At 74.8% G+C, this 56,461-nt stretch carries 51 protein-coding genes and 1 riboswitch; of the genes, 30 read left to right on the forward strand and 21 right to left on the reverse strand.

All coding sequences use genetic code 11. From position 1 onward, the window contains the following. Positions 1-272: 272 nt before the first annotated feature. On the forward strand, positions 273-857 hold the full coding sequence (locus OO57_RS17580) for a TetR/AcrR family transcriptional regulator (protein WP_033253456.1): 585 nt from the start codon (positions 273-275) through the stop codon (positions 855-857). Further along, positions 854-1,375 carry a hypothetical protein gene (locus tag OO57_RS17585; protein WP_033253457.1) on the forward strand — a complete coding sequence of 174 codons (522 nt, stop codon included), beginning with the start codon at positions 854-856 and terminating at the stop codon, positions 1,373-1,375. Before OO57_RS17580 ends, OO57_RS17585 begins: the two co-directional genes overlap by 4 nt. 19 nt (positions 1,376-1,394) lie before the next feature. Here the strand turns inward: OO57_RS17585 and OO57_RS17590 are convergent, their stop codons facing one another. Then, complete coding sequence (locus tag OO57_RS17590; RefSeq protein ID WP_033253458.1) at positions 1,395-1,862, reverse strand: Lrp/AsnC family transcriptional regulator; 468 nt, start codon at positions 1,860-1,862, stop codon at positions 1,395-1,397. Positions 1,863-2,009: 147 nt separating this feature from the next. On the opposite strand from OO57_RS17590, the gene pdhA reads away from it, so the two are divergent. The 4 genes from pdhA (at position 2,010) to OO57_RS17610 (ending at position 7,279) form a co-directional block, all read left to right on the forward strand. Next, the gene (pdhA, locus tag OO57_RS17595) at positions 2,010-3,158 is read left to right on the forward strand and encodes a pyruvate dehydrogenase (acetyl-transferring) E1 component subunit alpha (RefSeq protein WP_033253459.1); all 1,149 of its coding nucleotides are present in this window, start codon (positions 2,010-2,012) and stop codon (positions 3,156-3,158) included. Next, entirely contained in the window at positions 3,155-4,177 is a 1,023-nt protein-coding gene (locus OO57_RS17600) for an alpha-ketoacid dehydrogenase subunit beta (RefSeq protein ID WP_051777849.1), read from the forward strand. The genes pdhA and OO57_RS17600 overlap by 4 nt, the downstream gene beginning before the upstream one ends. A 5-nt stretch (positions 4,178-4,182) precedes the next feature. Continuing rightward, entirely contained in the window at positions 4,183-5,484 is a 1,302-nt protein-coding gene (locus OO57_RS17605) for a dihydrolipoamide acetyltransferase family protein (RefSeq protein ID WP_033253492.1), read from the forward strand. A 181-nt stretch (positions 5,485-5,665) separates the two neighbouring features. Beyond that, positions 5,666-7,279 (forward strand): globin domain-containing protein, encoded by a 1,614-nt coding sequence (locus OO57_RS17610; RefSeq protein WP_158715151.1) that lies wholly within the window; start codon positions 5,666-5,668, stop codon positions 7,277-7,279. Between the two features lie 29 nt (positions 7,280-7,308). Here OO57_RS17610 and OO57_RS17615 read toward each other — a convergent pair whose 3' ends face one another. Beyond that, on the reverse strand, positions 7,309-7,836 hold the full coding sequence (locus tag OO57_RS17615) for an NUDIX domain-containing protein (protein ID WP_033253460.1): 528 nt from the start codon (positions 7,834-7,836) through the stop codon (positions 7,309-7,311). A gap of 336 nt (positions 7,837-8,172) precedes the next feature. On the opposite strand from OO57_RS17615, the gene OO57_RS17620 reads away from it, so the two are divergent. Then, complete coding sequence (locus OO57_RS17620) at positions 8,173-9,012, forward strand: IclR family transcriptional regulator (protein ID WP_234337381.1); 840 nt, start codon at positions 8,173-8,175, stop codon at positions 9,010-9,012. Between the two features lie 347 nt (positions 9,013-9,359). Next, positions 9,360-9,788, forward strand: a complete 429-nt coding sequence (locus OO57_RS17625) for an SsgA family sporulation/cell division regulator (RefSeq protein WP_033253495.1) — start codon at positions 9,360-9,362, stop codon at positions 9,786-9,788. A gap of 115 nt (positions 9,789-9,903) precedes the next feature. Here the strand turns inward: OO57_RS17625 and OO57_RS17630 are convergent, their stop codons facing one another. Continuing rightward, positions 9,904-10,284 (reverse strand): phage holin family protein, encoded by a 381-nt coding sequence (locus OO57_RS17630; protein WP_033253461.1) that lies wholly within the window; start codon positions 10,282-10,284, stop codon positions 9,904-9,906. Between the two features lie 96 nt (positions 10,285-10,380). On the opposite strand from OO57_RS17630, the gene OO57_RS17635 reads away from it, so the two are divergent. The 3 genes from OO57_RS17635 to OO57_RS17645 all read left to right on the forward strand — a co-directional run bounded on the left by OO57_RS17635 (position 10,381) and on the right by OO57_RS17645 (position 11,759). Continuing rightward, positions 10,381-10,698 carry a cupin domain-containing protein gene (locus OO57_RS17635; protein ID WP_033253462.1) on the forward strand — a complete coding sequence of 106 codons (318 nt, stop codon included), beginning with the start codon at positions 10,381-10,383 and terminating at the stop codon, positions 10,696-10,698. Positions 10,699-10,735: 37 nt separating this feature from the next. Continuing rightward, positions 10,736-11,392, forward strand: a complete 657-nt coding sequence (gene tenA, locus OO57_RS17640) for a thiaminase II (RefSeq protein ID WP_033253463.1) — start codon at positions 10,736-10,738, stop codon at positions 11,390-11,392. Between the two features lie 166 nt (positions 11,393-11,558). Then, entirely contained in the window at positions 11,559-11,759 is a 201-nt protein-coding gene (locus OO57_RS17645) for a hypothetical protein (protein WP_033253464.1), read from the forward strand. Here OO57_RS17645 and OO57_RS17650 read toward each other — a convergent pair. The 7 genes from OO57_RS17650 to OO57_RS17680 all read right to left on the reverse strand — a co-directional run bounded on the left by OO57_RS17650 (position 11,756) and on the right by OO57_RS17680 (position 19,259). Continuing rightward, positions 11,756-12,655 carry an NAD-dependent epimerase/dehydratase family protein gene (locus OO57_RS17650; RefSeq protein WP_033253465.1) on the reverse strand — a complete coding sequence of 300 codons (900 nt, stop codon included), beginning with the start codon at positions 12,653-12,655 and terminating at the stop codon, positions 11,756-11,758. The genes OO57_RS17645 and OO57_RS17650 overlap by 4 nt on opposite strands. Continuing rightward, positions 12,646-13,740, reverse strand: a complete 1,095-nt coding sequence (locus tag OO57_RS17655; protein ID WP_051777851.1) for a hypothetical protein — start codon at positions 13,738-13,740, stop codon at positions 12,646-12,648. Before OO57_RS17655 ends, OO57_RS17650 begins: the two co-directional genes overlap by 10 nt. A gap of 64 nt (positions 13,741-13,804) precedes the next feature. Beyond that, a complete protein-coding gene (locus OO57_RS17660; protein WP_033253466.1) occupies positions 13,805-15,280 on the reverse strand; it encodes an AMP-binding protein in 1,476 nt (491 codons plus the stop codon). A gap of 176 nt (positions 15,281-15,456) precedes the next feature. Further along, positions 15,457-16,212 carry a glycosyltransferase family A protein gene (locus tag OO57_RS17665; protein WP_234337382.1) on the reverse strand — a complete coding sequence of 252 codons (756 nt, stop codon included), beginning with the start codon at positions 16,210-16,212 and terminating at the stop codon, positions 15,457-15,459. Continuing rightward, the gene (locus OO57_RS46815) at positions 16,209-17,216 is read right to left on the reverse strand and encodes a 3-oxoacyl-ACP synthase III family protein (protein ID WP_033253467.1); all 1,008 of its coding nucleotides are present in this window, start codon (positions 17,214-17,216) and stop codon (positions 16,209-16,211) included. Before OO57_RS46815 ends, OO57_RS17665 begins: the two co-directional genes overlap by 4 nt. A gap of 158 nt (positions 17,217-17,374) precedes the next feature. Continuing rightward, positions 17,375-18,871, reverse strand: coding sequence for an SPFH domain-containing protein (locus OO57_RS17675; protein WP_033253468.1), 1,497 nt, complete (start codon positions 18,869-18,871; stop codon positions 17,375-17,377). A 187-nt stretch (positions 18,872-19,058) separates the two neighbouring features. Further along, complete coding sequence (locus OO57_RS17680; RefSeq protein ID WP_033253469.1) at positions 19,059-19,259, reverse strand: hypothetical protein; 201 nt, start codon at positions 19,257-19,259, stop codon at positions 19,059-19,061. 112 nt (positions 19,260-19,371) lie between these two features. Beyond that, a riboswitch (TPP riboswitch) is annotated at positions 19,372-19,505 on the forward strand. On the opposite strand from OO57_RS17680, the gene thiC reads away from it, so the two are divergent. The 3 genes from thiC (at position 19,501) to OO57_RS17695 (ending at position 23,828) form a co-directional block, all read left to right on the forward strand. After that, positions 19,501-21,321, forward strand: coding sequence for a phosphomethylpyrimidine synthase ThiC (gene thiC, locus OO57_RS17685; protein WP_033253470.1), 1,821 nt, complete (start codon positions 19,501-19,503; stop codon positions 21,319-21,321). (Overlaps the previous riboswitch by 5 nt.) A 132-nt stretch (positions 21,322-21,453) precedes the next feature. Then, on the forward strand, positions 21,454-21,948 hold the full coding sequence (locus OO57_RS17690) for a hypothetical protein (protein ID WP_033253471.1): 495 nt from the start codon (positions 21,454-21,456) through the stop codon (positions 21,946-21,948). 314 nt (positions 21,949-22,262) lie between these two features. After that, the gene (locus tag OO57_RS17695; RefSeq protein WP_033253472.1) at positions 22,263-23,828 is read left to right on the forward strand and encodes a glycosyltransferase family 39 protein; all 1,566 of its coding nucleotides are present in this window, start codon (positions 22,263-22,265) and stop codon (positions 23,826-23,828) included. A gap of 255 nt (positions 23,829-24,083) precedes the next feature. On the opposite strand, the gene OO57_RS17700 is transcribed toward OO57_RS17695, so the two are convergent. From OO57_RS17700 to OO57_RS17715, 4 genes are all read right to left on the reverse strand, one after another. Next, entirely contained in the window at positions 24,084-25,019 is a 936-nt protein-coding gene (locus OO57_RS17700; RefSeq protein ID WP_033253473.1) for a SecDF P1 head subdomain-containing protein, read from the reverse strand. A 109-nt stretch (positions 25,020-25,128) separates the two neighbouring features. Beyond that, positions 25,129-26,454, reverse strand: coding sequence for a glycosyltransferase 87 family protein (locus OO57_RS46820; RefSeq protein WP_158715152.1), 1,326 nt, complete (start codon positions 26,452-26,454; stop codon positions 25,129-25,131). A gap of 126 nt (positions 26,455-26,580) precedes the next feature. Continuing rightward, the gene (locus OO57_RS17710) at positions 26,581-26,781 is read right to left on the reverse strand and encodes a hypothetical protein (protein WP_033253474.1); all 201 of its coding nucleotides are present in this window, start codon (positions 26,779-26,781) and stop codon (positions 26,581-26,583) included. Further along, a complete protein-coding gene (locus tag OO57_RS17715) occupies positions 26,778-27,302 on the reverse strand; it encodes a carboxymuconolactone decarboxylase family protein (RefSeq protein ID WP_033253475.1) in 525 nt (174 codons plus the stop codon). Before OO57_RS17715 ends, OO57_RS17710 begins: the two co-directional genes overlap by 4 nt. 97 nt (positions 27,303-27,399) lie before the next feature. Here OO57_RS17715 and OO57_RS17720 point away from each other — a divergent pair, with 97 nt between their 5' ends. Beyond that, on the forward strand, positions 27,400-28,005 hold the full coding sequence (locus OO57_RS17720; RefSeq protein ID WP_051777856.1) for a TetR/AcrR family transcriptional regulator: 606 nt from the start codon (positions 27,400-27,402) through the stop codon (positions 28,003-28,005). 85 nt (positions 28,006-28,090) lie between these two features. Continuing rightward, positions 28,091-29,305, forward strand: a complete 1,215-nt coding sequence (locus tag OO57_RS17725) for a M20 metallopeptidase family protein (protein WP_033253476.1) — start codon at positions 28,091-28,093, stop codon at positions 29,303-29,305. Positions 29,306-29,315: 10 nt separating this feature from the next. On the opposite strand, the gene OO57_RS17730 is transcribed toward OO57_RS17725, so the two are convergent. Continuing rightward, positions 29,316-30,311: an Lrp/AsnC family transcriptional regulator gene (locus OO57_RS17730; RefSeq protein WP_033253477.1), complete on the reverse strand. Its 996-nt coding sequence runs from the start codon at positions 30,309-30,311 to the stop codon at positions 29,316-29,318. 121 nt (positions 30,312-30,432) lie between these two features. On the opposite strand from OO57_RS17730, the gene OO57_RS17735 reads away from it, so the two are divergent. Continuing rightward, positions 30,433-31,974 (forward strand): MFS transporter, encoded by a 1,542-nt coding sequence (locus OO57_RS17735; protein ID WP_051777858.1) that lies wholly within the window; start codon positions 30,433-30,435, stop codon positions 31,972-31,974. Here the strand turns inward: OO57_RS17735 and OO57_RS17740 are convergent. From OO57_RS17740 to OO57_RS17750, 3 genes are all read right to left on the reverse strand, one after another. Further along, on the reverse strand, positions 31,869-32,735 hold the full coding sequence (locus OO57_RS17740; protein WP_051777859.1) for a hypothetical protein: 867 nt from the start codon (positions 32,733-32,735) through the stop codon (positions 31,869-31,871). The two genes, OO57_RS17735 and OO57_RS17740, sit on opposite strands and share 106 nt — an antisense overlap. Before the next feature lie 164 nt (positions 32,736-32,899). After that, positions 32,900-34,057 (reverse strand): metallophosphoesterase, encoded by a 1,158-nt coding sequence (locus OO57_RS17745; protein ID WP_081973758.1) that lies wholly within the window; start codon positions 34,055-34,057, stop codon positions 32,900-32,902. Positions 34,058-34,221: 164 nt separating this feature from the next. Next, the gene (locus tag OO57_RS17750) at positions 34,222-35,379 is read right to left on the reverse strand and encodes a LacI family DNA-binding transcriptional regulator (protein WP_033253478.1); all 1,158 of its coding nucleotides are present in this window, start codon (positions 35,377-35,379) and stop codon (positions 34,222-34,224) included. A gap of 287 nt (positions 35,380-35,666) precedes the next feature. Between OO57_RS17750 and hisC the strand changes: the two genes are divergently transcribed. The 13 genes from hisC to OO57_RS17815 all read left to right on the forward strand — a co-directional run bounded on the left by hisC (position 35,667) and on the right by OO57_RS17815 (position 53,923). Next, positions 35,667-36,743, forward strand: a complete 1,077-nt coding sequence (gene hisC, locus OO57_RS17755; protein ID WP_033253479.1) for a histidinol-phosphate transaminase — start codon at positions 35,667-35,669, stop codon at positions 36,741-36,743. 97 nt (positions 36,744-36,840) lie between these two features. Beyond that, positions 36,841-38,136 carry a TrpB-like pyridoxal phosphate-dependent enzyme gene (locus tag OO57_RS17760; RefSeq protein ID WP_033253480.1) on the forward strand — a complete coding sequence of 432 codons (1,296 nt, stop codon included), beginning with the start codon at positions 36,841-36,843 and terminating at the stop codon, positions 38,134-38,136. A gap of 224 nt (positions 38,137-38,360) precedes the next feature. Continuing rightward, a complete protein-coding gene (locus OO57_RS17765) occupies positions 38,361-39,725 on the forward strand; it encodes an efflux RND transporter periplasmic adaptor subunit (RefSeq protein ID WP_051777862.1) in 1,365 nt (454 codons plus the stop codon). Then, positions 39,725-40,504 carry an ABC transporter ATP-binding protein gene (locus tag OO57_RS17770; RefSeq protein WP_033253481.1) on the forward strand — a complete coding sequence of 260 codons (780 nt, stop codon included), beginning with the start codon at positions 39,725-39,727 and terminating at the stop codon, positions 40,502-40,504. Before OO57_RS17765 ends, OO57_RS17770 begins: the two co-directional genes overlap by 1 nt. Next, a complete protein-coding gene (locus OO57_RS17775) occupies positions 40,501-41,703 on the forward strand; it encodes an ABC transporter permease (RefSeq protein WP_106974020.1) in 1,203 nt (400 codons plus the stop codon). The genes OO57_RS17770 and OO57_RS17775 overlap by 4 nt, the downstream gene beginning before the upstream one ends. A 12-nt stretch (positions 41,704-41,715) precedes the next feature. Next, positions 41,716-42,327, forward strand: coding sequence for a hypothetical protein (locus OO57_RS17780; protein WP_051777864.1), 612 nt, complete (start codon positions 41,716-41,718; stop codon positions 42,325-42,327). 148 nt (positions 42,328-42,475) lie between these two features. Next, positions 42,476-43,237, forward strand: a complete 762-nt coding sequence (locus OO57_RS17785) for a response regulator transcription factor (RefSeq protein ID WP_234337383.1) — start codon at positions 42,476-42,478, stop codon at positions 43,235-43,237. Position 43,238: 1 nt separating this feature from the next. Beyond that, on the forward strand, positions 43,239-44,702 hold the full coding sequence (locus tag OO57_RS17790; RefSeq protein ID WP_033253483.1) for a sensor histidine kinase: 1,464 nt from the start codon (positions 43,239-43,241) through the stop codon (positions 44,700-44,702). A 268-nt stretch (positions 44,703-44,970) separates the two neighbouring features. Continuing rightward, positions 44,971-46,512 (forward strand): cytochrome ubiquinol oxidase subunit I, encoded by a 1,542-nt coding sequence (locus OO57_RS17795; RefSeq protein WP_033253484.1) that lies wholly within the window; start codon positions 44,971-44,973, stop codon positions 46,510-46,512. 11 nt (positions 46,513-46,523) lie between these two features. Beyond that, complete coding sequence (cydB, locus tag OO57_RS17800; protein WP_033253485.1) at positions 46,524-47,531, forward strand: cytochrome d ubiquinol oxidase subunit II; 1,008 nt, start codon at positions 46,524-46,526, stop codon at positions 47,529-47,531. Positions 47,532-47,565: 34 nt separating this feature from the next. Then, on the forward strand, positions 47,566-51,027 hold the full coding sequence (cydD, locus tag OO57_RS17805; protein ID WP_033253506.1) for a thiol reductant ABC exporter subunit CydD: 3,462 nt from the start codon (positions 47,566-47,568) through the stop codon (positions 51,025-51,027). A gap of 64 nt (positions 51,028-51,091) precedes the next feature. After that, complete coding sequence (locus OO57_RS17810; RefSeq protein ID WP_234337384.1) at positions 51,092-52,906, forward strand: GAF domain-containing sensor histidine kinase; 1,815 nt, start codon at positions 51,092-51,094, stop codon at positions 52,904-52,906. Between the two features lie 96 nt (positions 52,907-53,002). Next, positions 53,003-53,923: a DUF72 domain-containing protein gene (locus OO57_RS17815; RefSeq protein WP_081973761.1), complete on the forward strand. Its 921-nt coding sequence runs from the start codon at positions 53,003-53,005 to the stop codon at positions 53,921-53,923. Between the two features lie 56 nt (positions 53,924-53,979). Here OO57_RS17815 and OO57_RS17820 read toward each other — a convergent pair whose 3' ends face one another. The 3 genes from OO57_RS17820 to OO57_RS17830 all read right to left on the reverse strand — a co-directional run bounded on the left by OO57_RS17820 (position 53,980) and on the right by OO57_RS17830 (position 56,382). Beyond that, positions 53,980-54,792: an HAD family hydrolase gene (locus OO57_RS17820; RefSeq protein WP_033253486.1), complete on the reverse strand. Its 813-nt coding sequence runs from the start codon at positions 54,790-54,792 to the stop codon at positions 53,980-53,982. A 70-nt stretch (positions 54,793-54,862) separates the two neighbouring features. After that, positions 54,863-55,777: a hypothetical protein gene (locus OO57_RS17825; protein ID WP_033253487.1), complete on the reverse strand. Its 915-nt coding sequence runs from the start codon at positions 55,775-55,777 to the stop codon at positions 54,863-54,865. A gap of 98 nt (positions 55,778-55,875) precedes the next feature. Continuing rightward, positions 55,876-56,382 carry a hypothetical protein gene (locus tag OO57_RS17830; protein ID WP_158715153.1) on the reverse strand — a complete coding sequence of 169 codons (507 nt, stop codon included), beginning with the start codon at positions 56,380-56,382 and terminating at the stop codon, positions 55,876-55,878. Between the last annotated feature and the right edge of the window lie 79 nt (positions 56,383-56,461).

Genomic DNA, 56,461 nt, shown 5'->3' on the forward strand with positions numbered 1-56,461 from the left:
GGCCGGGGGCGTGCAGGCGGTGCGGCGCAGGCCCGGGTGCTTCGTCGCCGAGGACACCGCCCGCCGGAGGCCGGGGGCCGGGGGCCGGGCGGGATGAGCCTGGGCGGTGGGCTGGGGAAGTTGGGGGCGGGCGGGGATGAGTCCGGGCGCGTGCAGGTGGGGTGCGGCGCAGGCCCGGGTGCTTCGTCGTCGAGGACACCGGCCGTCGGGCCGGACCGGGCCGGGGGCCACCCCCCGGGGCGGGGCGGGGGTGGCCCGGGGATACTCGTCGCATGGCCGACCACTCCACGCGCGCCGCCTACACCGTCGACTCGCTGCTCGCCGTCACCGTGCGGGTCTTCAACGAACGCGGGTACGACGGCACCTCGATGGAGGACCTGTCCAGGGCGGCCGGGATCTCCAAGTCCTCGATCTACCACCACGTGCGCGGCAAGGAGGAGCTGCTGCGGCTCGCCGTCGGCCGGGCGCTGGACGCGCTGTTCGCGATCCTGGACGAGCCGGCCGCCGTCGCGGGTCGGCCGGTGGACCGGCTGGAGCACGTGGTGCGCCGCACCGCCGAGGTGCTGCTCGCCGAACTGCCGTACGTGACGCTGCTGCTGCGGGTGCGCGGCAACACCGCCACCGAGCTGTGGGCGCTGGAGCGCCGCCGCGACTTCGACCACCGGGTCGCCGAACTCGTCCAGGCCGCCGTCGCCGCCGGTGAGCTGCGCGCCGACGTCGAGCCCCGGCTGGCCACCCGGCTGCTGTTCGGCACCGTCAACTCGCTGGTCGAGTGGTACCGGCCGGGCCAGCGCGGCACCGAGGGCCTGCCGGACGCGGTGGCCCGCTTCGCCTTCGACGGCCTGCGCGCCCGGTGAGCCTGCACCTCCCGGGCGAGCTGGAGGCGCTGCGCGAACTGCTGGACGACTGGACCGCCCACCGGAACTTCGACATGGTGGTGGCGATCGGCGAGGACCGCGGGCTCGACCACGCCCGGTTGTGCTGGGAGGCGCTGGAGCCGCGGGGGCTGGTGAGCACGGTCTGCCGGTGCCGCGGTCGGTCGCACCGCGGCCCGCACGGCGTCCGGCAGATGCAGGACCGGCTCGGGGTGCGCGTCGCGGCGGCGGAGGCGGCGGACTGGATGGCCCTCACGCTCGGGCAGAGCCTGGTGTTCGGTTCGCTCGGTGCCGTCCGGGAGGCCCGGGTGCTGGCCGAACCCCTGGTCGGCCTGCTCGGGCCGGACGCCGACTGGCGGGCCAACGGCTACGCCGCGCACCCCCCGCCGGACGGGCGGAACGCCAGTTGGAGCCCGGTCACCGTCTGGACCTTCGACGCGGCGCTGGTCGGCGTCGGGGACGGCCGCACCGTGGTGGCCGTCGCCACCGGCGAGGACTGAGCCGCCCCGCCGCGGCCCGCTACAGGCCGTCCGCCGGGATCTGGTCGGTCTCCTCGAACACCAGCATGGTGCGGGTGCCCAGCACCTCCGGGATGGACTGGATGCTGCCCAGCACCAGCTCCCGCAGCGCCCGGTTGTCCGCCGTGTGGACCAGCATCAGCACGTCGTAGTCGCCGCCGACCAGCGCGATGTGCGCCACCCCCGGCAGCCGCAGCAACTGCTCGCGCACGGTGCGCCAGGAGTTCTGCACGATCCGCAGGGTGACGTACGCGGACGCGGCCTGCCCGGCCTTCTCGTGGTCGACCCGGGCGGTGAAGCCGCGGATCACCCCGTCCTCCACCATCCTGGAGATCCGGGCGTACGCGTTCGCCCGGGACACGTGCACCCGCTCGGCCACCGAGCGGATCGAGGCGCGACCGTCCTGCCGCAGCAGCCGCAGGATCGACCGGTCGACACGGTCGAGTCTGGACACCTGTTCAGCCGACATGGCCCCCCACCCCTCGCGATTGGACGTGCTGGCCCCAGCAGACCTCCCTTTCGGCCGACTGTCCACCGTCTCGACCGGGATATGGTCAAGATGAACAGACGACCGAACAATCGGTAGGGAGCCCCCACCACCCCGGAGGTGCCCCAGATGACCGTCCTGGACCACAGGAACGACCCGGTAGCGGCCGTGCCCGGCTGGCGGCCCGGCGCCACCGCGCCCCGCACCGACCCCGCCCCGCTGCTGCCCGACCCCGAACCGCACCGCGCGCTGGGCACCGGCGCCGCCGACGCGGCCGACCCCGAGCTGCTGCGCGAGCTCTACCGGCGGCTGGTTGCCGGACGCCGCTACAACCAGCAGGCCACCACCCTCACCAAGCAGGGCCGGCTCGCCGTCTACCCGGCCTCCACCGGCCAGGAGGCCTGCCAGGTCGCCGCCGCGCTCGCGCTGCGCCCCCAGGACTGGCTGTTCCCCTCCTACCGGGACACCCTCGCCGTGGTCGCCCGCGGCGTCGACCCGCTGCAGGCGCTCACCCTGCTGCGCGGCGACGCCCACACCGGCTACGACCCGCGCGCCACCCGCACCGCCCCGCTGTGCACCCCGCTGGCCACCCAGGTCCCGCACGCCGTCGGCCTGGCGCACGCCGCCCGGCTGGCCGGGGACGACACCGTCGCGCTCGCCCTGCTCGGCGACGGCGGCACCAGCGAGGGCGACTTCCACGAGGGCCTGAACTTCGCGGCCGTGCTGCACGCCCCCGTGGTGTTCCTGGTGCAGAACAACGGCTACGCGATCTCCGTCCCGCTGACCCGGCAGTCCGCCGCGCCGACCCTCGCCCACAAGGCCGTCGGCTACGGCATGCCCGGCCGGCTGGTCGACGGCAACGACGCGCTCGCCGTGCACCAGGTGCTCACCGAGGCCGTCGAGCGGGCACGCACCGGCGGCGGCCCCACCCTGGTCGAGGCGCTCACCTACCGGATCGAGGCGCACACCAACGCCGACGACGCCACCCGCTACCGGCAGGCCGAGGAGGTCGACGCCTGGCGGGCGCACGACCCCGTCCGGCTGCTGGAGGACGCGCTGCGCGGCCGCGGCCTGCTCGACGAGCAGCTGGTCGCCGACGCCGCCGACCAGGCCGAGCAGCTGGCCGCCCGGATGCGCGCCGAGTTCCACACCGACCCCGAACTCGACCCGATGTCGCTGTTCGCGCACGTCTACGCCGAACCCACCCAGCAGCTGCGCGAGCAGGCCGGGCAGCTGGCCGCCGAACTCGCCGCGGAGGCCGAGGTGCACGGCCGATGAGCACCGCCGTCCGCGACCAGTCCGGCCGCGAGCAGTCGGGCCCGCGCACCGGCACCATGGCGCAGGCCCTGAACCTCGCGCTGCGCGACGCCATGCGCGCCGACAAGACCGTCCACGTCCTCGGCGAGGACGTCGGCGCGCTCGGCGGCGTCTTCCGGATCACCGACGGCCTGACCGCCGAGTTCGGCCCCGACCGCTGCCTGGACACCCCGCTCGCCGAGGCCGGCATCCTCGGCACCGCCGTCGGCATGGCCATGTACGGGCTGCGCCCCGTGGTCGAGATGCAGTTCGACGCCTTCGCCTACCCGGCGCTGGAGCAGCTGTTCTCGCACGTCGCCAAGATGCGCAACCGCACCGCCGGGAAGCTCCCGCTGCCGATCACCGTCCGCATCCCGTACGGCGGCGGCATCGGCGGCGTCGAGCACCACAGCGACGCCTCCGAGGCGTACTACGCGCACACCCCCGGCCTGCACGTGGTCACCCCCGCGACCGTCGCCGACGCGTACGGGCTGCTGCGGGAGTCGATCGCCTCCGACGACCCGGTGGTGTTCCTGGAGCCCAAGCGGCTCTACTGGGGCAAGGACGGCTGGGACCCGGCGGCGGGCGTCGAACCGATCGGGAAGGCCGTGCTGCGCCGCCCCGGCAGCTCCGCGGTACTGGTCACCTACGGGCCCTCGCTGCCGGTCTGCCTGGAGGCCGCCGAGGCCGCGAGGGCCGAGGGGTGGGACCTGGCGGTGCTCGACCTGCGCACCCTGGTGCCGTTCGACGAGGCCACCGCCTGCGAGGTGGTCCGCTCGCTCGGCCGGGCCGTGGTGGTGCACGAGTCGGCGGGCTTCGGCGGGGCCGGGGCGGAGATCGCCGCCCGGCTCACCGAGAAGTGCTTCCACCACCTGGCCGCGCCGGTGCTGCGGGTCACCGGCTTCGACGTCCCGTACCCGCCGCCGATGCTGGAGCACCACCACCTGCCCGGGGTGGACCGGATCCTGGACGCCGTGGCCCGGCTCCAGTGGGAGGAGTGATGGCGGTGCCGGTGGTCCGCGAGTTCACGCTGCCCGACCTCGGTGAGGGACTCACCGGGGCGGAGGTGGTGCGCTGGATGGTCGAGGTCGGCGAGGTGATCGCCGTCGACCAGCCGGTGGTGGAGGTGGAGACCGCCAAGGCGGTGGTCGAGGTGCCCTGCCCGTACGGCGGGGTGGTCACCGCCCGGTACGGCGAGGTCGGGCAGGAGGTGCCGGTCGGCGCCGCGCTGGTGACCGTCGCGGTCGCACCCGCGCCGGGCGGCGCGGACGAGCCCGCGGTGGAGCGGCCGCTGGTCGGGTACGGGGTCGCCGAGACCCGGCGGGCCGGGCGGCGGCGGGTCCGACCGGGGGAGGCCGCGGCTCCGGCTCCCGCCGCGGCTGTGGCGGTGGCTCCGGCTCCGGCTCCGGCTCCGGCCGTGGTGGCGGTGATCTCGCCGCTGGTGCGCCGGATCGCCCGCGAGCACGGGCTCGACCTGGCCGCGGTGCCCGGCAGCGGGCCGGACGGGCTGGTCACCCGGCGGGACGTGGAGCGGGCCATCGCGGCGGCTTCCGCGCCCGCTGCGCCCGCACCTGCGCCTGCGTCCGTGCCCGCGTCCGCGGTCGTTCCACGTGGAACCGAGTCGGAGGACGAGCTGGTGCCGCTGCGCGGGCTGCGCCGGGCGGTCGCCGAGAAGCTGACCCGCAGCCACCGGGAGATCCCCGCCGCGACCTGCTGGGTGGACGCCGACGCCACCGCGCTGATGGCGCTGCGCGCCCAGTCCAACCAGGCACCGGGGCCGAAGCTGAGCGTGCTCGCGCTGCTGGCCCGGATCTGCCTGGCCGGGCTGGAGCGCTTCCCCGAGCTGAACGCGAGCGTCGAGGGCGAGGCGGTGCGCCGCCACCGGTCCGTCCACCTCGGCTTCGCCGCGCAGGGCCCGCGCGGGCTGCTGGTCCCGGTGGTCCGGGACGCCGGGCGGCTGGGCACCGAGCGGCTCGCCCAGGAGATGGCCCGGCTGACCGAGGGCGCCCGGGCGGGCACCCTGGCCCCGGCCGAGCTGACCGGCGGGACGTTCACCCTGAACAACTACGGGGTCTTCGGCGTGGACGGCTCGACGCCGATCCTGAACCACCCGGAGGCGGCGATGCTCGGCGTGGGACGGATCGTCCCCAAGCCGTGGGTCCACGAGGGCGAACTGGCGGTCCGCCAGGTCACCCAGCTCTCCTTCACCTTCGACCACCGCGTCTGCGACGGGGGCACGGCGGGCGGCTTCCTGCGGTTCGTCGCGGACTGCGTGGAGCGGCCCGGGATGCTGCTGCGGGCGCTGTAGGGGCGCCCGGGGCCGGTTCGGGGCCGGGCCGGGGCCGGGCCGGGGCCGGTTCGGTGGGTGAGGGTAGCGGGTGGACGGGGCGGGTGTCCGGGGTTCGGGGGATTCTTCGGATGAGCTGTGCGGCCGGTGTCACTGTGCTGGGGCATCAGGACACAGGTCGATCGGAAGCGAAACGATTCCATTGAGCACTCGTCAGCTCGTGCGGGAGAGCAGGCCGTCGAAGGCAGGGGTCGGCCGGGGCACCGCGGTCGGCCCCGGGCTGCCCGGTGCCGAAGCCGCTGCCGCCACCCCGTCCGCCCCGGCCGAGCCGGCGGACGAACCTCCGACCGCCCTGGAGCAGCGGGAGCCGTCCGGCCCGGCGGAGCAGCCCTCCGCCGGGCCGGAGCCGGCCCCGCCGCCGGGGGTGCCGCTGGAGCTCGGGCCGGTGCGGCCGGTGGGGCTGACCCCGGTGCCGGCCGTTCCGGCGAAGCCGACCTGGGCGCCCGCGGTGCCCGCCCCGGTGTCCGTGCCCGCGGTGGCGTTCGAGCCGCTGTTCCGGCAGGCTCCGGCGCTGAACTGGGTGGGCCCGGACGACCGGTGGAGCAGGGCCTGGGGCGTGCAGGCGGCCGTGGAGGCGCCCGCCGCGCTGGAGCCGGTGGGTGCGGGTGCGGGGGCGGCCGCCGAGCCGCCGGGGCCCGAGGACCTGGTGCTGGTGCGGGCCTGCCTGGCCGCGGTCGCGCCGGACGCGGACCGGGCGATGGCGCACTTCCACGCGCTGATGTTCCTGCGGCACCCGGAGCTGCGGGCGATGTTCCCGGCCGCGATGGACGAGCAGCGCACCCGGCTGTTCCAGGCGCTGCGGCTGTGCGCGTCCCGGGCCGGCGACCCGGAGGAACTGCGGGCGTACCTGGGCCCGTTGGGGCGGCGGCACCGCAAGTACGGGGCGCTGACCCGGCACTACGCCTCGGTGGCGGACTGCCTGGTGGCGGCGCTGGCCCGGTACGGCGGCAGCGGCTGGGACGGGCGCACCGAGGAAGCCTGGCGGCGGCTGCTGGCGCTGGTGTCCCGGCTGATGGTGGAGGGCGCGGAGGAGGAGGCCCGTTCGGCCCCGCCGTGGTGGCAGGCAGAGGTGGTGGGGCACCGGCAGGCCACCCGGGACGTCGCGGTGCTGACGCTCCGCCCGGACCAGGCGTACCCGTTCCGGGCCGGGCAGTGGGCGGCGGTGGAGACGCCGTGGTGGCCGCGGGTGTGGCGGCCGTACTCGTTCGGTTCGGCGCCGCGGCCGGACGGGCTGCTGACGCTGCACGTGAAGGCGGTGCAGGCGGGCTGGGTGAGCAACGCGCTGGTGCACCGGGCGCGGCCGGGCGACGTGCTGCGGCTGGGGGCGGCGGAGGGGGCGATGACGGTGGACCACGCGGCCGGGGAGGACCTGCTGTGCGTGGGCGGCGGCACCGGGATCGGGCCGGTCGCGGCGCTGGTCGAGGAGGTCGCGGAGCGGGGCGCGGCCGGGCGCCGGGTGGAGGTGTTCTACGGGGCGCGGCGGGCCGCGGAGCTGTACCGGCTGGAGGAGCTGCGCGAACTGGCGTCCCGGCACTCCTGGTTGACGGTCCGCCCGGTGGTGTCGGAGGCGGCGGGCGCCCCGGCCGGGGCGCTGCTCGGCGACCTGCCGGACGCGGTGGCCCGCTACGCGCCCTGGCACGGCTTCGCGGCGTACCTGAGCGGCCCGGCGGCCATGGTGCGGTCCGGGGCGGCGGTGCTGCGGCGCTGCGGGGTGCCGGAGGGCAGCGTCCGGCACGACCTGGCGGCGCGGGACTGACCGAGGGGGAGGGGCGGGTTGACGGGAGGTCAGCCCAGGTCCGGGGCGAGCAGGGCGCGGACGCCCTCGATGTTGGCGGCGAGGTAGGCGCGGAGGCTGGGAGGGACGACGTTGACCGAGGTGACGCCCTCGCGGGTGAACGGGACGCGGACGATCGCGTACTCGCCGTTCGGCTGCTCCACCTCGGGGCCGTGCCGGCGGGACTCGTCCAGCCCGGCGAGGCGGCAGACGAAGAAGTGCTGCACCTTGACGCCGTGCGGGTGCGCCGGGGTGCCGTCCTCGTGGTGGGAGTGCGCCACGGTGTCGACGAAGGCGGGCACCACGTCGGTGACCTTGCCGCCCAACTCCTCGTCCACCTCCCGGTGCAGGGCGGCGACCACCGTCCGGTCGGTCGGTTCGACGCCGCCGCCGGGGGTGATCCAGTACGGGTGCGGGGAGCCGGGGCGGACCCGGCGGATCAGCACCAGCGAGGCGGGCGCGTGCGGGTCGTCCGGGTCGACCTCCAGCAGGATCGCGCGGGCGGTGCGTTTGACGACGGGACGGACCGGGCCCGACATGGCTGCCACCTCCGGGGCGCGAGCGTTGTGCGGGAGTCTGCCGCGCGGCGGAGGGCGCGAAACTCGCACACGGGGACGAATCGGCGGTACCCGTTGCGCCGTACGGGTGCACCGGCATGCCCGGGGGTGTCGAGCCGTGGTGATGGACACATCCGCTATGGATCTTCGATTTGCCCCGCCCCGCCAGCTGACGCCTAGTAATCTGCTGGCGCATTTCGGGAGTATCCTTCGTATTGAAGGGGAATTGCCCGATGTGTACATCATTGTCATTGCGGGGATGCCCGCCCTGTGCTCAAATGTCCGCCTGCCGGGCGGATTCGGAGCAGCCTCCTCCGAATGCCAGTCGACGCCCGGGGGATGGGGATGAGCATGCACCGGATCGGGAAGCCCGCGGGCCGGGGAACGGCCCCGGCGGCCGACGGCGCCATACGCGCGCCGCGGGCGCCCACCCTGATCACCTCGGTCCAGCGCGCCCTGCGCCTGCTGGAGGCGGTCGGCTCGCACGTCCACGGCGCCACCGCCAAGCAGCTCGCCCGCTCCGCCGGGCTCCCCCTCGGCACCACCTACCACCTGCTGCGCACCCTCACCCACGAGGGCTACCTGCGGCGTGAGGGCGGCCGGTTCTACTACGGCGCCTCGGTCGACGGGATCAGCCGCGCCGACACCCGGCAGTCCGAGCACGTCGACCTGCGCGGCCGGATGGAGGAGCTGCGCGACGAGCTCGGCGCCGCCGTCTACTACGCGGTCTACCAGGAGGGCGAGGTGCGGATGGTCGACGTGGTCTCCGGCCCCGCGCAGCCGCAGGTCGAGGAGTGGGCCGACTTCCGGTCCACCGCGCACGCGCACGCCATCGGGCTCTGCCTGCTCTCCCAGCTCGGCACCGAGGAGCAGCTCGACCACCTCTCCCGCCACCGCCCCGCCGCCCTCACCCCGTCCACCTCGGGGGACGTCCGGGCGGTGCTGCGCCGGCTGGAGCGGGCCCGCCCGACCATGCCGGTGCTGGAGCGCCAGGAGTACGCCCTCGGCACGGTCTGCGCGGCCGTCCCGATCACCGTCGGCTCGGTGGTCGCCACCATGGCCATCTCGCTCCCGCTGGAGCAGGCCGACCGGCTCGGCCCCGCCGCGGCCCGGCTGCGCTCGCTGGTCGGCGCGATGTTCCCGGCGTTCGTCCGGTGAGGGGCCCGGACGGCGAGCGGGCGGGGAGGGGGTCCGGGCGGGAGGGGGTCCGGGCGGGGAGGTGGCGGCGGAGTGCTCCCGTGCGGTGATTCCGTGTCGTGTTCGTTCACCATTTGAAAAAGCGAACCTTGTCGGCATCGCTGGCAAACGTGGACGATGAGGTTCGAACGGGGAATCAGGGGACAAAGGCCCACAGAAGCAGCCACCCGTCCGCAGGTACCCGCACGACCTGACGGGCCAGCCCCACCGGGGTGCCGTTCCAGCACAGCGAACAAGATCGAACCGATATGCCCGCCCACCGCTCGACCCTCGGCGCACCGGGCGGGCAGAACGAGAGGTACTGGCGCATGCACAGCACGGTCCAAGCCCAGACGGCGATGCACCTCGTGGTGTCGAGCGAGCTCTCCTTCCGCATCGCGGTCGACCTGGACTACGACGGTGACGACCCGTTCGCCGTCCGCCTCACCTTCCACCTGCCCGGTGACGAGCCCGTGGCCTGGGTCTTCGCCCGCGAGCTCCTGGTCGACGGGATCAGCCGCCCCACCGGCGAGGGCGACGTGCACATCCACCCCGTCGGCGACGACCTCGCCGAGGTCTGCCTGGTGCTGCGCTCCCCCGAGGGCGACGCCCTGATGCGCGCGGCCGCACCGCCGCTGCTGGCCTTCCTGGCCCGCACCGACCGGCTGGTGCCGATGGGCCAGGAGCTGTCCGGCGGGGAGCTGGACGAGGAGCTCGCCTCGATCCTCTCCACCACCGGGCACGAGAACGCGGGCTGACCCCGGGTGCGTTCCGGGGTCGGCCCGCGTGACCGACCGGCCTTCCGACGGGTGCCGTCCGACGGGTGCCGCCCGGCGGCCGCGCCGTCGGTCGCGCCGTCGGTCGGTCGGCCGGTCAGTCGTCGCCGAAGGCGAGGTTGAGGCCCCAGGACACCAGGCTGATGATCAGCGCGCCGAGCAGCGCCGACCAGAAGCCGTCCACGTGGAAGTCCAGGTCCAGCTTGTCCGCGGCCCAGGAGGTCAGCCACAGCATCAGGGCGTTGATCACGAAGGTGACCAGCCCCAGGGTGAGGATGAACAGCGGTAGCGAGAACAGCTTCACCAGCGGCTTGATCAGGAAGTTGATCACGCCGAAGACCAGGGCGACGCCGACCACGGTGAGCGTCTTGTGCTGCCAGTCGTCGTTGTCCCCCGTGAGCGTGATCCCGGTGACGATCCAGGCGGCGACCCAGATCGCCGCCGCGTTGATGAGCGTTTTGATCACGAAATTCTTCATGCTGCGGATGGTGGCAGGCCCGGACGGGTGCGCGGAAGCTCTCCGGGGCGGTGTTGTTGAATGGGGCCCGACCCGGGAGAGGAGCCGAGGCCCCCGATGAAGCTGTTCCGGCTGGACGAACTCGACGCCGAGCGCGCCGCGGGCGACGGCGCGTACCTGCGCTTCCTGAAGCAGCCGACGATGTCCGCCGGGCTGTACGCGCTCTCCCCCGGCGACACCGACCCGCAGGCCCCGCACGCCCAGGACGAGATCTACCTCGTGGTCAGCGGCCGGGCCGAGCTCACCGTCGGCCGGGAGACCGCCACGGTCGGGCGCGGCAGCGTGGTGTTCGTCCCCGCCGGGACGGAGCACCGCTTCCACCACATCACCGAGGAACTGCGGGTGCTCGTGGTCTTCTCCCCGCCGGAGGACTGACCGTGCCGAGGCCGCACCCGCGCAGGAGGACGAACCCGTGAAGCTCACCGACGAACTGTGGGCGGCCGCCGAGCCGACCTACCGCCGGATCCTCGACCACCCCTTCCTGCTCGGCCTCGCCGACGGCACCCTCCCGCGCGCCGCGTTCCGGCACTTCGTCGTCCAGGACTCCCACTACCTGCGCGACTACGCCCGGGCGCTGGCCGTCTGCGCCGCCAAGGCCCCCGGCGAGGACGAGGTGCTGGCTTTCTGCAACGACGCGGTCGGCGCGATCGCCGCCGAGCAGGAGATGCACGGCGAGTTCACGGCCGCCCTCGGCGGCGCTGCCGACGGCGACGAGGTGGTGCTGCCCACCACCCGCGCCTACACCTCCTACCTGCTGGCCACCGCGTACGGCGGCTCCTTCGCCGAGGCGCTCGGCGCCGTCCTGCCCTGCTACTGGATCTACGCCCGGGTCGGCGAGGAGCTGGCCCGCCGCTCCTCCCCCGAACCGCTCTACGCCAAGTGGATCGCCGCCTACGGGGACGAGGGCTTCCAGAGCGTGGTGCGCCGCGTCCTGGACCTCACCGACCGGATCGGCGAGGAGCTGTCCGCGGCCGAACGGCGGCGCGTGGTCGAGCACTTCACCACCACCTCGCGCTACGAGTGGATGTTCTGGGACGCCGCCTGGCGCGGCGAGACCTGGCCGGTCTGAGGGTTCCCCCGGGGGCGGGGTCAGGGTGCGGATCTCCGGGTTCTCTCCGGGCCGCACCCCCTCGATTTCGGCTCCCGGCCCCGCCTACGATCGAAGTGTCGAGATCGAGGGAGCGGGAACGCAGCCGGAACCACCGGCACCGACCCCGGGAGGAGAAGGTACGGACATGGCCGAGCTCTGGAAGTCGCTGCCCTCGTGGGTGCGCAACATCGTGGTGCCGATCCTGCTGCTGGTGATCGCCTGGAAGGTCCTCTGGACCGTCGTCGGCGTGATCGCGGGCATCGTCGGGTTCGCGATCAACGTGCTGGTGCTGGTCGGCATCGCCGCGGTCGTGGTGATCCTGCTCAAGAAGGCCGCCAAGAACTAGCGACCGCCGCGGGCCAGGCCCGCCAGGTAGTCGTCGAGGTCCCGGCCCGGGGTGAAGCCCCGGGACCGGGACTTCCGCGTGTCCAGCACCACCCGGTGCGCCAACTGGTCCAGCGCGTACGCGGTGAGGTGCGGCCGGCGGCCCACCGCGAGGGCCGCCAGCCGCGGCGGGACGTGCAGCAGCCGGGCCCGCCTCCCGTGCGCGGCGAGGACGGCGCGCAGCGCGGCGTCCCGGGCGTACGGGGCGCGGTCGGCGAGGTTGTACGCCCCCGGCGGCCAGGCGTGCGCCCGCAGGCAGGCCTCGGCGAGGTTCTCCACCGCGGTCAGGCTCAGCTCCACGTCCCCGCCCGGCAGCGGCAGCACCCCGCACCGGACGGCCGCGAGCAGCCGCGGCACCAGGTGCGGGTCCCCCGGTCCGTACACCGCGCGCGGGCGCAGCACCACGGCGCCCGCGGCCAGCGCGAGCGCGTCCGCGCGGGCCTTCGTCCGGCCGTACGCGTTCAGGTGGCCGCCGGTGGTGGGGTGGTCCTCCGTCACCGAGGAGCGGTCCGGGCGCGGGTCGTAGACGCTCGCGCTGCTCACGAACACGAAGGGCCGGTCGGCGGCGGCCGCCAGCAGGCGTTCGGTCGCCACCACGTTCACCAGGTGCTGGGTCCGCTCCGCGGGCGAACCGGGCGGGTGGTCGCCGACGGCGGCGGCGCAGTGCACCACGAGGTCCGCGGCGCGGACCTCCGGCGGGACGGCGGCGGGGACGGCGGCGTCCCAGGGGACGTGCGTGCCGTGGCGGGGCGGGCGGCGGCCGAGCGCGAGGACGCGGTGGCCGCGGGCGGTGGCGAGGGCGGCGAGGTGGGAGCCGCAGAAGCCGGTGGCACCGGTCAGGGCGAGGGTCAGGGGCACGACGGGAGCCTTCCGGCGGGAACGGGGCCCGGGGCCGGTGTGCGCTCCGGCCCCCCGACGAGGATGCAGGTGCGGTAGGAGGGGAGGGCGCTGGCGGCGGCGGGGGCGGTGCGGAGGGCGCGGGGGCGGTGCGGGGCCAGGGTGCCGAGGAGCAGCGCGAGTTGGGCCCGGGCGAGGGCCGCGCCGGGGCAGCTGTGGGGGCCCAGGCCGAAGGGGGCGCGGGTGGCGTGGGGGTGGGTGGGGGCGTCGTGCTGGGACTGGGCGGCGTGGCGGGCGACCAGCAGCAGGCGGTCGCCGCGGCGGACGCGGTGGCTGAGGACGGTCGCGTCGGCGGCCGCGGCGCGCGGGAGGACGGGGGAGGCCGCGGTGCGGCGGAGCAGCTCCGCGGCGAGGGCCGGGGCGTCCTGGCGGGCGCGGTCCCAGAGGCGGTCGCGGGCGCACCAGGCGGCGGCCCGGGGCAGCGCGGCGAGGGTGGTGTTGACCGCGGCGACGGCGAGCATCGCGTCCCGCGGGTCGGGCAGCAGCGCCTGCAGCCGCTCGGCGGCCCGGCGGGCGCGGCGGGCGCTGCCCGGGCGGGGTAGCAGGGCGGGCAGGTGGGCGCGGGCGGTGGCGGCGGCGGCCCGTTCCGCGGCCAGGGCGAGGCGGACGGGGTCGGCGTCGCTGCCGGTGAGCGCCGCGGCGGTCGCGCCGGCCAGTTCGCGGACGGCCGGGACGAGGTCGACGGGCGTGCTGAGGTCGCCCAGGTGCCGGTCGAGGATCCGCTGCCAGAGCGGCCGCAGCGCGGCCGCCCCCGCCGGGCCCAGCAGGTGCGCCACCTCGCGCCGGGCGGCCCGGTGTTCGGCGCCCTGCTGGTCGAAGAGCAGGCTGCCGCCGGTGAGGCGGGCGGCGGTGCCGCCGGTGGTGCGCGCGGCCGTCCGGTCGAGCGGGACGCGGGTGAGGACCTCGCGGTAGGCGTCCGGGTGGTGGACCAGCACGGTGCGGCCGAGCCGGAGCAGCGGCCGTCGCCTGGTCGCGGCGAGCAGGACGAACAGCAGCGGGTGGCTGCGCAGGTAGACGCTGCGGTCGGACCGCCTGGCGCGGGTCAACGGGCCTCCGGGGTACGGGGGTTGGTGGGCGGCGGGGTGTGGTCGGGCTGCTGCCTGCTGCGGGTCAACGGGCTTCCGGGGCGGGGGAGTCGGCGAGCCGGGCGGCGCAGTAGCGGGCGGCGGCCGGGCGGTCGGGTTTGCGGGAGCGGCCGGTCAGCGGGACGGGGCCCAGGAGCAGGGCGTCGGGGCGGGCGGTGCCCATCCGGGCCAGCGGGGCGTGCAGGGCGGTGCGCAGGCGGCGCGGGTCGGCGCCCGGGCGGGGCTGCACCAGGGCGACCAGCCGCTCGTCGCCGTCCGGGGCGGGGACGCCCACCAGGACGGCCAGTTCGACGTCCGGCAGGTGCAGGGAGGGCTCGTACAGGCCCGGGTAGATGTTCTCGGCGCGGCGCAGCACCATGTCCTTGAGGCGCCCGGCCAGCACGATCCGCCCGTCCGGGTCGAGGCGGGCCCGGTCGCCGGTGCGCACCCACCGGTCCGGGGCCTCGCCGAGGTAGCGGTCGCGGGCGGCCGGGGCGGTGAGGAGCAGTTCGCCGTCCGCGCCGAGCCGGGTGCGGACGCCCGGCAGCGGGTGGCCCAGCAGGTCGCCCGGGCCGTCGTGGGCGCTCTTGTCGCGCTCCTCGACGGCCGCGGCCGGGAACAGCTCGGTCAGCGCGTACACCCCCCAGGCCTCGCTCGCGCCCGCCTGCTTCGCCCGGCGCAGCAGCGCGGCGTCGGCGGGTGCGGACCCCGTCCAGACCCGGCCGGTGAGCCTGGTCAGCGGGCGGAGCTGCGGCGGCGTCAGGTAGGTCTCGTCCGGGACGAGCCGGTCGACCTGGCGCTGCAGCACGGCGGGGCGGCGGGCCGGCAGCGCGACGGTCGCCCCCGCGGCCAGCGCCGGGACCAGCACGAACGTCGTCCCGCCCAGCACCGTCCGCCCCGGCCGGGGCCGCACCAGCGCGTCGACCGCCCGCATCCCGGCGGCCAGCGAGGCCCGCGAGTGCACCACCGCGCGCGGCGCGGACGTCGTGCCCGAGGTGAACACCACCACCGCGTCGCCGTCGCCCTCGTACGGGGCCGGGGCGGGCGCGGCGTGCTCGGCCAGCGGGCGGGCGCACCACGGGTGGCGGGGGCCGACGGTGGCCACCGGGCCGAGGGTCCGCAGCGGCGGCAGCTCCAGGTCCGCGCGGCGGGCCAGCGGGCGGGCCCACCCGGCGACGGCCTGCGCGGCGGAGTCGGCCAGGACCAGCGCGGGCGGGGCCAGCGCCAGCCGCGCCCGCAGCACCTCCGGCCCGGCCCCCGGGTCGAGCACGGCGCTGCGCAGGCCCAGCCGGTGCGCCGCCAGCAGCACGGCGAGGGCCCGCGGGCCCGGCCGCACCGCGACCCCCAGGGTGTCGCCCGGGCGCAGGCCGTGCGCGTGGTGCAGTGCGGCGGCGTAGCGCTCGGCGAGGGCGGCGAGGTCGCCGCAGCGGGCGAGGACGCGGGGGACGCCGCGGCGGGTGGTGCCGAGGAGGGCGGGCCGCGAGGCGCCCTCGTGCAGGGTGCGGGCGAGCTGGTCGAGCACGGGGGAGGTCCTTTCGGGCGGGTTCTCGGGGGCCGGGGAACGGCGGGCTCGGGGCTGCTGTTCCTGGCCCGAAGCAGCACGGACCTCCGGTGGGATCCGGCCTTCAGCAGCTCGGACTCGCCGTTCCCCGAGCCCCTGACGGGGCTCGCTGACGGGGCTCTCTGGCGGGGCTCTGGTTACCTGATGTCGACGTCGCGGGTGCCCGGGCCGCGTTCGAGGTACCAGCGGGCGGTGCCGCGCAGGCCGTAGGCGCGGATGCGGCGGGTGGAGTTCTGGACGACCATGTCGGGGCGGTGGACGATGGCGGTGGTGTGGCGGCGGATGCGGTTGATGAAGGTGCGGTCGGTGGGGGAGGGGCGGCGGGGCATGCCCTCGGTGGCGAGGTAGAGGGCGGCGGTGATGGCCATGTTGTTGCCCGCGTGCATGCGGTAGGGGGTGAGATAGCCGTGACGGCGGTGGTGGGCGGGGCGGATGCGGCCGAAGAGGGCGCCGAGGGCGACCAGGGTGCGGAAGACGGTGCGGCCGACGGGGCCGTGCTCGTCGCGGCGGGCGGTGACGCGTCCGCAGACCAGGCCGCCGCAGGCCCGCATGGCGGCGCGGGCGGCGCCGGTCCAGCCGGGTTCGGGGAGGCAGTCGGCGTCGGTGCGGGCGAGCAGGGTCGCGCCGCGGGCGATGGCGTGGCGGAAGCCGGTGTCGACGGCGCAGCCGACGCCCTTCTCGGGCTCGGTGATCAGGTGGACGGGGAAGGGCGCGGTGCGGGCGAAGGCGAGGACCCGGTCGCCGGTGGTGTCGGTGGAGCCGTTGTCGACGACGAGCAGGGTGAAGTCGCGGTCGTGCTGGGCGGCGAGGGCGCGCAGGGTGCCGTCGATGCGGGCGGCTTCCTGGTAGGCGGGCACGACGACCCACAGTTCGGTCGTCCGGGGCGGGGTCACGACTTCTCCCAGACCATCGTGATCAGGCTGACGCCGCCGCCGAGGCCGACCATCAGGACGCGGTCGCCCGCGTCCAACTCGTCCATGACGCAGTCGAGTTGGACGCCGATGGTGGCGGAGGCCAGGTTGCCGAGTTCGGGCACGGTGACGACCAGCTTCTCGGCGGGGACGCCGGTGAGCTCCACGAAGCGCTCCAGGTAGGGCAGGGTGACCTGGTGCACCAGGACGCGGGCGTAGGCGTCCCAGCCGAGACCGGTGCGGGCGGCGACGCGGGTGAGGATGTCGGCGCCGATCCGTTCGAAGACGCCGCGCAACTCCTTGCCGCCGCCGCGGAAGTAGCTCCACTCGTCGCCGCGCGGGTGGCGGGAGCCGCCGCCGGGGATGCCGCCGACCTCCCAGTGCTCGGAGGCGGTCTGGGTCTCGACGTCGAGGATGCCGCCGCGCTCGACGCGTTCGACCAGGACGGCGGCGGCGCCGTCGCCGAAGGTGTAGCCGGCGAAGCCCTCCCGGAACTCGGCGAGGCCGGAGGGGTCGCGGCGCATGGCCCGGCTGGGGGTCTCGCCGGTGACGACCAGGGCGCGGGTGGCGCGTCCGGCCAGGATCATCGCGCGGGCGGTGTCGATGCCGTTGAGGAAGCTGTTGCAGGCGTTGGAGACGTCCAACGCGTGGGCGCGGGAACCTAGTTCGGCCTGTACGAGGTGGGCGGTGGCGGGTTCGCAGACGTCCCGGGAGGCGGAGGCGAACAGCAGCAGGTCGAGGTCGGCCGGGTCCAGTCCGCGGCGGGCGAGGGCGGTGCGGGCGGCGCCGAGGGCGAGGGTGGAGGGGTGCTCGTCCGGTCCGGCGAAGCGGCGGGTGCGGATGCCGGTGGCCTTCTCGAACATGCCGTCGGGCAGCGGGAGACGGGCACCGGCGGCCACCTCGTCCTGCAACTGCCGTGAGGTGACGGTCCGTTGCGGGAGGTGGGAGCCGACGGCGGTGATTCCGACGCGGGGCAGCAGGTCCATGCCCCGATGGTCGTCCGGGGGCGGCGGGCGGGGCGTGAGTACGGGTACTCAGCCGGGCCGGGGGATGCGGAGACGGCGCGGCCCGTACGGCGGTGGTGCTGCCGTACGGGCCGTGGTGCGACGTGGTGCGGTGGGGTGCGGTGGGGTGCGGTGGGGCGTCAGTTGCCGGTGTCGACCTGGACCGGGATGACCTGGGTGGCCGGGGCCGGGGACGGGGCCGGGGCTTCGGCCGGGGGCGCGGCGGGGGCGGTGTTCATCGAGTTGAGCAGTTGGCGGGCCAGGCCGAGGCCGGTTCCGCCCATGGTGAGCGCCTTGGCGAACATCTCGGACATGCCCTCGGCGCCGTTCAGCAGCACCATGTGCTCGACGTTGCCGAAGGCGTCCGCACCGGCCCGGACGATGGCGGGCCAGTTCTCGGCCAACTGCTGGGCGACGACGGCTTCCTGGTTCTCGGCGAGGGCCGCGGCGCGGGCCTTGATGCCCTCGGCCTCGGCCAGGCCCTGGGCCCGGGTGGCCTCCGCCTCGGCGAGGCCCTTGGCGCGGGAGGCCTCGGCCTCGGCCAGGCCCTTGGCGGCCTCGGCGGCGGCCTGGGCCTCACCGGTGGCGCGGGTCGCCTCGGCGGCGGCCAGGCCGCGGGCCCTGGTGGCCTCGGCCTCGGCGGCCGCGGCGACCTTGACCCGGTTGGCCTCGGCGGCGGTCTTCAGGTCGGTCTCCCGGGCGAGCGCCTCGGCGGCGGAGATCCGGGCGTCGCGGTCGGCCTCGGCCTTGGTGCGGGTCTCGTACGCGCGGGCGTCGGCGGGCTTGCGGACGTCGGCCTGGAGCTGCTGCTCCTTGCGGTGCGCCTCCAGCTCGGCGACCTTGGTCTCCTGGACCACGACCTCCTGCCGGGCGGCGGCCTGGGCGAGCGGTCCGGCCTGCAGCGCGCGGGCCGCGGCGGTGTCCATCTCGGCCTGGTAACCGGCCTGCTGGATACCGGAGTTGCGCGTCGCCTCGGCCTTGCGGGCGAACGCCTCCTGCTCGGCCTCGGTGGCCCGGCGGTCGGCCTCGGCGGCCGCGATCCGGGCGTCGCGCTGGACGGCGGCGGCGTGCGGCGCGGCCAGGTTGGTGATGTAGCCGGTCGGGTCCAGGATCTCCTGGATCTGCAGCGAGTCGATGATCAGGCCGAGCTTCTCCATCTCGATGCCCGAGGCGGAGCGGGTCTCCCCGGTGAGCCGTTCGCGGTCGCGGATCATGTCCTCGACGGTCAGCCCGCCGACGATGGAGCGCAGGTGGCCCGCGAACACGTTGTGCACCCGCTGGCCCATCATCTTCTGCTGGTCCAGGAAGCGCCGGGCGGCGTTGGCGATCGACGCCGGGTCGTCGCCGACCTTGAAGATGACCACGCCCTTGACGTGCACCGGGATGCCCTGCGAGGTCACGCACTCGACGTCCAGCGCGGCCTCGTTGAGGTCCAGCGACAGCCGCCGGACCACCTGGACGCCGGGCAGCACGAAGGTGCCCCGTCCGGTGATGATGCGGAAGCCGAGGCCCTCGCCGTGCTTGGACCCCGAGATGACCAGCGCCTCGTTGGGTTCCGCCACGCGCCACATCAGTTTGAACAGCAGGACGAGCAGGACGAATCCTGCGGCGACTGCTCCGACGATGCCGATCAGCATCGCGATCTCCCCCTCTTTCGGCACACCGGTCCGCGGCTGCGCTGGGTGGTGCAGTTCGTGGGCGCGGAAGCCGGTGGCAGCCGCATTCTGCGCCTGCCGCGGGGGCGGGGGAAGGGGGCGCGGCCGTGGGAACCCTCACTGTCCCGAAACTGTTGCAGGAGGTTTGCGCAGGGCCAGGGAGGAGAGGTCAGAAGGGTTCCACGTACACGGTGCGCGGTGGCTGGTAATCGACCACGACCACCATGGTGCCGGGCTGCAGCGGCTCGCCCGGCACGGCCCGGTACGCCAGGAACGCCTCGGTGCCCAGGCGTTCGGGGACGTGCACCATCACCTCGCCGACCAGGCCCGCACCGATCCGCCCCGTCACCCGCCCCACCAGTCCGATCACCCCGGGATTCTCCCCCGCCCGACCGCGCGCTGAACAGCGGCCGCTCGGAGGCGTGCTGGACCAGCCGCCCCCGGTGCCCTACCGTGAACGGCGAACGCAGGCGGCGCACGCCCCTGCGCGGAACGGGAGCTCGGAGCACCGGGCTGAGAGGGCGCTGACGGTACGCGGGCCCGCGTACCACCTGCTGCGTCGACCGCAGGAACCTGACCGGGTAATGCCGGCGTAGGGAGTTGAAGGTCGCATGACCGCATTCACCGAGCACACGTCTGCCCACCAGCCGTCGGCCGACCGGCCGTCCGCCGACCAGCCGTCCGCCACCGGGTACCCGACCCCGGCCTGGCGCAAGGCGTACCGCCGGGGCAGCCGCCCCGACCTGCGGGTGCCCTACCGCGAGGTCCACCTCACCGACGGGCGCACCGTCCCGCTGTACGACACCTCCGGGCCGTACACCGATCCGGAGCAGACCACCGACGTCCGGCGGGGCCTGGCCGCACTGCGCGACCCCTGGATCCGCCAGCGCGGCGACGTCGAGGAGTACGAGGGCCGCGAGGCCCGGCCCGAGGACGACGGCATCAGGCACACCGCCCCGCGCGGCGGCGACCTGCGCAACCTGGACGCCGTCTTCCCCGGCCGCCCGCGCCGCCCGCTGCGCGCCCGCGACGGCGTCGCCGTCACCCAACTCGCGTACGCGAAGCAGGGGTTGATCACCCCCGAGATGGAGTTCGTGGCCCTGCGGGAGGGCCTGGAACCGGAGTTCGTGCGCGAGCAGGTGGCCCGCGGGCGGGCCGTCATCCCCGTCAACGTGAACCACCCCGAGGTCGAACCCGCCATCATCGGCACCGACTTCCTGGTGAAGATCAACGCCAACATCGGCAACTCCGCGGTCACCTCCTCCATCGAGGAGGAGGTCGAGAAGATGACCTGGGCCACCCGCTGGGGCGCCGACACCGTCATGGACCTCTCCACCGGTCGCAACATCCACACCACCCGCGAGTGGATCCTGCGCAACTCCCCCGTCCCGATCGGCACCGTCCCGCTCTACCAGGCGCTGGAGAAGGTCGACGGCCGGGCCGAGGAGCTCAGCTGGGAGGTCTACCGGGACACCGTGGTCGAGCAGTGCGAGCAGGGCGTCGACTACATGACCGTGCACGCGGGCGTCCTGCTGCGGTACGTCCCGCTGACCGCCCGCCGCAAGACCGGCATCGTCTCGCGCGGCGGCTCCATCATGGCCGCCTGGTGCCTGGCGCACCACCAGGAGAACTTCCTCTACACGCACTTCGAGGAACTCTGCGACCTGCTGCGCGCCTACGACGTCACCTTCTCGCTCGGCGACGGCCTGCGTCCCGGCTCGATCGCCGACGCCAACGACGAGGCCCAGTTCGCCGAACTCACCACCCTCGGCGAACTCGGCCGGATCGCCCGCGCCAAGGACGTCCAGGTCATGATCGAGGGCCCCGGGCACGTCCCGATGCACAAGATCCGCGAGAACATGGACCTGCAGAAGGAGATCTGCGACGAGGCCCCGTTCTACACCCTCGGCCCGCTGACCACCGACGTCGCACCCGGCTACGACCACATCACCTCCGGCATCGGCGCCGCGATGATCGCCTGGTGGGGCACCGCGATGCTCTGCTACGTCACCCCCAAGGAACACCTCGGCCTGCCCGACCGCGACGACGTCAAGACCGGCGTCATCACCTACAAGATCGCCGCCCACGCCGCCGACCTCGCCAAGGGCCACCCCGGCGCCCAGGCCTGGGACGACGCCCTCTCCGACGCCCGCTTCGAGTTCCGCTGGGAGGACCAGTTCAACCTGGCCCTCGACCCGGAGACGGCCCGCGCCTTCCACGACGAGACCCTCCCCGCCGAACCCGCCAAGACCGCGCACTTCTGCTCCATGTGCGGCCCGAAGTTCTGCTCGATGAAGATCAGCAAAAGCATCATGGACACCTACGGCGACGAACTGGGCGTGAACGACGACGAGGCCGCGGCCGGGATGCGGGCCAAGTCCGAGGAGTTCGCGGCTCAGGGCAACCGGGTCTACCTCCCGCTGGCGGACTGACAACGCAGCTCACAGGGGCACCGCACCGGGAGGCAGGAGGGGGCTTCCCGGCGCGGTGCTCCGGTTGGTGCCGGTGTCGGTCGTGCCTGGTCTACTGTCGGCCGACGAAGGACCGTGTGGGGGAGGAAACCCGTGGGCGTGCTGACCGACTACTTTCGAGCAGCCGATGCGGCCTCGGTCGTACGGGCGCTGCAGGACGCGGACGACCGCCCGCTGGTCGGCGGCCGGGACCCGCACTTCGACGGAGTCGAGGCCAAGCGCCTGGATCCGGACCTCGTGCTGGGGGAGCTGATCGCCGCCATCCGTCAGGTCCCCTGGGAAGCAGGGGTCGTGGACGGGAGCCCGGTGTGGCCGACCACCCCGGAGCCCGGACCGGACGGCCCGCAGGACGAGGACGACCCCTGGGCCACCGGCCCGTGGGTGGTGGAACTCGGCACCGCGGTCCGGGACACGCTGGCAGGGGTGGACGACGCGGATGTGCCGACGGTCGTCGCCAGGTGGGTGCAGGCGGAGGAGCTTCGCCCGGCCGGCGTCGAAGACATGCAGCCGCTGGCCGAAGAGTTGATCCGACTCGCCAGGCGCGCCAGCGGCGTCGGCGAGCAGCTCTACTGCTGGATCTGCCTGTAGGCGCCGGAGGAGCGGGTCCTCCTCGCCGGTACGGCCGAGAAGTCCGCCGAGTCCGCCGCCCGGGGCAACCGGGTCCACCTCCCGCTCGCCGACCGACGGCACCGTCCGCGGGCGGAACGGATCCGTCGCACCCGGATCAACGGGCCCGGGGCCTTGCGGTACGCGGACAATCGTGCTGGCACTCCTATCGTCAGTAGTATGATCCCTTATTAATTGGCAGTGCGGTGTGGCCTGCCGACAGGGAGAGGGATCGGTTTCGAAATGAAATGCGCAGTGCCGCCCGTTGTTCCTCTTGTCGTCGTGCGAACCGCATCGTGATCGGACGATTCGCGAACCTTGAAAAGAGAACAATCGCCATCACCGCCATCACGGCGGTCGCGGCGATCCTCAGGCTCTGGCGCTTCCCCGACCTGCCCGGCGGCCTCAACCAGGACGAAGCCAGCGCCGGATACGAGTCCTTCTCGCTGCTGACCAACGGCACGGACCGGTGGGGGAACCCGTGGCCGGCCTACTTCCCCAGCTGGGGATCCGGGCAGAACGTCCTGCTCTCCTACCTGAGCATTCCCTTCATCGGCCTGTTCGGCCTGAGCGAGTTCTCGGTGCGGCTGGTCCCGGTGCTGCTGGGAATCGGCGCCGTCCCGCTGCTGTACGCGGCCCTGCGGCGCTTCGTGGACACTCCCGCGGCGCTGGTCGGGGCGGGGCTCCTCGCCGTCACCCCCTGGCACATCACCGCGTCGCGGTGGGCGCTGGAGTCGAACATCCTGCCGTTCTTCCTGCTCGCCGGAGTGACCACCCTGGGGTACGCGTACACCTCGTCGCGCGCCCGGAGGCTGATCCCCTTCTCGTTGGTCTTCCTGGCGCTCGCGCTGTACGCCTACGGCGTGGCGATCATGGTGGTGCCGGTGATCGGGGGGCTCTACCTCGCCGCCCGGTACCGCACCGTCCTGCAGAACCGGCTCCCGGTCGGGTTGAGCATGCTGGGGTTCCTGATCGTCGCCGGGCCGATACTGCTGCTCGTCCTGGTCAACAACGTCCTGCACTACAGCCCGCACTTCGTGTCCTCGCTGCCGTTCACCGTGCCGAAGTTCGCCTCGTCGCGGCTGGACCAGATCAGTGACGGCCAGAACCTGGCCGAGCTCAACACGCACTTCGTGACCGGCGGATTCGGCGACGGCTACCTCTGGACCATCCCCAACGGCTTCCTGGTGCTGGGCGTGATCGGGTTCCCGCTGGCCGCGCTCGGCGTCTACTTCGCGGCCCGCACCCGCAGCCCCGAGGCCAACCTGTTCACGTTCTGGCTGGTCGGCGCCGTCGTCCTGCTGTGCGTGGTGCCGGCCAACGGCAACCGGGCCAACGCGCTCTTCATCCCGCTCGTCGCCCTCACCGCGATCGGCGTCAGCGGGCTGTACCGCTCGATGACCGACCGGAGGACCGGACGGGCGGTCGTCGCGGTCATCATGGCCACCGCGCTCGGCTACGGCGCACTCTTCTTCCACGACTACACCACCCGCTACCCGGAGCAGATCGCCCAGCCCTTCGGGAGGGGGTTCGAGGCGGCGCTGGATTCGGCGGACGCGGCGCGGAAGGGGGACGAGCCGATCTACATATCCGACCGTTTCCCGCTCAATTACATGGAGACCCTGTTCTACCTGGAGGCCGATCCGAAGGATTTCCAGGCGAATTCCGAGGTGGAGACCGTCGGCGGGATCTACCAGGTGCGCAACTACCGGAACTACTACTTCTCCAGCGGCGAGAAGCTGCTGGATTCCGTTCCCAGTTACGTGGCGGTGCTGCGCGGCGACGAGAAGCGCGAGTGCGCCGGTGTGGAGAAGATCGCCGGGCACGAGCAGTGGACCGTCATCCGGTGCGTGACCCACTAGCGTTCCGACAGCAGGTCGCGGCCCCGCCGGAACCGGTGCTCCGGCGGGCGTGCTCCCGACGTCCTCCCGACGTCCTCCCGGCGTCCTCCCGGCGTCCTCCCGGCGGGCGGGCCGGCGGCTCGCGGGGCCCGGTCGGGCCCGGTCGGGGCCGGTTCGGGGCCGTGGCCGTTGGACGGCGCGTCCGCGGTGTGAAGTGCCTCACTCCGACGGGCGGTTGCGCGTGCGCGCCGCCCGCCGGGGCGTCCGCGGGCGGGTTCAGGGCGCCGCGGTGGTGGTGCTCCCGATGGTGGTCGTGCTGCCCGGGCGGAGGTCGGCGGGGAGGGCGGGGGTGGCGAGCTGGGCGGCCAGCTCCCGGGCCTCCTCCTCGTCGAAGGAGCCGGAGACGACGGCCTGTCCGCCGGTGATGGCCTGGCTGACGTAGGGGTGGGAGAGCACGGCGCCGTCGACGAGGACGGCGAGTTGGTTGGCCGGCTCCTGGAGCACGGAGATCCGGCCGGTGAGGTCGGCGAAGGCGGTGCCGCCGGCGGGGGTGAACCGCAGGTGCACCTGCCAGCCGGCGCCGTTCGGGTCGAGCTCGGCGGTGCTCCCGGCGATGTCGGAGCCCTGGAGGGCGGCCGGGCCGAGCAGGAACTTCTGGCGGAGGCCGGCGGGGTCGGTGCTGCTGCAGGCCACGGTCTCGGTGCCGGGGGCGGTGGGCGCGGCGGCCGCGCCGGGGGGTGCGGCGGTGGGGTGGTCCGTGCCGCAGTCCAGGGCCGTGAAGCGGTCCTGCCACTGGGCGGGGACGTCCCCGGAGGTGCGGTCGGCGGGCGCGGCGCCGAACGTTCCGGCGGCGAGCACCGGGCGGAGTTCCAGGACGGGCCGGTGGGCGAGGGCGGCGATCCGGTCGCCGTCGACCGGTCCGGCGACGGAGAGCGTGAGGGTGCCGTCGGCGGTGGTCACCTTCGGGTCGGCCAGGCCGATCAACTCGGCGCGGTGGCGCAGCTGTTCGGCGGCCCGGTCGAGCGCGTCGGCGCTCAGCGGCCGGTCGCTGGTGAAGGTGGTGGTGGTCCGGGGGCCGGCGGGGGCGGAGGACGGGGCGGAGGGTGAAGCGGGCGGCGCCGCGGGTGCGGGGTCGGAGTCGCAGGCGGCGGTGCCCAGGGCGCAGGCGAGCAGCAGGACGGTGGAGCCGGCGGTTCGGCGCGAGGGCTTCATGCCGGCCAGTGTGGCAGTCGGGGCGTGGGCGCGGGCCGGATCCGCGGAAGGGGAAGGCCCCGGCGGGAAGTCCCTTCGGGGCCTTGGGCGTTGCGGGGTCGGGGCCCCGTCAGGAGGAGAGCGCGGCTTCGGCCGGGGGCCGGTCGGGGTCGTGGGCGGAGACGGGTTCGACCGGGGCGGTTTCGGCCGGGCCGCGGCGGTACTCCCGCACGGCGGCGGTCAGGACGGCGAGGGCGGCCAGGACCATCAGGCCGGAGATCAGCCGCCACTCGTTCGTCGACCAGTGGTACTTCCGGTAGTGGTCCGGCAGTTCGTAGTACAGGAACGGCAGGTAGCTGGCCATCGAGGCCGCCTGCGCCAGGAACGGCACGTACCAGAGCCGGCGCGGCAGTTGGAAGGCCACCACCAGGCTGAGCACGTCCACCATGTAGAAGTACCGGTCGTGCATGGAGGGCAGCAGCATCGGTACGGTGACCGCCGAGGCCAGCGCGGTCAGCAGGACCTGGTCCGGGGTGAGCGAGGCCCCGGTGGAGGCGCGGCGCATCGTGCGGCGGCCGGTGCGGGAGAGGACGGCCAGCGCGGTCAGGGCGAGCACCACGACGGCCGCGGACACCACGCCGATGCTGCGGATCAGGTCGGCGGTCCCGGGGCTGCCGGGCTTCTCGATGAAGTGGTAGAGCGACGGGGCGTTGAGGGCGAGGCTCTGGTAGGTGCCGGTCTGGCGGCCGTAGACGGTGAGCAGTTGGACCGGGTCCGCGCCGACCAGCAGCGCCGGGACGTCCAGCGCGAGGTAGACGGCCGGGACCGCCAGCAGGCTCTGCCACTTGACCTGCCGGGTGACCGCCATGACCAGCAGGAACGGGAAGACGAAGACGGTCTGGAGCTTGAACGCGAAGGCCAGGCCGAGCATGGTGCAGGCCCACCACGGGCGGTGCCGGAGCACGAAGTAGACCCCGGCCACCACGAACGAGGTGTAGATCGAGTCGGCCTGCGCCCACCAGCCGCTGTTCGCGGCGACGGTCGGCAGCAGCACGGCCAGCAGCGCCGCCGCGAACGGCTGCCACGCGGAGCGCCCCGGGAAGCGCAGGGCCACCAGCTTGAAGACGAAGAACGCCTGCAGCAGGTCGAAGGCGACGGAGAGCGCCTTGATCCCGGTGAGCGCGGAGACCGGAAGGTGCGTCAGGCCGGCCAGCAGGTACAGGTACGGGACGTTGTAGTCGGCGAAGCCGGGGTCGTCGAGCGCGCGGAGGCCGCCGTTGTCCGCGATGTAGTGGTACCAGGTCTGCAGGAAGACCTGGTAGTCCACCGACTCGGTGTGCCACTTCGGCAGCCGGACGGCTATGCAGACGGCCGCGACGGCGACGGCCAGCAGCCGGCGGACCGTCGGTTTCGACAGCGCTCCCCGCACGCCGTCGGACGTATTAAGTTCGCTCACAGACAATCTCCCCGGAGGCGGGGAGCGCCCACTTCGCCCCCCGAACACAATTGGCACACATCCTAGCCGCTCTGTGTAACGGTCAGGACGGGACGGAGCCGGTCCGGGGGTGCGGGCGGGGCGCGTTCAGGCGGGGTGGGTGAGGCGGTGGACGGCCGGGGCGGAGACCGTCTGGACGGTGTCGGTGCCGGGCAGGCGGAGGTGGGCGAAGCCGCCCTCCAGGGTGAACTCGACGTCCTCGGCGCGGTCGACGGGGGTGCCCGCCGCGTCCAGGACGGTGTAGCCGGGGCGGAGTTCGACCGTGCCGCGGCGGGGGTGGGGGGTCATGCCGGGACCTCCGGGAAGTCGAGCGCGGGCTGCGCGAGGTGGTTGAAGTAGTTGGAGAGGGTGTTGAGCGCCACGTGGGCGGTGATCTCGGCGAGTTCGGCGTCGGTGACCCCGGCCGCGCGGGCGGCGGCGAGCTCCTCGTCGGTGACCCGGCCGCGGCTGTGCAGGACGCGGTCGGCCAGGCGCAGCACCGCGTCGGCGTGCGGGTCGGTGTCGTCGGCGGCCTCGCGGGTGCGGGTGAGCTGCTCCTCGCTGAGGCCGAGCAGGCGGCGGCCGCGCAGGGTGTGGGCGCTGACGCAGTAGGTGCACTCGTTGTGCTGGGCGGTGAGCAGGGCGAGCTGTTCGCGCAGCTTCGGGGTGAGGGCGCCGTTGCCGAGGTGCTCGTGCAGGGCGAGGTAACCGCCCAGGGCGGCGGGGGAGTTGGCGAGGGTGGCGTACAGGTTGGGGAGGCGTCCGAGGCGGGCGCGGGTGCGTTCCAGCAGTCCGTCCGCGTCCTCGGTGAGCAGTGGCAGGCGTGGCATCGTCCCCTCCAGATGGTACCGATCGGTTCCGTTCCGACGCGACAAGACGGTACCGACCGGTACCGAAATTCGTCAACCACCCGCTAGCCTGGGGGACATGGCCACCCACGCACGCGCCCGCCTGCTCGACACCGCGGAGGCGCTGTTCTACGCCGAAGGCATCCGCGCGGTCGGAGTCGAGCGGATCCTCGCCGAGTCCGGCGTCGGCCGCGCCTCCTTCTACCGGCACTTCACCGGCAAGGACGCCCTGGTCGTCGCCGTCCTCGCCCGCCGCGACCGGGCCTGGCGCGACTGGCTCGCCGAACGCGTCACCGCCCTCGGCGGCCGCCCGCTCGACGTGTTCGACGCCCTCGCCGAACGCTTCGCCCGCGCCGACTTCCGCGGCTGCGCCTTCATCAACACCATGGTCGAGACCGCCGACCCCGACAGCCCCGCCCACCGGGTCGCCGCCGCCCACAAGCAGCAGGTCGCCGACTACGTCGCCGGGCTGCTCGCCGCCGAGGGCCGCGCCCCGGAGCCGGCCGCCGCCCTGGCCCGCCGGCTCGTCCTGCTGGTGGACGGCGCGATCGTCACCGCGCTGCGCGAGGGCACCCCCGCCCCCGCCGCCGAGGCCCGGGCGATCGCCGCCGCCCTGCTGGCCGCCGAGCCGCCGCCGGGAGCGGGACCGGAGGATCCGTGCGCGGAGCCCGCCGCCCGCGGGTGATCCGTGCGCCCGGGCCGGACGGGCGGGCGGCGGCGCGAGGATGCCGGGGAACCGTCCGCTCCCCGTCCACCCAGGAGGCGCACCCATGTCGGCCGACGTTCACCCCCCGCTCGACGGACTCCGCCGCGACGCCGCCGCGCTCCACCCCGAACTCGTCGAACTGCGGCGCGCCCTGCACCGCGAACCCGAGACCGGACTCGACCTCCCCCGCACCCGGGCCCGCGTCCTGGCCGCCCTCGACGGCCTCCCGCTGGAGGTCACCACCGGCGAGCGGCTCTCCTCCGTCACCGCCGTGCTGCGCGGCGCCCGCCCCGGCCCCGCGGTGCTGCTGCGCGCCGACCTGGACGGCCTGCCCGTGCAGGAGGCCACCGGCCTCCCGTACGCCTCCGAGGTGCCCGGCGCGATGCACGCCTGCGGGCACGACCTGCACACCGCCGCGCTGGTCGGCGCGGCCCGGCTGCTCGCCGCCCGCCGGGAGGAGCTGGCGGGCAGCGTGGTGTTCATGTTCCAGCCCGGCGAGGAGGGCGGCGGCGGCGCCGCCCTGATGGTCGAGGACGGCGTCCTGGACGCCGCCGGGGAGCGGGTCGCCGCCGCCTACGCCCTGCACGTCGGCGCCGCCCTCCTCCCGGCCGGGTACGTGGCCGGGCGGCCCGGGCCGATCATGGCGGCCTCCGACACCCTGCGGGTGGTGGTCCGCGGCCGCGGCGGCCACGGCTCCAGCCCGCACCTGGCCACCGACCCCGTCCCGGCCGCCTGCGAGGCCGTGCTCGCCCTGCAGACCATGGTCACCCGCCGTTTCGACGCCTTCGACCCGGTCGTGCTGACCGTCGGCACCTTCCACGCGGGCACCGCCGAGAACGTCATCCCCGACGAGGCCGCCTTCGCCGCGACCGTCCGCTCCTTCTCCCCCGCCGCCCGCGAACTGGTCCTCGCCGAGGCCGTCCGGGTGGTCCGCGGCATCGGCGAGGCGCACGGCTGCCGGGTCGACGCGGTGGTCGAGCCCGGCTACCCGGTCACCGTCAACGACCCGGCCGAGGCCGGGTACGCCGCACGCACGGTGCGCCAACTGCTCGGCGACGACCGGTACGTCGAGATGCCGCGCCCGCTCGCCGGGTCCGAGGACTTCGGCGTGCTGGCCGAGCACGTCCCCGCCGCGTACGTCATGGTCGGCGCCTGCCCCGCCGACGCCGACCCGTTCACCGCCGCCTACAACCACTCCGCCGAGGCCCGCTTCGACGACGGCGTCCTCGGTGATGCGGCGGCCCTGCTGGCCGCGCTGGCGCTCGGCAGGCTGCGGTGAGCGGCGCCGGTCAGGGCTCGATCGGGACGTAGCCGGTGCGGCGGCCGTCCGCGGTCAGCAGGTGCCCGACCAGCTTCAGGGTGCGCAGGGTCACGTGCCGGTCGTGCACCCGGACCGCCGGGTGGTGGTGCGCCAGGTCCTGCTCGATCCGGCGCAGGTCCGGCAGCTGCGGGGCGACCAGGTACAGCGCCAGGTTCGCCGGGCCGACGGTGACCGCGCACATCCGGGTCTGCGGCAGCGCGGTCAGCCGCCGCACCGCGTCGGGCAGGTTTGCGGGCGGCACGTCCAACCACAGCATCGCGCCGACCGGGTGGCCGGTGACCCGCGGCGAGGCGTCGCAGCGCAGCACCGCCCGCCCGGAGTCCCGCAGTTCGGCCAGCCGGCGGCGCACCGTGCTGGCGGGCAGCCCGGTGCGGGCGGACAGCTCCGCGTAGGGCATCCGGCCGTCCGCGCCCAGCGCCCGGATCAGCGCCAGGTCCTCCTCCACCCGCCGGTCCGCCACCGGCCGGGCCGCCCCCGGCGGCGGCGCGGCGATCGCCCGCCGCTGCTCGGCGTCCAGCGCCCCGTTGGAGAACCGGCTGCCCTCCACCAGCGTCCGCTCCACCAGCGAGGTCCGGGTGCGCAGCACGCCGGGCACGGCGCCGAGCCGCTCCAGCAGGTACGAGGTCAGCGAGCCGTGGTCGTACGCGGCGACGGTCAGCAGCAGGTCGGCGTCGCCGGTCACCAGCTCGATGCTGGCGGTCTGCGGGTGCCGGGCCACCGCCGCGGCGACCGCGCCGACCCGGTCGGCCGGGCAGTCGACCTGGACGAGCGCGGTCAGGCCGCGGCCGATCCGGTCCGCCGACGGGTAGCAGGTCACCCAGGCGTCGCCGTTCGCGGTCAGCCGCGACCAGCGCCGGGAGAGCGTCGCCGGGTCGACGCCGAGCGGGGCGGCCAGCCGGGACCACGGCGCTCGCGGGTCGACCCGGAGGGCGTCGACGAGCGCCAGGTCGAGTTCGTCGATCATGGCTGATCCTTGCGCGGGGTCGGCCGCAGGAACGGATTCGTGCGCGGGCGGTGCGGTGCCCTCCAGGTTAGCCATCCTTGCCGCCACCCCCACCACCCTCCGCACCCCCACGGAACCGCCGATGACCGCCCCCGTCGCGCCCCCGCTCGCCCGCTCCGCCGGCCCCGTCCGCTCCGCCGCCCGCTCCGCCGTCCTGCTGCTGGCCCTGGTCGAGTTCGCCAGCGGCGTGCTGCAGGGCGGCTTCCCGATCCTGCTGCCCCGCCTCGGCGACCACCTCGGCCTGCGGGCCGCCGACCTGAGCCTGGCGCTGGGCGTCGAGTTCCTGGTGTCGGGCGTCGCGGTGCCGCTCACCTCCCGGCTCGGCGACCTGTACGGCCACCGCCGCCTGCTGCGCGCCACCGTCCTGCTCACCCTGCTCGGCTCCGTCGTCACCGCCCTCGCCCCCGACCTGCCGGTGCTGCTCGCCGGACGGGCCCTGGCCGGGTTCCTGGCCTGCTGGCTGCCGCTGGAGTTCGCGATCCTGCGCGACCGCCTCGGCGAGGAGCGCGGCGGACGCGCCGTCGGCCCGCTGGTCGGCTCGCTGACCGTCGGCTCCACCCTGGGCGCCCTCGCGGTCGGCGGCCTCGGCGCCGACCCCGCCGCCACCCGCCCGCTGCTGTGGGCGCTGGCCGTGCTCCCGGCGCTGGCCCTGCCGGTGGTGTGGCGGCTCGTCCCCGAGTCCCGGACCAGGGCCGCGGGCCGGATCGACTGGGCGGGCACCGCGCTGCTCTCGCTCGGCCTCACCCTGCTGCTGTCCGCCCTCGGCGCGAGCGGGGTGCTGCCGGTCGCCGTGACGCTGCCGCTGCTGGCCGCGGGCGCCGGGCTGCTGGTGCTGTTCGTCCGTCAGGAACTGCGCACCGACACCCCGACGGTCGACGTCCGGCTGCTCGCCCGCCGGGCCACCGCGCCCGTCTTCGCCCTCAGCTTCCTGCTCGGCTGCGCCCTGTACGGCGCCCAGGGCCCCACCCTGGCCTTCCAGGCCGCCGACCCCGCGGAGACCGGCTACGGGCTGGGCGCGGTGCCGCTGGTGCTCGGCCTGCTGGTCCTGCCGCAGACCGCCGCCGCGACCCTCGGCGCCCTCACCGCCCACCGGCTGGCCGCGCGGCACGCCCCCGCCGCCGTCCTCGCCGCCGGCTTCGCGCTGTGCGCCACCGGCTACGGCGCCATCGCCCTCGGGCACGCGGCCCCCTGGCAGTTCGTCCTCGGCGGCGCGCTGGCCGGCTACGGCGCCGGGCTGGGGCTGAGCCTGCTCCCGGCCCTCCTCATGCAGCGGCTGCCCGCCGACCAGACCGGCATCGGCACCGGCGTCTACAACACCCTCAAGTCCCTGGCGGGCGCGGCCGCGGGCGTGGTCGCCGCCGCGGTCCTGGACCACCTGGTGCTCCGGGCGGGCACCCCCGCCGAGGGCGCGTACACCCTGGTCTGGGCGGGCTGCGCGCTGCTGTGCGGCCTGGGCGTGCCGGTGGCGCTCGCGCTGCGGGCCCGCTCGTGGAGGGCCCCTGACGGGGGCACCGCCGTTCAGACCTCGTTGGGGCCGGTGAACCCCGGGCCCTCGGGGCGGGGGCGGCCCTTCTCGTCGGTGAGCCCCTCCGGCCCCGGGCTGGTGAAGTCGGGGGAGGAGTAGCCGGGGCCGGTGAACTCCGCGGAGCGTTCGCGGGGGCGGCCCCGGTCGTCGGTGAGGCCCTCGACGCCGGGGCTGGTGAAGCCGGGGGAGGAGTAGGCGGCGCGGCTGTAGCCGGGGCTGTGCAGGTCGGGCGGGGCGGTGCGGGCGTGCGGGAGCGGGGCGACGGGCGCGGCGGCCAGGTTGGCGTGCAGCCAGGGCAGCAGGGCGCGTTCGCGCAGCGCGGTGCGCCAGGCCTCGCGGGCCTCGGCGAGGTCGGCGTGCTGCTGGGGGTCGGCGTGGCCGGGGGCGGTGGAGGCGTCGCGCAGGGCGGTGAGGACCAGGCCGGCGCCGCCCACGAGCAGGGCGGCGGCGGCGATGGCGAGGGCGAGGATCCCGGCGGTGACGGTGGAGCGGCCGAGCGCGAGGTCGGGCGCGGCGGCCCGCAGCAGCCAGCCGAGCAGCAGCAGGACGAGTCCGGCGGCGCCCGCCAGGACGGGGGTGAGCACGGTGAGGACGGGGAACAGCCCGGCCCCGGCGGGCGGCGCGGTGCCGGGGTGCTCGGCGAGCGCGGTGCGCAGCGCCAGGTAGTGCGCGTACTCGGGGGCGGCGGGTGCGGCGACGGTGTCGGCGTCGGCGAGCGCCTTGGTGTGCAGCTGTTCGGCGGTGAGGTGCTCGCCGGGTTCGGCGAGGGCCTGCCGGACGCCGGTGTCGCGCAGCGCTTCGCCGAGCAGCCGCGCGAAGTCGGCGCGGTCCTCGGCGAGCAGGCGCGGGGGGTTGCTCATGGGTGCCCCGTTCCGCGAGGTCGACGGAGGTCAGTGGGCTCCGATGGTAGGGGCGCGCGGGAGCGGGCCGACAGCCTCTTTCCGGAACTTCCGTGCGCTCGGTTCCCGTGCGCGGCGGGGCGGTTGCCGTTCGGTTGTTCGGTTCCGGGCCCGGCCCGGCGGCGTCAGTTCAGCGGCAGCCGGGCGACCAGCAGGCGTCCGTCCATGGTGACGCCGCCGTCCATCGCGATGGCCAGCTCGTCGGCGTAGATGTAGGGGCCGGGGACGTGCGGCGGGGTGCCGTCCTCGGGCTGGTCGCCGGTGAGGTACGGGATCGGGCTGTGGCCGTGGACGACCCGGTAGCCGCCGTAGACGGCGAGCAGTTCCTGGGCGGCCATGGTGCCGGCCTGGCCGCGGAAGGCGAAGCGCTTGGTGAACTTGCGGAAGGCGTCCCACCACTCGTCGATGCCCTCGTCGGCGAGCAGGGCGTGCACGGCGTCGTTGACGTCGGCGATGGTCTCGCCGTACTCCAGGTACGCGGTGGTGTCGGAGTGCAGCAGCAGGTGGCCGTCCTCCAGGGCCATCGCGGGCAGCCGGGAGAGCCAGCTGATGTGGTGCGGCTGCAGGCGCTCCAGGTCGTGCTGCTGGCCGCCGTTGAGGCGCCAGGCGGCGAGGAAGGAGGCCGTCCCGGCGGTGGACTGGACGGCCTCGTCGCCGTAGCGGGAGGCGCCGAGGAAGAGCAGTTCGTGGTTGCCCATCAGGGCGCGGCAGTAGCCGCCGGCCGCGGCGGCCTCGGCGGCGAGCTGCATGACCAGGTCGATGACGCCGATGCCGTCGGGGCCGCGGTCGGTGAAGTCGCCGAGGAACCAGACCCGGGAGCGGCCGGCCGACCAGTGGCCCTCGGTGTCGATCAGGCCCTGCTGGTGGAGGGCGGCCAGCAGCTCGTCGAGGTAGCCGTGGACGTCACCGATGACGAACAGCGGGCCGGGGCCCTCGCCGGGCTCGGGCTGCGGGTACGGGAAGTGCACCTCGACGGGCGGGGTGTCGATCGGCGGGCCGAGCTCGATGGTCGGCGGGTCCTCGTGCGGGGCCCCGCCGGTGGGCGCGTAGTGGCCGGGCTGGCCGGGCGCGGTGGGCGCGTCGGCGCCGAACTGGCCCGCGGGGGCCCAGTGCTGCTCCAGGTAGCGGGCGCCGCCGTAGGTGCTGTACGTCTCCTCGTACGGGTAACCGGCGGGTTCGGCCGGTTCGAAGTAGGAGCCTTGCGGGAGCACGTCGAGGTCCTGGCGGGGGCGGGGGCCCGAGTGCGGGAGCTCGGGTTCGCGGAAGAGGTCCTCGGGTGTCATTGGCCCATCATAGGAAGCGCACTCTCCCGTCGTCCTCACCTGGTCGGTATCCGATTCCTGCCGGCCCGTCCGCCCGGCCCCGCGCGGGCCCCCGGGCCGTCCGGTCCGTACCGGTCTGGGGTGGTCTGGACCGGCGGGCGGGACGGGCCGGACGGGCCCCGCGGTCACACCTCGCCGGGGGCCCGGGGCGGGCTGACGGTGGTGCGCGGGGTGCGGCGCTGCGAGGAGGCCCGGACGATCAGCTCGGTGGGCATCAGGGTGCCGGGCGGCGGTCCGGTCCCGGCGGTGCGGTAGCGCGGCGGGAAGAGCCGGCCGGTGGCGGTGCCGGTGCCCGCGTCGACTCCTTCGATCGCGTCGATCAGCAGGTTGACCACGGTGGTGCCGATCCGACGGGGTTTCAGCGACAGCGTGGTGATGGGGGGTTCGGTGTTGGCGTACACGTCGGACTCGCTGCAGCACACCAGCAGCAGGTCGTCGGGCACCCGCAGCCCGTAGCGGCGGGCGGCGGCCAGCAGGTCGGTGCCGTTCGGGTCGAACAGGCCGTACACCGCGTCGGGCCGGTCGGGGCGGGCCAGCAGCCGGTCGGCGGCCACCGCCCCGGCGGCCGGGTCGTGGGCCGGGTAGGCCTCGTACACGGGCTCCTGGCCGACCCGGTCGCACCAGGCGAGGTACGCCTCGGTGGAGAGCCGGGTGTAGGTGTCGGTGGAGGTGCCGGTGAGCAGGCCGATCCGGCGGGCCCCGGCGTCGCTGAGGTGCTCCAGGATGTTCAGCACGGCGGCCTCGTGGTCGTTGTCGACCCAGGCGGTGACCGGGCAGTTGCCCGGCTTGCCGTCGGAGACCACCGGGACGCCGGACCGGTACAGCTCGGTGACCAGCGGGTCCTGGTCGGGCGGGTCGATCACCACCGTGCCGTCCAGCGCGATGTTGCTCCACACGTCGTGCCGGGAGGAGGCGGGCAGCACCACCAGGGCGTAGCCGCGGCCGAGCGCGGCGCTGGTGGCGGCCCGGGCCATCTCGGCGAAGTAGGCGAACTCGGTGAAGGTGAACGGCTCCTCGCCGTACGTGGTGACCGTCAGGCCGATCAGGCCGGACCTGCCGGTGCGCAGGGTGCGGGCGGCCGCGGACGGCCGGTACCCGAGCCGCTCGGCGACCTCGCGGACCCGGCTGCGGGTCTCGTCGGGGAGGCGCCCCTTGCCGTTCAGGGCGTCCGAGACGGTGGTGATGGACACGCCGGCGGCCGCCGCGACGTCCCGGATGCCGGCCCGCTCCAGGCGCCGGGACGCGGTGGCCCGTCGACCGTTCTGGTTGGCTGCTGCTGTCATGGCGGACCGATCGTATGGCTCGTGACGGCGCTGCGTGACCGGTTCGCTACAGGAGGGCGGAGATACGTTTCTCCATGAGCGCCTTGGGATGGTGCCCTTCGATCACGGCGGTTTTCCGGCCCGGATACCTCTGACATGTGCCAAAGGAACCCGGCAGAATGGCTGAACTGCACCCGTAACCCGGACGAGCATCTCACCCGCACGGGTGAGGGCGGTCGGTATCGTTCACGGCACCCGACCGGGGGCGGAACGGCGCCACCGCCGAGTAACGAGAAACGGAGAACCCCGTGGTTCAGCGCGAACACGGCCCCCGCCTGCGGTCCAGCCTGGGCGGCATCCCCAGCTACAAGCCGGGCAAGCCCGCCGGGGCCGACGCCTTCAAGCTGTCCTCCAACGAGAACCCCTACCCGCCGCTGCCCGGCGTGCTGGAGGCCGCGGTCGCCGCCGCGGGCGACTTCAACCGCTACCCCGACATGGCGGTCAGCGGCCTGGTCGCCGAACTCGCCGAGCGCTTCGGCGTCCCCGCCGAGCACGTCGCCACCGGCACCGGCTCGGTCGGCGTCGCCCAGTCCCTGGTGCTCTCCGCGGCCGGCCCCGGCGACGAGGTGGTCTTCGCCTGGCGCTCCTTCGAGGCGTACCCGATCATCACCCAGGTCTCCGGCGCCACCCCCGTGCCCGTCCCGCTGACCGACGGCGAGGCCCACGACCTCGACGCGATGCTCGCCGCGATCACCGACCGCACCCGGCTGGTCTTCGTCTGCAACCCCAACAACCCGACCGGCGCGGCCATCCACCGCGAGGACCTGGTCCGCTTCCTGGACGCCGTCCCGTCCGACGTCCTGGTCGTCCTGGACGAGGCCTACCGCGAGTTCATCCGCGACGCCGACGTCCCCGACGGCATCGAGCTCTACCGCGACCGCCCCAACGTCTGCGTGCTGCGCACCTTCTCCAAGGCGTACGGCCTGGCCGGCCTGCGGGTCGGCTTCGCGATCGCCCACGAGCCGGTCGCCGACGCGCTGCGCAAGACCGCCGTCCCGTTCGGCGTCAGCCAGCTCGCCCAGGACGCCGCGGTCGCCTCGCTGCGCGCCGAGGACGCCCTGCTGGAGCGGGTCGAGGCGCTCGTCGCCGAACGCACCCGGGTCACCGCCGCACTGCGCGCCCAGGGCTGGACGGTCGTCGACTCCGAGGCCAACTTCGTCTGGCTCCGCCTCGGGGAGCGCACCCTCGACTTCGCCGCCGCCTGCGCCGAGGCCGGCGTGGTGGTCCGCCCCTTCGCCGGGGAGGGCGTGCGCGTCTCGATCGGCGAGGCCGAGGGCAACGACCTGTTCCTGGGCGCCGCGGAGGCGTTCCGCAAGGAACTCTGAGGCTCCGTCAGGTACGGGGTCGGGCAACGCGGTTGCCCGACCCCGCGCGGTGGAAGGACTCCCGGGGCAGGCCCACGCACCACAGGGAGAAGCCCGGATGACCACCCAGCACGACGCCGACCTCACCCCCACCGCCTGGTACAACATCCTGCCGGACCTGCCGGAGCCGGTCCCGCCGATGCTCCACCCCGGCACCAAGGAGCCGGTCACCGCCGACGACCTCGCCCCGCTGTTCCCGGCCGAACTCGTCGCCCAGGAACTCGGAGGCCCCCGCGAGGTCGACATCCCCGGCCCGGTCCTCGACCTGTACCGCCGCTTCCGCCCCGCGCCCCTGGTGCGCGCCGAGCGCCTGGAGCGCGCGCTGCGCACCCCCGCCCGGATCTACTACAAGTACGAGGGGGGCAACCCGACCGGCTCGCACAAGCTCAACACCGCGCTGGCGCAGGCGTACTACAACAAGGCGGCCGGGGTGACCGGCCTGGTCACCGAGACCGGCGCCGGGCAGTGGGGCAGCGCGCTCGGCCTGGCCTGCTCCTTCCTGGAGCTGGACTGCGAGGTCTTCATGGTCCGGGTCTCCTACGACCAGAAGCCGTACCGGCGGGCCCTGATGGAGACCTACGGCGCCGCGGTGCACGCCTCGCCCTCCGAGCTGACCGCCGCCGGGCGGGCCGCGCTGGCGGCCGACCCGGCGGCCACCGGCAGCCTGGGGCTGGCGATCTCCGAGGCGGTCGAGGCGGTGGCGGCGGCGGGCGGCCGGGCCAAGTACGCGCTCGGCTCGGTGCTCAACCACGTGCTGCTGCACCAGACGGTGATCGGGCAGGAGGCGCTGGCCCAGTTCGCCCGGATCGACGACTACCCGGACGTGGTGATCGGCGCGGCGGGCGGCGGCTCCAACTTCGGCGGGCTGGCCTTCCCGTTCCTGGGCGAGCAGTTGGCGGGCCGCCGGGCGGTGCGGGCGGTCGCGGTGGAGCCCGCGTCCTGCCCCTCGCTGACGGCGGGCCGCTACGACTACGACTTCGGCGACAGCGCGGGCACCACCCCGCTGATGAAGATGCACACCCTGGGGCACGGCTTCACCCCGCCCGCGATCCACGCCGGGGGGCTGCGCTACCACGGCATGTCGCCGATCGTCAGCCACCTCAAGGAGCTCGGGCTGGTCGAGGCCGTCGCGGTGCCGCAGACCGCCTGCTTCGAGGCGGGCGTGGCCTTCGCCCGGGCCGAGGGCATCGTGCCCGCCCCGGAGTCCACCCACGCGGTGCGGGCGGCCGTGGACGAGGCGCTGGCCTGCCGGGAGTCCGGGGAGTCGAAGGCGATCGTGTTCGCGCTGTCCGGGCACGGGCACTTCGACATGCAGGCGTACCTGGACCACTTCGCCGGGCGGCTCGCCGACTGACCATGGCTCACCGGCCGCCCGCGGGGCCCGCGGGCGGCCGGGTGAAGCGGTGGCGGGACTTTGCTGGGAGCTGTCTGGGATCCGGGTCAAGGGCTGGTGACCGGTCGGTGGGGCACCGGCCCCGGCCCGGTCGTTTGGTCCTGATCCGTCCGGATCACGGGTCACAGCGGGCGTCCAGGGCCCGTACAGAGCGGTGCAAGAGCGCGGGGCGATGCTTCTGCGCCATGAAGGTGCTTCCGCGACGGCGTGGGGCCGTCCTCGTCAACTCCGCGCTCGGCGTGGCCCTGCTCGGCGGGGCCGCGCTGGCGTACACCACCCTGGACAGCGGCAGCAGCAAGGCCGCGACCACGTCCAAGGTCCGGACCGCCACGGTCGCCAAGGGCACGGTCCAGGCCACCGTGTCCGGATCGGGCACGCTGTTCTCGCCCTCCGACGCCGGGCAGGACTTCACCACCGGGGGCAGGCTCACCTCGGTGGAGGTCGCGGTCGGCGACGCGGTGAAGAAGGGCCAGGTGCTGGCGACCGTCGACACCGTCGCAGCCCAGCAGCAGGTCGACCAGGCGCAGTCCGCGCTGAACACGGCCGAGGCCAACCTGACCAAGGCCGAGGCGGGCGAGTCCGTCACCACCACGGTGACCGGCTCGTCCGGCTCCGGCCGCGGCGGGACGCCCTCCGGCGGCGCGAGCGCCCAGAGCACCCCGCAGCCGACCACCACGACCACCGTGAAGGTCGACCAGGCGCAGGTCGCCTCGGCCCGGCAGCAGGTCGACAACGCGGAGGTGACGCTCGCCAACGCCAAGGACGCGCTGGCCGGGACGACGCTCACCGCGACCACCGACGGCACCGTCGCCTCGATCTCGAACAAGGTCGGCGACACCGTCTCCGGCACCGGCGCCTCCGGCTCGTCCGCCTCCGGATCCTCCGCGGGCTCCTCCGCGGGCGCCAAGACCACCACCGGCAGCGGCGGTTCGAGCTCCACCCCGTCCGGCTTCATCGTGCTGACCAACCCGTCCGGGATGGAGGTCACCGCGAACTTCTCCGAGCTGGACTCGCTCAAGCTGAAGAAGGGCCAGCCGGCCACCGTCACCCTGAACGCGCAGTCCGACACCAAGTTGGAGGCGACCGTCCTGTCGGTCTCCTCGCTGCCCTCCAGCTCCACCAACGGGGCCGTGCAGTACGGCGCGACGCTGCAGATCGCCGGTGACACCTCGACCCTGCGCACCGGCCTGAGCGCCACCATCTCGGTGACCACCGGCTCCGCCGAGAACGCCCTGTCGGTGCCCACCGCGGCCCTCCAGGGCACCGGCAGCGCCCGCACCGCGACGGTGGTGCACGACGACGGCTCCACCGAGCGGGTGCAGGTCGCCGTCGGCATCGAGGGCGACAGCACCGTGCAGGTCACCGAGGGCCTCACCGAGGGCGAGAAGGTCGAGCTGACCTCCACCACCGCGGGCACCGGCAACGGCTTCCCGTCCGGCCAGTTCCCGGGCGCGGGCGGCGCGGCGGGCGGCTTCGGCGGCGGGACGGGCGGCTTCGGCGGCACCGGCGGCGGCACCCGCACCGGCGGCGGCGCCGGAGGCACCCGCTGATGCGCGCCGCCAAGCCCCCGGTGATCCAGATCCGCCGGGTCACCAAGTCGTACGGCCACGGCGACGCCGTCGTGCACGCCCTGCGCGGGCCGATGACCGGCGGCGGCGAGCCGCTCGGCGTCGACCTGGACGTCGCGGAGGGCGACTACGTCGCGGTGATGGGCTCCTCCGGCTCCGGCAAGTCGACCCTGATGAACATCCTGGGCTGCCTGGACGTGCCGACCTCCGGCCGCTACCTGCTGGACGGCACCGACGTCGGCCACCTGGACGAGGGCCAGCTCTCGCTGGTCCGCAACCGCAAGATCGGCTTCGTGTTCCAGTCCTTCAACCTGGTGCCCCGCACCACCGCGCTGGCCCAGGTCGAACTGCCGCTGGCCTACGCGGGCGTGCGGGCCGCCGAGCGGCGCCGCCGGGCGACGGCCGCGCTGGGCCTGGTCGGCCTGGCCGACCGGGCCGGGCACAAGCCCAACCAGCTCTCCGGCGGCCAGCAGCAGCGCGTCGCGGTGGCCCGGGCGCTGGTCACCGCGCCCGCGATGCTGCTCGCCGACGAGCCCACCGGCAACCTCGACAGCCACTCCACCGAGGAGGTGCTGGGCATCATCGACGGACTCAACGCGCGCGGCCGCACCGTGGTGGTGATCACCCACGAGGACGAGGTCGCGCTGCACGCCAAGCGGGTCATCCGGCTGGTCGACGGCGCGATCGTCTCGGACGTCCGGCAGGCGCCGGTCGACGGTCCGCCGCCCGCCCTGGCCGCCGCCGCGGGGGTGGTCGCGTGATCGCCTGGCAGATGCTCCGCTTCGCGGTGGCCGGCCTGGCCGCGAACAAGGTCCGCTCCGCGCTGACCATGCTCGGCGTGCTGATCGGCGTGGCCTCGGTGATCCTGCTGCTCGCGGTCGGCAACGGCTCCTCGGTCGCGGTCAAGGACTCGATCACCTCGCTCGGCACCAACGCGCTGACCGTCTCCTCCTCCGCCTCGCGCGGATCGGTGACCGCCGCGAAGAAGCTCACCGTGGAGGACGCCAAGGCGCTCGCCACGGCCACCGACACCCCGTCCGTCAAGTCGGTCGCCCCGGTGGTCACCACCAGCGGCACCGCGCTGTACGGGAACATCTCGTACCAGCCCGGGCAGATCGTCGGCACCTACCCCGCCTACTTCGAGACCTCCAACCTGAAGGTCGGCAAGGGCGACTACTTCTCCGCGGACGACGTGCTGAACTCCCGCAAGGTCGCGGTGCTCGGCTCGACCACCGCCACCGAGCTGTTCGCCACCGAGGACCCGGTCGGCAAGAAGATCACCATCGGCGGCACCCCGTTCACCGTGGTCGGCGTGCTGAAGACCAAGGGCTCCACCGGCTTCAACGACCCCGACGACGTGGTGATCGCCCCGCTGCCGACCGTGCAGAACGCGTTCACCGGCTTCGGCTCGGTCAACCAGATCCTGGTGCAGGCGTCCTCCGCCGAGGCCACCACCGAGGCGCAGTCCGACATCACCCGGATCCTGATGGGCACCCACGCGATCAAGGACGCCACCAAGGTCGACTTCCGGATCAGCAACCAGACCTCGCTGCTGAGCGCCCGCGAGTCCACCGACAGGACCTTCACCGTCCTGCTCGGCGCGGTCGCCGCGATCTCGCTGCTGGTCGGCGGCATCGGCATCACCAACATCATGCTGGTGACGGTCGCCGAGCGGACCAGGGAGATCGGCATCCGCAAGGCGCTCGGCGCGCCCCGCGCGGTCATCCTCGGCCAGTTCCTCGCCGAGTCCACCCTGCTGTCGGTGATCGGCGCCGGGCTGGGCGTGCTGGTCGGCATCGCCGGCTCGCACTTCCCGGTGGTCGGCATCAAGCCGGTGGTGATCCCCGAGTCGGTGCTCGGCGCGTTCGGCATCGCCGTCGCCATCGGCCTGTTCTTCGGCAGCTACCCCGCCAACCGGGCCGCCGCGCTGCGCCCGATCGACGCCCTCCGGCACGAGTAGAAGGAGACCCCCGTGTCTGACGACCAGGAGCTGCTGGCCACCGCGCCGGACGCCCGCGACATCACCGCCGAGCTGGCCGCGCCGCCGCGCCGCAAGCTCCCCTGGCCCACCCTGGCGCTGGCCGGGTGCGTCATCGCCGTGCTCTCCTTCGCGGGCGGCGTCTGGTACCAGAAGGACGACGGCACCGGCGGCGGCACCAACAACCGGGCGGGCGCCTCCAGCGACCGCTTCCCCGGCGGCGGCACCGGCCGCGGCGGCTACGGCGGCGGCTACGGGGGCGGCCAGGCCACCGGTGGCGGCGGCCAGTTCCCCGGCGGCGCGGGCGGCTTCACCCGCGGCATCGTGAAGTCGGTGGAGGGCGACACCGTCTACCTGACCGACGCCAACGGGAACACGGTCAAGGTCACCACCCAGGACTCCACCAAGGTCACCACTACCAAGGAGGGCAAGGTCGGCGACCTGCAGCCCGGCCAGACCGTGACCGTGGTGGGCAGCAAGGGGGCGGACGGCTCCTACAGCGCCACCCAGCTCACCGAGGGCAACGCGGCGGGCGGCTTCGGCGGCCGCGGCGGCGGCAACGGCGGGACCGGCGGCGCGGGTACCAGTTCGGGCACGACCGGATGACTAATCCAATCTTCATTCCCCTCCCGTAGCCTGCCGGGGCTAGGGTCTGTCCGACGGCGATCGGTCGGGCACGCCCCGGCGGGCGCCGTCGGACAGACCCCGTGGTGTCCGGGGTGGCCCATTCGTCCGGCCGGGAGGCTGAGCAATCGTGACAGGCGCAGTGCAGTCGAGCCCGGCCGCGGCCGCCCAGGCCGGGAGCGAGCCCTTCCTGCTGGTCGTGGACGACGAACCGAACATCCGCGAGCTGCTCTCGGCCAGCCTGCGGTTCTCCGGCTTCCGGGTGGCCTCCGCCGCCACCGGCCAGGAGGCCCTGGACGCGGTCGCCGCCGAGCGCCCCGACCTGGTCGTCCTGGACGTGATGCTGCCCGACCTGGACGGCTTCACCGTGGTGCAGCGGCTGCGCGACCAGACCCAGTGGCCGCAGAGCCCCGAGCACGTCCCGGTGCTGTTCCTGACCGCGAAGGACGGCACCGGCGACAAGGTGCAGGGCCTGGCGGTCGGCGCCGACGACTACGTCACCAAGCCGTTCAGCCTGGAGGAGCTGATCGCCCGGATCCGGGCGATCCTGCGCCGGGCGGGCGGCCCCGCCGACGACGGCCGCCTGGTGGTGGCCGACCTCACCCTGGACCCGACCGCGCACGAGGTCACCCGCGGCGGCGCCGCGGTCTCGCTCTCCCCGACCGAGTTCAAGCTGCTGCACTACCTGATGGCCAACGTCGGCCGGGTGGTCTCCAAGGCGCAGATCCTCGACCACGTGTGGGCGTACGACTTCGGCGGCGACCTGTCGATCGTCGAGTCGTACATCTCCTACCTGCGCCGCAAGCTCGACTCCGGCCCGGTGCACGGCCCCAAGCTGATCCACACGGTGCGCGGCATCGGCTACGCGCTGCGCCGCCCGCCGAACGGCTGAGATGGCCCGCTTCTCGCTGCGGGTGCGCCTGCTGGTGCTCGCGCTGCTGCTGGTCACCACCGGCCTGGTGGTGAGCGACACCCTGGTGCTGGGCACCGTCCGCGGGCAGCTGGTGGACCGGGCCGACGAACAGCTCGACCGGTTCGCCGACCCGCTGTCGCACCGCTCCCCGTCCAAGCAGAGCACCGCCTCGGTGTTCAGCAGCACCCAGACCCCCGGCCGCCGCACCGGCCAGGGCCTGCCCAGCGAGTACGTGGTGCGCTACCTGGCCGAGGACGGCTCGGTGCTGTCGGTGGTCCGGCAGCCGCTGAGCGAGTCCGACCCGGCCCCGCAGCTGCCCGCGCTGGACCGCAAGGGCCTGACCGAGCGGCTGGACGAGCCGTTCACCGCCTCGGGGCCGCGCTCCAGCGAGTGGCGCTCGATGGTGAAGTCGCTGCAGGGGGCCGCGGGCAGCGACCCCGCCGCGCCCCGGTACGTGCAGGTAGCGGTGCCGCTGGCGGACGTCCAGTCGACCATCTCGCACCTGCGCACCACCTTCCTGACCATCGGCGGCGCGGTGCTGGTCGGCATCGCGGGCCTGGGCGCGCTCGCGGTGCGGGCCGGGCTGCGGCCGCTGCGCCAGCTGGAGGCGGGCGCCCAGCGGATCGCCGACGGCGACCTGTCGTACCGGATGCCGGAGCTGCCCGCCCGCACCGAGGCGGGTCGGCTGTCCGCGGCGCTGAACGGCATGCTCACCCACATCGAGACGGCGTTCGCCGCCCGGGCCGCCTCCGAGCAGCGGATGCGCCGCTTCGTCGCGGACGCCTCGCACGAGCTGCGCACCCCGCTGGCCGGGATCCGCGGCTTCGCCGAACTGCACCGGATGGGCGCGCTGCAGGACGTGGACCGGGCGATGGACCGGATCGAGTCCGAGGCGGTGCGCCTGGGCGCCCTGGTCGAGGACCTGCTGCTGCTGGCCCGCCTCGACGAGGAGCGCCCGCTCGACCTGGCCCCGATGGACCTGCGCACCCTGGCCGCCGACGCCCTGCACGACCTGACCGCGCTCGACCCGGGCCGCCCGGTCGCGCTGACCGGCCCGAACGGCGAGGGCGCCCCGCAGGCCGCCCCGGTGCTGGGCGACGAGGCCCGGCTGCGCCAGGTGGTGACCAACCTGGTCGGCAACGCGGTCAAGCACACCCCGTCCGGCACCGCGGTGCGGATCGGCGTGGGCCGGGCGGACGGCGGCTGCCTGCTGGAGGTCGCCGACCGGGGCCCCGGGCTGACCGAGGACCAGGCCGCCCAGGTCTTCGAACGCTTCTACCGGGCGGACGCCTCCCGCAGCCGCCGGGCCGGCGAGAGCGGGGGATCGGGCCTGGGCCTGGCGATCGCCAGCGCCCTGGTCTCGGCGCACGGCGGCGAGCTGACCCTGCGCACCGCCCCGGGCGACGGCGCGGCCTTCCGGCTCTCGCTGCCGCGCCAGTACTGACGCCCCCTCAGGGCCTCCCGCGTCAAGCGCCGTTCGGTACACCGGGCCTGCCCGGGCGCTGCTTGTGGGCGGCCGGGGGGACGCCGGATCATCGGGGTGTTGCAGAACACCCACCCCCCGTGCCACCGCACTGATAAGCATCATGGATACTTCCCTTGTGAACGTGTTCACGTTCACAAGCGGACAAGCTTGGGATGGTTCGGCGCGCTTGCGTGCTAGATCTGCCTTTCGTCCGGTATGTGGCACAACCCCTGTGAGAGAGGGCGCAGTGGACCTAGCAGTCGCTCACGAGACCATCTCGCGATGGCAGTTCGGCATCACCACCGTCTACCACTTCCTCTTCGTGCCCCTCACGATCAGCCTGGCCTCGATCGTGGCCGGCCTGCAGACCGCCTGGGTGCGCACGGGCAGGGAGAAGTACTTCCACGCCACCAAGTTCTGGGGCAAGCTCTTCCTGATCAACATCGCGATGGGCGTGGTCACCGGCATCGTCCAGGAGTTCCAGTTCGGCATGAACTGGTCCGACTACTCCCGCTTCGTCGGCGACGTGTTCGGCGCCCCGCTGGCGATGGAGGCGCTGATCGCCTTCTTCTTCGAGTCCACCTTCATCGGCCTGTGGATCTTCGGCTGGGACCGGCTCCCGAAGAAGGTCCACCTGGCCTGCATCTGGCTGGTCGCGATCGGCACCGCGCTCTCCGCGTACTTCATCCTGGCCGCCAACTCCTGGATGCAGCACCCGGTCGGCTACCGGATCGACCCGGCCACCGGGAAGGCCCAGCTCACCGACATCGTCCGGGTGCTGACCCAGAACACCACCGTCGTGCAGGTCTTCCACACCCTCACCGCCGCCTTCCTCACCGGCGCCGCCTTCGTGGTCGGCATCGCCAGCTACCACCTGTGGCGGGCCAAGCGGGGCAAGGAGACCGACCGGAGGAGGACCGCCGCGATGCGCACCTCGCTGCGGGTCGGGCTGGCCATCGCCGTGGTGGCCGGGCTGGGCACCGCGATCAGCGGCGACACCCTCGGCAAGGTGATGTTCGAGCAGCAGCCGATGAAGATGGCCGCCGCCGAGGCCCTGTGGGACACCCAGGCGCCCGCCCCGTTCTCGGTGTTCGCGATCGGCGACGTGTCCAAGGGCCACAACTCGGTCGAGCTGGAGATCCCCGGGATACTGTCCTTCCTCGCCCACAACGACTTCTCCTCCTCGGTGCCCGGCATCAACGACACCGCCGCCGCCGAGGCCGCGAAGTACGGCGGGCAGCCGGAGGACTACATCCCCAACATCTTCGTCACCTACTGGGGCTTCCGGCTGATGATCGGCTTCGGCATGACGTCCTTCGCCGCCGCGCTGATCGGCCTGTGGACCACCCGCCGGAAGTTCTGGCTGGCCCCCGAGCACCGCACCGGCGAGGACGAGCCGCCGAAGCTGATGCTCACCAAGAAGCGCGAGATGAGCGTCTTCTTCACCCGGTGGAGCTGGCGGATCGGCATCCTCACCATGGGCTTCCCGCTGGTCGCCAACAGCTTCGGCTGGATCTTCACCGAGATGGGCCGCCAGCCCTGGGTGGTGTTCGGCCTGATGCGCACCCGCGACGCGGTCTCCCCCAACGTCAGCGTCGGCACCCAGGTGGTCGGCCTGACCACGCTGACCGTGCTGTACGCGGTCCTCGCCGTCATCGAGGTCGGGCTGCTCGCCAAGTACGCCGCCGCCGGGCCGGACACCACCGAGCAGCCGCCCGCCAAGGACCCGACCCTGCGCGGACCCTCCGACGACGAGGACGCCGACCGGCCCCTCGCCTTCGCGTACTGAGGACGGATCACATGCACCTGCACGACCTCTGGTTCGTCCTGATCGCCGTCCTGTGGATCGGCTACTTCTTCCTGGAGGGCTTCGACTTCGGCATCGGGATCCTCACCCGCACCCTGGCCCGGGACACCGCCGAACGCCGCGTCCTGATCAACACCATCGGCCCGGTCTGGGACGGCAACGAGGTGTGGCTGCTCACCGCGGGCGGCGCCACCTTCGCCGCCTTCCCCGACTGGTACGCCACCCTGTTCAGCGGCTTCTTCGTCCCGCTGCTGCTGATCCTGGTCTGCCTGATCGTCCGCGGCGTCTCCTTCGAGTACCGGCACCAGCGCAGCGGCGAGCGCTGGCAGCGCAACTGGGAGCTGGCGATCTTCTGGACCTCGCTGCTGCCCGCCTTCCTGTGGGGCGTCGCCTTCGGCAACATCGTGCACGGCGTCGACATCGACGCCGACAAGAACTACGTCGGCACCCTCTGGGACCTGCTCAACCCGTACGCGCTGCTCGGCGGACTCACCACCCTGGTGCTGTTCACCTTCCACGGCGCCGTGTTCGCCTCGCTCAAGACCACCGGCGAGATCCGGGTCCGGGCCCGCGCCCAGGCCACCGCGCTCGGCCTGGCCACCGCCGTGCTCGCCCTGGTCTTCCTGGTCTGGACGCAGGCGCACTCCGGCAACGGCTGGAGCCTGGCCGCGCTGGTCGTCGCCGTCCTCGCCCTGGTCGGCGCGCTCGGCGCCAACCGGCTGGCCCGCGAGGGCTGGGCGTTCGCGCTCAGCGGCCTGACCGTCGTGGCCGCCGTCGGGATGCTCTTCCTGTCGCTGTTCCCCGACGTGATGCCCTCCACCCTGGACCCCGACTGGTCGCTGACCGTCACCAACTCGGCCTCCTCGCCCTACACGCTCAAGGTGATGACGGTCGTCGCGCTGGTCTTCACCCCGCTCGTGCTGCTCTACCAGGGCTGGACGTACTGGGTCTTCCGCCGCCGGATCGGCGTCCAGCACCTCCCCGCCGCCGCCCACCACTGACGCAGGAGCCGACACCATGGACCGCCAGCAGCGGATGCGTCCGATCGACCCCCGGCTGCTGGCGCACGCCCGCACCACCCGCGCCTTCCTCGCCGGCACCGTCGTGCTCGGCGGGGCGGGCGCGGTCCTGCTGGTGGCCCAGGCCGCGCTGATCGCCTCGCTGGTGGTCGGCGCCTTCCAGGACGGCCGGGCCGGGCTCGGCGGGCAGCTGCTCGGCCTGGCGGCGGTCACCCTCGGCCGGGCCCTGGTCGCCTGGCTCACCGAACTCACCGCCCACCGCTCGGTCGCCACCGTCAAGTCCGCGCTGCGCCGCCGCCTCCTCGACCACGCCACCGCCCTCGGCCCCGCCCACCTCACCGGCGCCCGCACCGGCGACCTCGCCACCCTCGCCACCCGCGGCGTCGACGCCCTCGACGACTACTTCGCCCGCTACCTCCCGCAGCTGGCCCTCGCCGTGGTCGTCCCGCTCGTCGTGCTGGCCCGGATCCTCGGCGCCGACTGGGAGTCCGCCGCGATCGTCTGCGCCACCCTGCCGCTGATCCCGCTGTTCATGGTCCTGATCGGGTACGCCACCCAGGCCCGCACCGACCGCCAGTTCGCCGGGCTCTCCCGGCTCTCCCACCACTTCCTCGACGTGGTCGCCGGACTGCCCACCCTCAAGGTCTTCGGCCGGGCCCGCGCCCAGGCCCGGGCGATCGGCCGGATCACCGAGGACTACCGGCGCGCCACCCTGCGCACCCTGCGCCTCGCCTTCGTCTCCTCCTTCGCCCTGGAACTGCTCTCCACCCTGTCGGTCGCCCTGGTCGCCGTCTCGATCGGCTTCCGGCTGGTGAACGGCACCCTCGACCTGGAGACCGGCCTGCTGGTGCTCGTCCTCGCCCCCGAGGTCTACCTGCCGATCCGCCAGGTCGGCGCGCTCTACCACTCCAGCGCGGAGGGCCTGGCCGCCGCCGGGAAGATCTTCGAAGTCCTGGAGACCCCGCTCCCCGCGGCCGGCACCCGCCCCGCCCCCACCGGCACCGACCTCCGGGTCGAGGACCTGACGGTCCGCCACCCCGGCCGCGGCGGCGAGACGCTGTCGGGCTTCTCGATGACCGTCCCGGCCGGCCGCACCACCGTCCTCACCGGCCCCAGCGGCGCGGGCAAGACCACCCTGGTCAGCGCCCTGCTCGGCTTCACCCGCCCCGACGGCGGACGCGTCCTGCTCGGCGGGCAGGACCTCGCCGACACCGACCCCGCGAGCTGGCACGCCCAGGTCGCCTGGGTCCCGCAGCACCCCCACCTGTTCGCCGGGACCGTCGCCGAGAACGTCCGCCTCGCCCGCCCCGACGCGAGCGACGCCCAGCTCGCCGCCGCCCTCGCCGCCGCGCACGTCGACTTCACCACCCCCGACGCCCCCCTCGCCGAGAACGGCCACGGCCTCTCCGCGGGCCAGCGCCAACGCCTCGCCCTGGCCCGCGCCCTGCTCGCCGACCGCCCCGTCCTGATCCTCGACGAACCCACCGCCCACCTCGACCCCGTCACCGAGGCCGCCCTCCTCGGCACCCTCCGCACCCTCGACCGCACCGTCCTCCTGATCACCCACCGCCCCGCGCTGACGGCCCTCGCCGACCACCACGTACACCTCCCGGGGCCGGCGGCCGTCGAGCAGGCGCGAGCGCAGGTGCGAAACCAGGGGCGCGAGGAACCGCGCGAAGCGGGAGGGACCGTCCCGCAGCCCCGGTACGAAGAAGCGCCGCTCCCCGAGGGGGACCTCCGGCAGCGCGTTCCCCGGTTCTGGCTCGCGGCCCTGCTCGGCGCCCTCGCGCTGGGCTGCGCCGTCGCGCTGATGGGCACCTCCGGCTGGCTGATCTCGCGGGCCTCGCAGATGCCGCCGGTGCTGTACCTGATGGTCGCGGTGACCTCGGTGCGGGCCTTCGGGATCGGGCGGAGCGTGTTCCGGTACGCGGAGCGGCTGGTGGCGCACGACGCGGTGCTGAAGGCGCTCGGCGGCGTCCGGACGGCCGTCTACCGGCGGCTGGAGCGGCTGGCCCCGGCCGGGCTGCCGCAGTTCCGGCGGGGCGACCTGCTGTCGCGGCTGGTCGCGGACGTGGACGCGGTGCAGGACTTCCACCTGCGCTGGCGGCTGCCCGCCGCCGTCGCCGTGGCGGTCTCGCTGGGCGCCTCGGCCGCGCTGGCCGCGTTCCTGCCGCTCGCGGGCCTGGTGCTGGCGCTGGGCCTGCTGCTGGCGGGCGCGGCCGTCCCGGCGCTGGAACGGTGGGTCTCGGGCCGGACGGAGCGGCGGCACGCGCCCGCGCGCGGCGAGCTGGCGACCGCGGTGGTCGACACCCTGACCGGCACGGCGGAGCTGACCGTCGCCGGGGCGCTGCCGCGGCGGCTGGCCGCCGCGGCGGACGCGGACGGGGTGCTGACCCGGCTGGCGGCCCGGTCGGCCGCCGCGGGCGGCCTCTCGGCGGGGCTGGTGGCGCTGGTGTCGGGCCTGACGGTGGTCGCGGCCGCGGCGGCGGGGGTGCACGGCGTGGCGTCGGGGGCGCTGCCGGGGGTGTGCCTGGCGGTGGTGGTGCTGACGCCGCTGGCGGCGTTCGAGGCGGTGGCGGGGATGCCGACGGCGGTGCGCCACCGGGAGCGGGCCCGGGCCGCCCGGGAGCGGCTGGAGCAGGTGCTGGCCGCCCCGCTCCCGGTCCGCGAGCCGGACGCGCCGGAGCCGCTGCCGGACGTCCGACTGCCGATCAGCGTCCGCGACCTGGCGGTGCGCTGGCCGGGCGCCGGGCGGGACGCGCTGTGCGGGGTCGACCTGGAGCTGGCGGCCGGGCGGCGGATCGCGGTGGTGGGGGCGTCCGGTTCGGGCAAGACCACGCTGGCGCAGGCGCTGCTGCGCTTCGTCGAGCCCTCGGCCGGGGCGGTGCTGCTGGCGGGCCGCACCGACACCCGGCGGCTGGCGGGCGAGGACGTCCGCCGGGTGGTGGGCCTGTGCGCGCAGGACGCGCACGTCTTCGACAGCTCGGTGCGGGAGAACCTGCGCCTGGCCCGGCCGGACGCCGACGAGGCGGCGCTGCGGGCGGCGCTGGCCGCGGCCCGGCTGCTGGACTGGGCGGACGGCCTGCCGGAGGGCCTGGACACCATGGTCGGCGAGCACGGGGCCCGGCTGTCGGGCGGCCAGCGCCAGCGCCTGGCGCTGGCCCGGGCACTGCTCGCGGACTTCCCGGTGCTGGTGCTGGACGAGCCCGCCGAGCACCTGGACGTCGCCACCGCGGACGCGCTGACCGCCGACCTGCTGGCCGCCACCGCGGGCCGCACCACGCTGCTGATCACGCACCGGCTGGCCGGTCTGGACGACGGCAGCGTGGACGAGGTGCTGGTGCTGGACGGCGGCCGGGTGGTCGAGCGCGGCCGCTGGTCGGAGCTGGTGGCGCGGCCGGGCGGCCGGCTGGCCGCGATGGCGGAGCGGGAGCGGGCGGGCGAGCGGGTGGCGGCGGGCGAGCCGGCGGCGGTCTGAGGACGGGCGGCGGCGGGCGGCGGTCTGAGGACGGGTGTCGCCGCCCCCCGGAAAGGGGCAAACCATGACAGAAGTGCACACTGGTGACATGCAGACGCCGGAGGAGCCGGTCGCCACGGGCGGCCGGCCGCGCATCCCCGAGATCTCCTCGCTCGGGCTCGACACCCTGGTCACCGAGGTCTCCGAGCGGCTGCAGTCGGCCGCCGCGGTGACCGACCGGATGCAGCGGCTGCTGGAGGCGGTGGTCTCGGTCGGCGCGGGCCTGGACCCGCACGCCACGCTGCAGCGGATCGCGGCGGGCGCGGCCGAGCTGGTGGACGCCAAGTACGCGGCGATGGGCGTGGTGAACCCGCACGGCAGCGGCCTGTCGGACTTCATCCACATCGGCATCGACAACGCGACGGCCGCCGAGATCGGCCACCTGCCGACCGGCCGGGGCATCCTGGGCGCGCTGATCGACGACCCGCGGCCGCTGCGGCTGACCGACCTGTCCACCGACCCGCGCTCGGTCGGCTTCCCGGCGCACCACCCGCCGATGGTGTCCTTCCTGGGGGTGCCGATCCGGGTCCGCGGCGAGGTGTTCGGCAACCTGTACCTGACCGAGAAGAAGGGCGGCGGCTCGTTCACGCCCGAGGACGAGCAGGTGGTGCTGGCGCTCGGCGCGGCCGCGGGCGTGGCGATCGAGAACTCCCGGCTGTACGAGCAGGGCCGCCGCCGCGAGCGCTGGATCACCGGCGCGGCCGCGGTCACCACCTCGCTGCTGTCCACCGACGAGGCGCAGGTCGCGCTGACCGTCGCCGCCGAGCAGGTCCGCGAACTCGCCGGGGGCGCCCTGGGGATGATCCTGCTCCCGGCCGGGGAGGACCGGATGCGGGTGGCGCACGCCTCCGGCGAGCAGGCCGACCACCTGACCGGCGAACTGCTCCCGGAGGGCGGCTTCGCCCCCCGGCTGCTGGCCGGGGAGGCGCTCTACCTGGACGACCTGGCGACCGCGCCGGAGACCGCCTCCGGCGCCCAGTTCGACCGGCTGGCCCGGCGGTTCGGCCCGGCGATGGCGGTGCCGATGGTCTCCGCGGGCCGGGTGCTGGGCGCGCTGTGCGTGTGGCGCGAGGCCGGGACGGTGCCGTTCAGCGACACCGAGCGGCAGCTCTCCCAGACCTTCGCCTCGCAGGCGGCGCTGGCCCTGCGGCTGGCCGAGTACCAGCGCAACCAGCAGCGCCTGGCGGTGTTCCAGGACCGCGACCGGATCGCCCGCGACCTGCACGACCTGGTCATCCAGCGGCTGTTCGCGACCGGCATGATGCTGGAGTCGGCGGCCCGCCGGGCCGTCGTCCCCGAGGTGCAGGAGCGGATCGGCCAGGCCGTGGACGAGCTGGACGCCACCATCCAGGAGGTCCGCACCACCATCTACGCGCTCCAGCACGGCGACACCGACGACCAGCCCGACACCCTGCGCACCCGGGTGCTGCGCGAGGGCAGCCAGGCCGCGGCGGCGCTCGGCTTCAGGCCCACCGTCACCTTCACCGGCCCGGTGGAGAGCCTGGTGGGGGAGCGGACCTCCCGCCAACTGCTGGCGGCGCTGCGCGAGATGCTCTCCAACACGGCCCGGCACGCGCGCGCCTCCCGGGTCGCCGTCGAGCTCGACGCCACCGTCCACCTCGGCGAGGACGGCCGCCCGCTCTCCCCCGCCCCGACCCGCACCGGCCCGCCCGGCGTCCTGCTCACCGTCACCGACGACGGCGTCGGCATCCCCGAGGGCGGCCGCCGCTCCGGCCTGCGCAACCTCACCCGCCGCGCCGAGGCCCTCGGCGGCGACGCCTGGCACGAGACCGGCCCGCACGGCAAGGGCACCCGGGTCCGCTGGACCGCCCGCCTCTGACGACGGCGGGCCGGCCGTCCCGGCGGCTCCGACCGTCCCGGCGGCTCCGACCGTCCCGGCCGTTACGCCGGGCCGGGACGGGGCAGGCGCGGTCGCATGGGAGAGATCAGGGTCGGCGCCTGCTCCTGGACGGACCGGGAACTGCTGGCGAGCGGCTGGTACCCGGCGGGCCACCGGGACGCCGAGGGCAGGCTGCGCCACTACGCGACGAGGTTCCCGGTCGTCGAGGTCGACGCCACGTACTACGCGCTGCCCAGCACCCGCAACAGCACCCGGTGGGTCGAGCGCACCCCCGCGGGCTTCCGCTTCGACGTGAAGGCGTTCTCGCTGCTCACCGGCCACCCCACCCGGTCCGCCGCGCTGCCCGCCGACCTGCGGACGGTGCGCAGGGACGACCCGGGGCTGCTGGACGAGGTGTGGGCCCGGTTCGGCGGCGCCCTGGAGCCGCTGCGCGCGGCCGGGCGCCTGGGCGCCCTGCTGTTCCAGTTCCCGCCGCGGCTGACCCCGGGCGCCCCGGCCCGGGCGCTGCTGCGGGCCTGCCGGGAGCGCACCGCGGGCTGGCCGCTGGCGGTGGAGTTCCGCCACCCCGACTGGTGGCGGCCCGAGCTCGCCGCCGACACCCGCGCCCTGCTGGCCGAGCTGGACGCGGCCGCGGTGGCCGTGGACACCGCCCAGGGCCTGCCCACCTCGATGCCGCCGGTCGCCCCGGTCACCTCCCCGGACCTCGCGGTGGTCCGCTTCCACGGCCGCAGCCCGGCCTGGGGCACCGGCTCGAAGGAGGACCGCTTCCGCCACGACTACGCGCCGGAGGAACTCGCCCCCTGGCTGCCGCGCGTGCGCGCGATGGCCGACCGGGCCCGGGAGGTGCACGTCCTGTTCAACAACTGCTGCGCGGACGCCGCCGTGCGGGCCGCCGGGACGATGACCGGCCTGCTCGGCCTGGACCCGCCCCGGGGGCCGGAGCCGCCCCGAGGGCCTGAGCCGCCCCAGGAGCTGGAGCTGGACCTGGGCCTGTGAGCGCGGCCGGGCGGCCGGGCGGCCGGGCGGCAGAGCCGTCAGGGCCGTCAGGGCCGTCAGAGCAGGGTCTCGATGACGGCGGCGACGCCGTCCTGCTCGTTGCTGACGGTGTGCTGCCCGACCGCGGCGAGCACCAGCGGGTGGGCGTTGGCGACGGCGTAGGACTGCCCGGCCCAGGCGAGCATCTCCAGGTCGTTGGGCATGTCGCCGAAGGCCACCACCTCGGCGGCGTCGATGCCCTGCTGGGCGCACCAGCGGGCCAGGCTGCTGGCCTTGGTGACACCGGGGGCGCTGATCTCCACCAGCGGGATCGGGCTGGAGCGGGTCACCTCGGCGAGCGGGCCGACGGCGGCCCGGGCCCGGTCCAGGAACGCGTCGGGGGAGAGGTCGGGGTGCTTGCCCAGGATCTTGAACAGGCCGTCGACCTGCCCGGCGGCGAGCAGGTCCGCGGCGGTGCCGACCGGGTGCTCCTTGTCGGACTCCCACATCACCACGTTGTACTCCGGCTCCCGGGCGAAGCCGCCGGGGAACTCGAACGCGAAGGCGGTGCCCGGCAGTTCGGCCCGTAGCCGGTCCACCACGGTGAGCGTCCCGGCCGGGTCGAGCGGGTAGGTCTCCAACAGCTCGCCGCGCCGGACGTCGACCACCGCACCGCCGTTGGAGCAGATCGCCACGCCGTGCCCGCCGATGTGCGGCCCCAGGTGCCGCATCCAGCGCGGCGGCCGCCCGGTCACGAACACCACCTGCACCCCGGCGGCCTCGGCGGCGGCCAGCGCGGCGGCCGTCCGGGCGGTCACCGTGCCGCCGGAGCACAGCAGGGTGCCGTCGAGGTCGGTGGCGATCAGGCGGGGGCGCGGGGAGGCGGTCATCCGTCCATCTTCGCGCACTCGCCCCGGAACCGGACCCGCCCGGCGCGGGCGGGCCCGGTCCCCGGACGGGTTAGGCCGCGACGTCCAGGGTGAGGGCCGCGGTGTGCAGCGTGCCGCCGGTCCGGAACTGCAGGAACAGCCGCCAGTCGCCCGGCTTCGGCAGCTCGGCGTGGAAGGCCAGCTCCGGTCCGCCGCCCTCGCCCTCGACGGCCGCCGCCTCCGGGTGCAGGTGCGCGAACGCCAGGTCGCCCGCGTGGAAGGCGGTCAGGTGCGCGTACGTCCCCAGGTACGGCTGCAGGTCGGTGACCGGCTGCCCGTCCTTGCTGACGGTGACGGTCAGCTCCCCGGCCGCCCCGGCCCGCGGGGTGCCCGCCACGGTCACCGCGTAGCCGTCCGCGGTGGTGCCGGTGGCCGCGGGCGGCAGCGGCACCGGGGTGGCCGCGCCGGGCACCGTCGCGGCCCGGCTGAGCACCAGGCCGGTACCCGCCCCGCTGCCCGCACCCGGGACGAACGAGGCGTACAGCCGCCAGTCGCCGGGCGCCGGGTCGGCCAGCGGGGCCGTCCAGGTGCCGTCCGCGGCCCGCACCGGGTGCAGGTGCTGGAAGCCGGACAGGTCGGAGCGGATCGCGTAGAAGTGCATCTCCTCGGTCTGCTCGGGCCGGTACGAGGTGAGCACCCCGCCGTCCGGGCCGGTCACGGTGAACCGGTACTCGTTGCCGGACAGCGCGCCGTCCAGCCGGTAGCCGCCCCGCTCGGCGGCCAGGCCGTCGGCGGCGTCGCCGTCCGTGCCGTCCGGGCCGTGGCTCGTCCCCGCCATGTCGTGGCCGCCGGGGGAGGCGGTGGCGGCGGGGGAGGCGGCGTGGTCCATGCCGCCCATGCCGTCCTTGCCGTCCATGTCGCTGCCGCAGGCGGCCAGGACGAGGGAGAGCGTGGCGGCCGCGGCGGCGAGCAGGGCGCGGCGGCGGGTGGTGGTGGTACGGGTCATCGGGAGGTCGCTCCAGGGTGCGCGCGCAGGTGCGCGGTCGCGGACAGGACGCGGCGCCCGGCCGGTCGCACAACTGCGGACCGGACCGGGTGGCGTCCTCAGCTACGGGCGACGCAGACCAGCAGCAACAGTTCCCGCCCCCCGCCGGGCGGCGCCCGCCCACCCCGCTCCGCACCGCTGCACGGCGGCCCCGCGGACGGCAGACGCGGCGGAGCAGCCGCCAGGGCCGAGCCCGGAGCGGGCAGCGACAGCCGGTCACGGGCCGGGGTGGAGACGCAGGCGGACGCCGAACTCCCGTGCGGCAGCGACGTGCTGACGGCGGGGTGGCGCGCCCCGGGCCGGTGCGCGGCGTGCGCGGTTGTTCTGGCGGTTCCGGCCGTCCCTGCCGCTCTGGCCATCTCGGCCGCACTGGTCATCCCGGCCGTCGCGGCCGTATTGACCATCCCGACCATGCGCGGCGGCTGGGCCGGGTGGCAGCCGGTGGCGCTCGCCGGGCTGCCGTGCATCAGGAACAGCCCGAGCAGCAGGGCGCACAGCACCGCCCACCGGGTGGCGGTCCGCCCGGTCGGTGTCGGCACCGTGGCTCGCGGCGTCCGTTCCGTCATCCTGCTCACCATACCCCCGCCCGGTATCGAACGGCCGTGCGGACGAGTGGGGCCGGGGGAGATGAGGGGGCGCCGGGCG

The sequence above is a fragment of the Kitasatospora phosalacinea genome, assembly GCF_000717185.1.
Taxonomy (GTDB): Bacteria; Actinomycetota; Actinomycetes; order Streptomycetales; family Streptomycetaceae; genus Kitasatospora; species Kitasatospora phosalacinea_A.

Coding starts and splice junctions, on each gene's coding strand:
- OO57_RS17580 (WP_033253456.1), top strand. CDS start 273: ATGGCCGACCACTCCACGCGCGCCGCCTACACCGTCGACTCGCTGCTC.
- OO57_RS17590 (WP_033253458.1), bottom strand. CDS start 1,862: ATGTCGGCTGAACAGGTGTCCAGACTCGACCGTGTCGACCGGTCGATC.
- pdhA (WP_033253459.1), top strand. CDS start 2,010: ATGACCGTCCTGGACCACAGGAACGACCCGGTAGCGGCCGTGCCCGGC.
- OO57_RS17600 (WP_051777849.1), top strand. CDS start 3,155: ATGAGCACCGCCGTCCGCGACCAGTCCGGCCGCGAGCAGTCGGGCCCG.
- OO57_RS17615 (WP_033253460.1), bottom strand. CDS start 7,836: ATGTCGGGCCCGGTCCGTCCCGTCGTCAAACGCACCGCCCGCGCGATC.
- OO57_RS17620 (WP_234337381.1), top strand. CDS start 8,173: ATGCCAGTCGACGCCCGGGGGATGGGGATGAGCATGCACCGGATCGGG.
- OO57_RS17625 (WP_033253495.1), top strand. CDS start 9,360: ATGCACAGCACGGTCCAAGCCCAGACGGCGATGCACCTCGTGGTGTCG.
- OO57_RS17630 (WP_033253461.1), bottom strand. CDS start 10,284: ATGAAGAATTTCGTGATCAAAACGCTCATCAACGCGGCGGCGATCTGG.
- OO57_RS17635 (WP_033253462.1), top strand. CDS start 10,381: ATGAAGCTGTTCCGGCTGGACGAACTCGACGCCGAGCGCGCCGCGGGC.
- OO57_RS17645 (WP_033253464.1), top strand. CDS start 11,559: ATGGCCGAGCTCTGGAAGTCGCTGCCCTCGTGGGTGCGCAACATCGTG.
- OO57_RS46815 (WP_033253467.1), bottom strand. CDS start 17,216: ATGGACCTGCTGCCCCGCGTCGGAATCACCGCCGTCGGCTCCCACCTC.
- OO57_RS17675 (WP_033253468.1), bottom strand. CDS start 18,871: ATGCTGATCGGCATCGTCGGAGCAGTCGCCGCAGGATTCGTCCTGCTC.
- thiC (WP_033253470.1), top strand. CDS start 19,501: ATGACCGCATTCACCGAGCACACGTCTGCCCACCAGCCGTCGGCCGAC.
- OO57_RS17700 (WP_033253473.1), bottom strand. CDS start 25,019: ATGAAGCCCTCGCGCCGAACCGCCGGCTCCACCGTCCTGCTGCTCGCC.
- OO57_RS17710 (WP_033253474.1), bottom strand. CDS start 26,781: ATGACCCCCCACCCCCGCCGCGGCACGGTCGAACTCCGCCCCGGCTAC.
- OO57_RS17715 (WP_033253475.1), bottom strand. CDS start 27,302: ATGCCACGCCTGCCACTGCTCACCGAGGACGCGGACGGACTGCTGGAA.
- OO57_RS17720 (WP_051777856.1), top strand. CDS start 27,400: ATGGCCACCCACGCACGCGCCCGCCTGCTCGACACCGCGGAGGCGCTG.
- OO57_RS17725 (WP_033253476.1), top strand. CDS start 28,091: ATGTCGGCCGACGTTCACCCCCCGCTCGACGGACTCCGCCGCGACGCC.
- OO57_RS17730 (WP_033253477.1), bottom strand. CDS start 30,311: ATGATCGACGAACTCGACCTGGCGCTCGTCGACGCCCTCCGGGTCGAC.
- OO57_RS17735 (WP_051777858.1), top strand. CDS start 30,433: ATGACCGCCCCCGTCGCGCCCCCGCTCGCCCGCTCCGCCGGCCCCGTC.
- OO57_RS17740 (WP_051777859.1), bottom strand. CDS start 32,735: ATGAGCAACCCCCCGCGCCTGCTCGCCGAGGACCGCGCCGACTTCGCG.
- OO57_RS17745 (WP_081973758.1), bottom strand. CDS start 34,057: ATGACACCCGAGGACCTCTTCCGCGAACCCGAGCTCCCGCACTCGGGC.
- OO57_RS17750 (WP_033253478.1), bottom strand. CDS start 35,379: ATGACAGCAGCAGCCAACCAGAACGGTCGACGGGCCACCGCGTCCCGG.
- OO57_RS17760 (WP_033253480.1), top strand. CDS start 36,841: ATGACCACCCAGCACGACGCCGACCTCACCCCCACCGCCTGGTACAAC.
- OO57_RS17765 (WP_051777862.1), top strand. CDS start 38,361: ATGAAGGTGCTTCCGCGACGGCGTGGGGCCGTCCTCGTCAACTCCGCG.
- OO57_RS17770 (WP_033253481.1), top strand. CDS start 39,725: ATGCGCGCCGCCAAGCCCCCGGTGATCCAGATCCGCCGGGTCACCAAG.
- OO57_RS17790 (WP_033253483.1), top strand. CDS start 43,239: ATGGCCCGCTTCTCGCTGCGGGTGCGCCTGCTGGTGCTCGCGCTGCTG.
- cydB (WP_033253485.1), top strand. CDS start 46,524: ATGCACCTGCACGACCTCTGGTTCGTCCTGATCGCCGTCCTGTGGATC.
- cydD (WP_033253506.1), top strand. CDS start 47,566: ATGCGTCCGATCGACCCCCGGCTGCTGGCGCACGCCCGCACCACCCGC.
- OO57_RS17810 (WP_234337384.1), top strand. CDS start 51,092: ATGACAGAAGTGCACACTGGTGACATGCAGACGCCGGAGGAGCCGGTC.
- OO57_RS17815 (WP_081973761.1), top strand. CDS start 53,003: ATGGGAGAGATCAGGGTCGGCGCCTGCTCCTGGACGGACCGGGAACTG.
- OO57_RS17820 (WP_033253486.1), bottom strand. CDS start 54,792: ATGACCGCCTCCCCGCGCCCCCGCCTGATCGCCACCGACCTCGACGGC.
- OO57_RS17825 (WP_033253487.1), bottom strand. CDS start 55,777: ATGACCCGTACCACCACCACCCGCCGCCGCGCCCTGCTCGCCGCCGCG.
- OO57_RS17830 (WP_158715153.1), bottom strand. CDS start 56,382: ATGACGGAACGGACGCCGCGAGCCACGGTGCCGACACCGACCGGGCGG.